The organism is Gordonia sp. QH-12 (genome assembly GCF_001578675.1).
Taxonomy (GTDB): domain Bacteria; phylum Actinomycetota; class Actinomycetes; order Mycobacteriales; family Mycobacteriaceae; genus Gordonia; species Gordonia sihwensis.
This window is the reverse complement of sequence record NZ_KQ969286.1, coordinates 1-56896: the sequence shown is the minus strand read 5'-3', so window position 1 is coordinate 56896 and position 56896 is coordinate 1. Positions and strand designations below refer to the sequence as shown.

Here is a 56896-nt window from a genome sequence, read left to right as displayed (position 1 = left end):
CGGCGGTTTCCCGGTGACCTTCGGCTGGCTGGCCGCCGTCCGCGCGGGACAGCATCGCCTGCACCGGGGGCTCGACATCGGCGTGCCCGCCCTGGTCCTGCGATCGGACAAGACCCGCTTCACCGGGGCCTACGAGCCTGCGGTCGACACCGCTGACTGCGTGCTCGACGTGAAGCAGATCGCGCAGTGGTCCGGCGTGATCGGCCGTCGCGTGTGGGCGGTGGCCGTCCCCGACGCCCGCCACGACGTCTTCCTTTCTCTGGAGACGCCCCGGCGCATCGCCTACGACGAAGTGCAGAACTGGCTGCACACGATCTTCGGCGAGGGGGCGCGGCGATGAGCGCTCAGCAGGTCGATCTGGCGATCATCGGTTCGGGAAGCGGCAACTCCATCCCGGACGAACGCTTCGACGCGATGAGCATCGCGATCTTCGAGGAGGGCGTCTACGGCGGCACCTGCCTCAACGTCGGGTGCATTCCGACGAAGATGTTCGTCTACGCCGCGGACGTGGCCGACACCGTCCGGTCGGCGGCCCGGTACGGCGTCGAGGCGAGCGTCGAATCGGTCGACTGGCCCGCCATCGTCGACCGGGTCTTCGGCCGCATCGACCCGATCTCGGCCGGCGGCAAGGAGTACCGGGTGGAGCGTTGCGACAACGTCACCGTCTACTCCAGCCACGTCCGCTTCGACGGCCGCGACGACGAGTCGGCCCGATACCGCCTGGTGACCGACGACGGCGACCTGGTGCTGGCCCGCAAGGTCGTCGTCGCCGCGGGCTCGCGGTCGGAGATTCCTGAGGTGATCGCCGATTCGGGCGTTCATCACTACACCAACAGCGACGTGATGCGCCTGCCCGCCCTGCCGAAGCGGATGGCGATCCTCGGCAGCGGATACATCGCCGCCGAGTTCGCCCACGTCTTCTCCGCTCTCGGCGTGGACGTCACCGTCGTCGCCCGCAGCGGACGGCTGCTGCGCCGGCTCGACGACGACGTCAGCGAGCGATTCACCGCGGTGGCCCGCCGGCAGTGGGACGTCCGGCTCGACAGCACGCTCGCGGGTGCGATCGACCTCGGCGACGACGGCGTCCGGCTCTCGTTCACCGACGGCCGGCACGTCGATGCCGACGCCCTGCTCGTCGCGACCGGCCGGACACCCAACGGCGACCGCCTCGGCCTCGACACGATCGGTGTGGAGCTGCTCGCCGACGGCCGCGTGCCGGTGGACGCACACGGCCGCACACCGGCTCCCGAGGTGTGGGCGCTCGGCGATGTCAGTTCACCGTTCCAGCTCAAGCACGTCGCCAACCACGAACAGCGTGTGGTCCAGGAGAATCTGCTGCTCGGCTGGCACGCCGACGAGCTGGCCTCGTTCGACCACCGGTACGTGCCGGCCGCGGTCTTCACCCATCCGCAGATCGCCACCGTCGGACTCACCGAGGCGCAGGCCCGCGAGACCGGGCGCGACATCGCCGTCAAGGTGCAGGAGTACGGCGACGTCGCCTACGGCTGGGCGATGGAGGACACGACCGGATTCTGCAAGCTCATCGCCGATCGTCGCAGCGGTGAACTGCTCGGCGCGCATCTGATGGGTCCGCAGGCGTCCACCGTGATCCAGCCCGTCATCCAGGCGATGAGCTTCGGTCTCCGGGTGCCGGACATGGCCCGCGGCCAGTACTGGATCCATCCCGCCATGCCGGAGGTGCTCGAGAACGCACTCCTCGGCCTGGACCTGGAGTGAGGGCGGCGGCGGCCCGAGCGGGTTCTCAGAAGCGCGAGGACCGCAGGGAGATCTCGCTCGCCAGAGCGGCCGCCGCATTCTCGGGAATCCAGTGGTCGACGCCATGGAGTTCGGAGAAGCGGAAGTCGGAGTAGACGTATCGGCCGCTGAACTCGGCCTGTTCGCGTCCCAGAGCCGCGTCGCCGTCGCTCCACACCATGGTGGTCGGGATCTCGACCGGCGGGCAGGCCAGGGTGGCCGCGACGTCGCCGGTGAAATTGGCGCGATACCAGTTCAGCGGACCGGTCAGCGCACCCGGCTCGAGGATCGGCGCGAGTTCCTCGCCGGTCACGCCGGCACGCCGGAGCAGGACGCCGTCTCGGGCGCTCAGCCTCTCCTCCGCGCCGTCGGCGATGAAATCCTTGATGTAGGCCGACCGCTCACGCTGATCGCCGCCCGCCGCGAGTGCATCGCGCATCGCGGACGGGTGTCCGGTGCTGACGGCCACCAGGCCGGTGAAGCGGTCGGGATGCTTGGCCGCCAGATGCCAGGCGACGATCCCGCCCCAATCGTGGCCGACGACCATCGAGTACGAGATGTTGAGGTGGTTGAGGATCCCGATGACGTCGCCGACGAGCGTGTCGAGACGGTAGGCGTCGACCTCCTCGGGCCGGGCGCCGGGACTGTAGCCCCGCTGATCGATGCGCAGGGTGCGGAGCCCGGCCTCGTGCACGCGCGGAACCACGTCGTCGTAGCACCGCGAGTTCACCGGGAACCCGTGCAGGAGCACCACCCACGGTCCTCGAGCGGGCCCGCTCTCCTCGACGTCGAAGGTCAGTCCGTCATGCTCTACGGTCAGGTGCGCGGTGTTCACCAAGCCAGGATAGGACGGTGGGCACCGCGGGCGGGCCGCCCTCGATCAACCCGTGGATACTCGGCATGTCGAGGTGCTCGCACACCAGATCGGCCATCAGATCCAGTTGCGACCGGCGCACCTGCGCGACGCACAGCCGCGGATCGGCGGTGAAGCCCGTCCGGCCCGCCCGCCGCGCGATCTCGGCCAGGAAGACGCGGCGGAAGCCGTCGCTCTCCAGCGCGCCGTGGCAGTGGGTGCCGTAGACCGCTCCCCTGCGGGCGCCCTCGGGGCCGGTCGCCGCGGAGTCGAGCCAGGGCTGCTCCTCGCTGCGCACCACGACCCCGTGATGGATCTCGTATCCGCGCACCGGCTCACCGGCCGCGTGACCGTCGAAGGTCCGCAGGGTCTTGTCTTCGGCGAACTCGATGTCGACGTCGAGCAGCCCCAGCCCCTCGACGGGCCGGGCGACACCCGACGTCGCTGTGCCGACGGACTCCACCGTGTCGACGATGCTCCGGCACAGCATCTGGAAGCCGCCGCAGACCCCGAGCACCGGCCGGCCGCGCTGCGCACGTTCGATCAGCGCATCGGCCAGACCGGTGGTCCGCAGCCACGCGAGGTCGCTGAGGGTCGCGCGGGTTCCGGGCAGCACCGCCAGATCCGCGGCCCGGACCGCCGACGGGTCGTCGACCCACGTCACGTCGACGTCGGGTTCGCACGCCAGAGCCAGGACATCGGTGCTGTTGGAGATGCGGGGCAACCGGATCGCGGCCACCGACATCCGCTCCCGTCCGGCGCCGCCCACGCCGCGAGGTCCGCCCACGCGGGCGCCGACCGATGCGGCCAGCGAATCCTCGGCATCGAGCCGGAGACCGTCGGCGAACGGGATCACGCCGAAGGTCGGTCGCCCGGTGCGCTCGCGCACCATCTCCAGTCCGGGAGCGAGGATCGCCGGATCGCCGCGGAACTTGTTCACGATGTATCCGGCGACGAGCGCCTGGTCGTCCGCGTCGAGGACCGCCGTGGTGCCGAACAGATGGGCCAGCGATCCGCCGCGGTCGATGTCGGTGACCAGCACCACCGGCATGTTCGCCGCCCGGGCCAATCCCATGTTCGCGATGTCGGTGGCGCGGAGGTTGATCTCCGCGACCGAGCCCGCGCCCTCGCAGATCACCACGTCGAAGTCCCGTCGCAACGACGCGAGTTCGTCGGCGACCACACCCGCCAGCCGGGTACGCCAGAGCTGATAGTCGGCGGCCCCGACCTCGCCGACCGTGCGTCCGCGCACCACCACGTGCGAGCGCCGGTCACCGCCGGGCTTCAGCAGCACCGGGTTGAATCGCGTGTCCGGTTCCAGCCCGCAGGCCTGCGCCTGAAGCGCCTGCGCCCGGCCGATCTCACCGCCGTCGAGGGTGACGGCGGAATTGTTCGACATGTTCTGCGCTTTGAACGGCGCCACCGTGATCCCGTCACGCGCCAGCGCCCGGCACAGTCCGGCGACGATCAGGCTCTTGCCCGCGTCGCTGCTCGTGCCACCGACCAGAAGTGCGCCGCTCACCCCCGAAGTCAGCTCTCGTCGGGCAGCGTCAGGATCTCGGCACCGGTGTCGGTGACGACGAGGGTGTGCTCGAACTGCGCGGTCCACCTGCGGTCGGCGGTCACCACGGTCCAGCCGTCGTCCCACATCTCCCAGTCGAGGCCGCCCAGATTGATCATCGGCTCGATGGTGAAGACCATCCCCGGTTCCAGGACGGTGTCGACGCTCGGCTGGTCGTAGTGCAGCACCACCAGACCGTTGTGAAAGGTCTCACCGATCCCGTGGCCGGTGAAGTCGCGCACCACCGAGTACCCGAAGCGGTTCGCGTACGCCTCGATCACCCGGCCCACCACGTTGAGCGCGCGACCGGGTTTGACGGCCTTGATCGCGCGCTCGGTCGCGATCCTGGTCCGCTCCACCAGATCCCGCGCCTCCGGTGAGACGTCGCCGGCGAGGAACGTCGCATTCGTGTCGCCGTGCACACCGTCGATGTAGGCCGTCACATCGATGTTGACGATGTCGCCGTCCTCGATCACCGTCGAATCGGGGATGCCGTGACAGATCACCTCGTTCAGCGAGGTGCAGCAGGACTTCGGGAATCCCTTGTAGCCCAGCGTCGACGGGTAGGCGCCGTGATCGATCATGTACTCGTGGGCGATCCGGTCGAGTTCGGCTGTCGTGACTCCCGGAGCGACGGCCCGACCCGCCTCGGCCAGGGCGTTGGCCGCGATCCTGCCCGCCACGCGCATCTTCTCGATCGTCTCCGGGGTCTGCACCCACGGTTCGTGGCCCTCGTTCACCGAGTCCTTCCACGCGTACTCGGGACGTTCGATCGAGTCGGGGACGGGCAGCGTCGGAGCCACGACGCCGGGAACCAGTGGTGCGCGAACTGTCATGACGGAAATTCTACGGACGCCTCCGCCGCGGACACCGCTCGGCCGGAATCGCACCGATGTGCGTCGAGGAGGTACCAACCAGTAAGGTGTGCCTAACAGAACTGTGAGCATGACAAGGCGGATTCAGGTGACGGCTCCTACCCGGTCCGCGATGTCGATCGCCCCTGTCTGGGCCCTGCTGCTGGTCGTCGGACTGTTCGTATCCGGATGCACCACCGAGCCCATCGACACCGGCGCGACCGCCACCGCGACCAGCGCGACACTGCGCTCCGGCCCCGCCACCGCGGCGCTCCCGGACGCCGACGTCGTCCCGGTCGACTCCGCCGTGGTGCCGGGCCCCCGCGCCGACCGGATCATCGCGCTCGATCGGAACGGCACGCTGGGCGACATCGTCTTCTCGCTCGGCCTGGGCACGCACGTCGTGGGCCGCGACCGTTCCACCACCTTTCCGTCGGCCTCGCGGCTGCCGTACGTGACCGAGACCGGCCACGCGATCAACCCCGAACGCGTCCTCGCGCAGAATCCGTCCATCGTCCTGGTCACCGACGACGCCACACCCGCGGGTGCGGTCGACCAGATCCGTGCCGCGGGCATCCCGGTGTCGGTCTTCACCGGCCAGCGGTCGGTGGCCGGCAGCCCCGCGCTCATCCGCGATGTGGCCGCCGCGCTCGGCGTACCCGCGCAGGGCGAGAAACTGGTGGCGCGCACCGAGAAGCAGATCGCCGACGCCCGCGCCCTCCTCCCTCGCCCGACCGGCGATCCGACCATCGGCTTTCTGTACATCCGCGGCGAACATCTGATCCTGCTCGCGGGTCCGGGTTCCGGTGCGGACGATCTCATCGAAGCGCTCGGCGGTCGCGACGCCGGCACCAAGGCAGGCCTGACCGCGCCGTTCACGCAAGTCAGCGCCGAATCGATGATCCGGGCCGATCCCGACGTACTGCTCGTGATGACCCAGGGCGCCGACTCGGTCGGCGGCCTCGACAAGGTCCTTCAGCTGCCGGCCGTGGCCGACACCTCCGCCGGGCGCAACCGGCGCATCGTCGAGATGGACGAGACGCAGATCCTCATGTTCGGTCCCGACACCGGTCTGGTCCTCAGCGCGCTGGCGAAGGCGATCTATGTCTGATCTCGCCGACCGCGCCGAGCCGCGGCACAGTGACACCGGACACGGGAACACTGCACCACGGGACCCGCGGTCCGGCAGCGCTCCCGGGTTGCGGTATCGGCTGACGGCCGCGCTGTCGGTCTTCCGCGGCCGCGCACTGTGGGTGATGGCGGCGACGCTCGTCCTGCTCGGCGTGGTGGTCGTCGTCTCCGCGGGCACCGGACAGGTACACATTCCGCCTCTGGAGGTGCTCGGCTCCATCGCGCACCACTGGCACCTCGACATCGGTCCCCTGCCCACGCATCCGCAGGGCGAGAACGCGCTGTGGGTCTCGAGGTTCCCGCGGATCCTGCTCGGGCTGCTGGTCGGGCTCGCTCTCGGCACGGCGGGCTGCCTGCTGCAGGGAGTGCTCGCCAATCCCCTCGCCGAGCCGGGCATCATCGGCGTCTCGTCCGGAGCCGCGGTCGGCGCCTGCCTGATGATCGTGATCGGCGGCACCGGAACCAACGGCTGGGCCGTCGCCGGCGCCGCCGCGCTCTTCGGGCTCCTCACCACGGCCGGCGTCTACGTCTTGAGCATCCGTGACGGTGCGTCGTCGACGATCATGCTGGTCCTGACGGGTATCGCCGTCAATGCCTTCGCGCTCGGGATCATCGCCTATCTGACCTACGTCGCCTCCACCGCAGCCCGCGAGCAGATCGTCTTCTGGCAACTCGGTTCGCTGGCGGGCAACGTCTCGTGGACGCAGGTGAAGATCGTCGCACCGCTCGCCCTCGCCGGCCTCGCGGGCGGAATGGTGCTGGTCAAGAAGCTCGACCTGCTCGCCCTCGGCGAAGTGCAGGCCGCCGCCCTCGGCGTCAACGTGGAGGCCGTGCGACGCCAGGTGATCGTCCTGGTCGCGATGCTCACCGCGGCGGGCGTCGCGTTCACCGGAATCATCATGTTCGTCGGCCTGATCGTCCCGCACGTGATGCGCCTGCTGGTGGGCCCGCGGCACGCGCTGCTGCTTCCGGCGAGCGCACTGGGCGGCGCACTGGTGATCGCCGCCGCCGACCTCGCCGCGCGCACACTCACCGGCGGCGAACTGCCGCTCGGCATGCTCACCTCGCTGATCGGCGGCCCGGTGTTCTTCCTCCTGCTGCGCCGGCGGAATGCGGCGGCACGATGGTGACCGGGCAGACCGCCGTGCACGGCGGAGTCGTCGCCGAGGACGTCACCGTCCGGATCGGCCGCCGGGAGATCGTCCACGGCGTCGACCTGGCCGCGCACCCCGGCGAGATCCTGGCCCTCGTGGGCCCGAACGGATGCGGGAAGTCCACCCTGCTGTCCGCGGTCTCCGGAGTCCGCGCACCGGAGTCCGGGACCGTGCGCATCGGCGACATCGACGTCCACCGGGCCGACTCGCTCACTCTCGCCCGCGCCCGCGCGCTCGTGACGCAGCAGAACCGAGCCGACACACCGTTCACGGTGCGCGAAGTGGTCGAGATGGGCCGATTCCCGTGGACCCGCACCCCGCAGGCGGTGCAGTCGGAGGAACTGATCGACGCCGCGATCGCCGAATGCGGGCTGGAAGATCTACTGAATCGGCCGTTCCCGCAGCTCTCCGGCGGGCAGCAGGCACGGGTCTCGCTGGCCCGTGCGCTGGCGCAGGACACACCGGTCCTGCTGCTCGACGAGCCGACCGCCGCACTCGACATCGGGCACACCGAACAGGTCCTGACGATCCTGTCGCGCCGTGCGGCGGCGGGCGCCACGGTGATCCTCGTGGTGCACGATCTGACGCTCGCGGCCGCCTACGCCGACCGCGTCGCCGTGATGAAGGCCGGACGGCTGCTCGCGACCGGCGCCGTCGACGAGGTGATGACCGCCGACCTGCTGTCGGAGACCTACGATCATCCGGTCCTGATCTGGGACCACCCCGACACCGGCGAACGGATCATCACACCCGCGCGGTGAACCGCAGGCTACGGCCGGTAGCCCGCGGGGATCGCGTCGAGGAAGTCGCGCGTCACATTCACCGAATTGGTGGAGTCGCCGCCGAGCACGATGAGAGTCGCGAACGCGATGTCGCCGCGATAGCCCGCGAACCACGCGTGCGATCCGCCCGCGACCTCCGCCTCGCCCGTCTTGCCGTACACCTCGCCCGATCCGGCGATCGAGGTCGCCGTTCCCTCGGTGACCACCGCGCGCATCATCGGCCGCAGCCGCTGGTACACCTCGTCCGACAGCGCGGCCTGCGGGCCGGTCACCGTCGTCTCGCGTCCGTCGATGAGCTGCGGGACCTGAGCCCTGCCGGTGGCCGCGGCCGCGGCCACGAGCGCCATGCCGAGCGGGCTCGCCAGCACCCGGCCCTGTCCGAAACCGTCTTCGCTGCGGGCCACCAGCCCGGGTTCGACGGGCACCGAGCCGGACTTCACGTCCAGACCGGGCACCCGGTACACCTCTCCCAGCCCCATCGCGGCGGCCGCGTGGGTGAGATCGGTGGGCCCCATCCGGCTGGCCAGGTCGGCGAAGGTGGTGTTGCAGGAGTGGGCGAAGGCGGAGCGCAGCGGCACCGCCCCGAGCGAGAAGCCGTCGTAGTTCGGGATGGAACGCTCACCGATGTGGATCTCGCCGGGACACGGCACGATCGCGTCGGGATCGGTCATCTTGTCGTGGAAGGCCGCCGCGGAGGTGACCATCTTGAAGGTCGAACCCGGCGGGTACAGACCGGAGGTGGCGATGAGGCCGTCACGATCGGCATCGCGGTTCTGGGCGATCGCGAGGATCTTGCCGGTCGACGCCTGCAACGCCACGAGCATCGCCTGCTTCCCCTGGACGGCGTTCACCGCGCGCTGCGCCGCGTCCTGCACCGACCGCGACAGGGTCAGCAGGACCGCGGGCGCGGGCGTGCCCGACTCGTCGGCGACCACGTCGGCGACCAGTCCGTTGGGGTTGAGCACCGAGACCCGCCACCCGCTGGCCCCGGTGAGGCCGCCGGAGACCTCGTCCTTGACCTTCGCGAGCACCGACGGTGCGAATCCGGGGTCCCGCGGAACCAGAACGGCCTGGTCCTCGGTCACGATTCCGGGCACGGCCAGCCGGTCGCGCAGCCGGTCGAAGTCCGCGGTCTGGATCCGGCCGATCGGCAGCGGATCGCTCCGCGCCGTCGACTTCTCGGCGATCGCCTGCGGGTCGAGTCCGGGGATCAGGGGACCCAGGACGTCCACCAGACGGTGCGCCGAATCGCTGACGCTTCCCCCGGCCGCGGCCTTCGCGGCGTCGAACGACACCCCGACCACGGTGCCGTCGACCATCACCTCCGAACCGTCGGACTCGTTGACGGCCGCCCGCGGCGGACTGGTCTGCGACATCGCCAGCCGCTGGTCGGCGCCGAGCTTGGGATGGATCGCCGACGACTTCCACCGCACCGACCAGCCGGTGTCGCCGCGGCCGAGCGCGATGGTCGCCGAGTACTCCCACGATCTGTCGCCGGCCAGGGTCCAGGTGTAGGTGACGGGCACGTCCGCGACGTCCTGATCGATCCGTACCCGCCCGGCGGTCGCCGACATCGAGTCCGCCGCCAGTCCGGTCCACGTCTGCGCGAGTTGATCGCGAGCCCGGTCCGGATCGGTGGTGACCGCCCCCGCGCCGGAGAAGTCGCGGTCGGCGAACCGGTCGAGGAAGGTCTGAACAGCCGACCGGGGACCGTCGTCCTGCGTCGCACACGCCGTCAGAGTCGCCAGCAGCGCCAGCACCACGACGAGGCACGGCACCGTCGACCGGCTGCGATGAGAGCGACGCACGCGCGCTCGGAGTGTACTGGGCATCGGCCCGATCATAGAGGACGAGCGGGCGGCGGCCGTCAGTCGACCAGGACGGTCGCGAAGGTGCCGACCTGCTGGAATCCGACCCGTTCGTAGGTGTGCCGGGCGGCGGCGTTGAAGCTGTTCACATACAGGCTCGCGATCCGGCCCTGGCGGGCGATCGCCGCGGCCACCGCCGCGGTGCCCACCACGCCGTATCCCCTGCCGCGCCAGTCAGGATCCACCCAGACGCCCTGGATCTGGCCCACCTTGCGGGACATGGAACCGATCTCGGCCTTGAACACCACGCGGTCTCCGTCGAATCGGGCGAATACGCGCCGCGCCGAGATCAGCGCCGCGAGCCGCCTCCGGTACGACCTGCCCTCGTCCCCGGCCCGCGGATCGACGCCGACCTCGCCGATGAACATCTCGACGGCCGCCGGGAAGTAAGCGTCCAGATCGGCCATCGTCACCAGGCGGACCTGCGGATCGGGCGCGATCTCGGGGTAGCCCGTGAGCGCGAGCAGCGGCTGGTCGTCGCGGATCTCCCGCGGGGGACCCCATGCCGCCGCGACGCGGTCCCACAGTCCGAGCACCAGGTCGGCCGATCCCACCACCGACGAGCACAGACGCGGCGACGCCAGTGCGCGGTCGGCGAAGACGTCGAGATCGGTCGCGCCGCCGATCAGCGGCATCAGATTCGCACCCGAGAAGGCGAGTGACTCGCTCGGCTGCGAGGCGGTCCACATCTCGCCTCCGAGGAAGCGGGGCGAGAGCCCGTACGCCTCCACCCGTGCCGCGACCATGCACGACGCCACCGGGTCGAGGTCGAGTGCGCGGGCCACCGCGTCGGCGTCTTTGGCGCCGAGCGGCCGGTCACCGAGGATCCCCAGCACGGCCCACCTCCCTGCTCACTTCAGTTCAGCAGCATCCCGACGTGACAGCGGATCGCTACGTCACGGTCACGACCGGGGCGCCGCTTCCAGTCTCCCCCGACTCCTCGGCGATACGCAGCGCTTCGGTGATCAGAGTCTCGACGATCTGTGCCTCGGGAACGGTCTTGATGACCTCGCCCTTGACGAAGATCTGGCCCTTGCCGTTACCCGACGCGACGCCGAGGTCGGCTTCGCGGGCCTCGCCCGGTCCGTTCACCACGCAGCCCATCACGGCCACGCGGAGCGGGATCTCCATGCCCTCCAGTCCGGCGCTGACCTCGTCGGCCAGTTTGTAGACGTCGACCTGCGCGCGGCCACACGACGGGCACGAGACGATCTCCAGCTTCCGCGGGCGCAGGTTCAGCGACTGCAGGATCGCGTCGCCGACCTTGATCTCCTCGGCCGGAGGCGCCGACAGTGAGACGCGGATCGTGTCGCCGATGCCCTCGCTCAGCAGCGCACCGAAGGCCACGGCCGACTTGATGGTGCCCTGGAACGCCGGTCCGGCCTCGGTGACGCCGAGGTGCAGCGGGTAGTCGCACTGCGCGGCCAGCTGACGGTAGGCCTCGACCATCACCACCGGGTCGTTGTGCTTCACAGAGATCTTGATGTCGCCGAAGCCGTGCTCCTCGAACAGGCTCGCCTCCCACAGGGCCGACTCCACCAGAGCCTCCGGCGTCGCCTTCCCGTACTTCTCCAGCAGTCGCTTGTCGAGGGATCCGGCGTTGACGCCGATCCGGATCGGGATGCCCGCGTCGCCTGCCGCCTTGGCGACCTCCTTGACGCGGCCGTCGAACTCCTTGATGTTCCCCGGATTGACTCGCACGGCGGCGCAGCCGGCGTCGATCGCGGCGAAGATGTACTTCGGCTGGAAATGGATGTCGGCGATCACCGGGATCTGCGACTTGCGCGCGATCACCGGCAACGCGTCCGCGTCCTCCTGGCGGGGGCACGCCACCCGGACCATGTCGCATCCGGAGGCGGTGAGCTGCGCGATCTGCTGCAGCGTGGCGTTCACATCGTGGGTCTTGGTGGTGCACATGGACTGCACGGAGATCGGGAAGTCGCTGCCGACGCCGACGTCGCCGACGTGGATCTGCCGCGTCTTGCGTCTGGGAGCGAGCACCGGCGGCGGTCCGGCGGGAATCCCGAGACCGATCGATTGAGTCATGTTTCCTCTCCTTGGCACCGTGATCGGCGGGCGCGCCGGCGCGGTCACCCCTCGAGTCTACCGACCCCGGCGCCACCGTGCGCACCGCGTCGACCGGGCCGATGTCCAGGGATTTGGACAGTTCAGCGGCCTGCGGACACGGCAGCATCAGTGCTGCAGATCACTGTCTGCGCCCCTGTCCGCACGTCCGAATCACCCGTCCCTGTCCGCCACCTCTGCCGAACGGAACCGCCCATGACGACCACCACCCCGAGAATCACCATCCCGACGCCCCCGCACCGCACCTCCGCGAAGAACGCCGGCCGACAGGCGGCGCTCGTCGCCGGCGCCCTCGCACTGGCGATGACCGCCCAGTCGGCGACGACGCCGGCAGCGGGTGCCGATCCCGCGTCGTCGGGCAGTCCGGAGTATCTGGTCGTCGGCGCGAGCGGCACGCCCGGCGTCACCGTCCTGAAGGCCCAGGGGCCGCGGCTGACGAAGGTGAGCACCGCTCCGACGAAGACCTCGTTCTCCCTCTCCCTCCGGCCGCATCCCAACGGGAAGTGGGTCTACAGCGCCGGGGTGGCCTCGTCGAACATCCAGGCGTGGCACCTCACCTCCGCAGGCCGGCTGGTCCCGTTGGCGGGCGGCGGCATCACCGACGCCGGCGGTCCCGTCACCGGCCTCGGCTTCAGTCCCGACGGCCGCTACCTGGTCGCGACCGTTGGCTCGGTGCGCACCACCCTGGTGACCTACCGGGTCTCGAGCACCGGCGGGTTGACGCCCGTCAGCCGGACCGATCAGCCGAACCCCGTCAGCGCCCTGGGCCATCCGCTCTTCACACCGGACGGCAAGCACGTCTACGTGCCGAGCTTCGTGGCCTGCACCATGGACGCGTACTCGTTCAGCGACTCGGGCAAGCTCACCCACATCGGGACCACTCAGGCCGCGGGGCTGATGCCCGCACTCGGCCAGGTCACGCCCGACGGCAAATACCTGTACATCGGCAACGAGCAGTCGCACAACATCAACGGCTGGCGCATCAACCGGAACGGCACGCTGACGCCCATCGGCGCCCCGTTCGTCGGGCTCGTGCCGCACGGCATGGCGGTGACCTCCGACAGCAGGTACGCCTACGCGCCGATGACGATGGGCATGAATGTGGCCTCGTTCCGGATCGGCCGGAACGGGACGCTCAACACGGTCGCGTCGACGCCGACCGGGCTCACCAGCCCGCCGGCCCGAGTGGTCCTCAGCCAGGACCAGAAGTGGCTCTACGTCATCGACGTCGCCTCGCTGACCGGGCTCACCTCGCACGTGAGCGCCTACCGCCGCCTGTCCGGCGGCCGTCTGGCGAAGTCCGGCACCTCCGCCGACACCGGCCTGGTGTTCACCGACGGCGACACCGCCTTCACCATCCGTCCCTCGGCGTGACGGCGGGCGCCCCGGCCCGGACGCGCTCGGGGCGCCTGGCGGTGACGGCGTCAGAACACCTTGATCGGGTTGACGATGTCGGCTGTCACGGTGAGGATCATGAACCCGCCCATCACGGCCACCACCGCGTAGGTGATCGGCAGCAGCCGGTAGTAGTCGACCGGACCCGCCGCGATCTTGCCGAAGCGGCGGCGCACGGTGTTGCGGATCTTCTCGTAGAGGGCGATCGCCATGTGTCCGCCGTCCAGCGGGAGCAACGGGATCAGGTTGAAGGCGCCCAGGAAGAAGTTCACGCTGAGCAGCAGCCCGAAGAACATGTCCCAGTAACCGTGCTCCACGGCCTGTCCGCCGAGGACCGATGCGCCGACCACGCTGACCGGACTGTCGACGGCGCGCTCGCCGCCGGTGACCGCGTGCCACAGGCCGGTGACCTTGGACGGCAGCGAGATCAGCGCCTTGAAGGTCTCGCTGAAGATGTCGCCGGTGAAGCGCAGCGCGCCGCCCCAGATGCTGCCCGCGCCGTAGTGCTCCACGTAGGCGGTGTCCAGGCCCACGCCGATGGCGCCGACCTGTGCGGGGCGCAGCGCGCCGCCGTCGCCTTCCACCATCCGCTGGACCGGGGTCACCGGCACCGTCAGATCCATCCGGTGGCCGTCGCGCTCCACCGTGAGGGCGACGGTGCCGGCGGACTGCTGGACGCGTTGGATCATGTCGGACCGGTCGGTGACGGTGTGGCCGTCCACAGCGAGCACCTGATCGCCGACCTGCAGTCCGGCTGCCGCAGCCGGGGCCGTTCCCGTGCACGCCACGGGCACTCCCTGCGCATCGGTGGTGGTGGCCACGCACTCCAGCGACTTCACGTACACCGGTTGATCGCCGATGATCGGCAGGCCCCACCCCAGACCCAGCACCACGACGAGCGCGAAGCCGAGGATGAAGTTCTGGACGGGTCCGGCGGCGAGAACCACGAGCCGTTTCCAGGTCGGCTGCGCGTACATCGCGCGTTCGCGTTCCTCGTCGGTCAGATCCTCGTGGGGCGTCATGCCCGCGATGTCGCAGAAGCCGCCGAGGGGCACCGCTTTCACGCCGTACTCGGTCTCCCCGCGCCGGGTTGACCACACCGTGGGACCGAAGCCGACGAAATAGCGGCGCACCTTCATTCCCGTCGCCTGCGCGGCCCACATGTGACCGAGCTCGTGCCAGGCGATCGAGATCAGCAGTGCCAGCGCGAAGAGCGCGACGCCGAGCACCAGACTCACTGATCGTCTCCCTCAGACCCGTGGGAGCACCGGGCCCCGCTTGACTGTGTTCGTGCCGGCCGCGTCCGTGCCGAGTGTGTTCTTCCCGACTACGAGCGCGCCGTGACGTGCTCCGCGGCACGCCGCCGCGCCCACTGGTCGGCGGCCAGCACCTCGTCCAGGGTACCCGGCCGCGATGACCACTGATCGGCGTCGGCCAGCACGTCCGCGATGACGCCGACGATCCGCGGGAAGTCGATGGCGCCGGCGAAGAATCCCTCCGCCGCCACCTCGTTGGCGGCGTTGTACACCGCCGTGAGGCTGCCGCCTGCCTTTCCGGCGCTGCGTGCGAGACGGATCGCCGGGAACACCTCGTCGTCCACCGGCTCGAAGGTCCACGTGGACGCGGTGGTCCAGTCGCACGCCGACGACGAGCCGGGGACGCGGTGGGGCCAGCCGAGGGCCAGTGCGATCGGCAGCTTCATCGACGGCGGCGACGCCTTCGCGATGGTGGCTCCGTCGACGAAGGTCACCATCGAGTGCACGATCGACTGCGGGTGAACGGTGACGTCGATGCGGTCGTAGTCGACGCCGAACAGCAGGTGCGCCTCGATGACTTCGAGGGCCTTGTTGACCAGCGTCGCCGAGTTGAGGGTGATCATCGGACCCATCGACCAGGTGGGATGCCTGCCCGCCTGCTCGGGCGTCACACCGCGCACCTGCTCGGCGGTCCACCCGCGGAACGGCCCCCCGGACGCCGTCAGGACGAGTCGCTCCACCTCGTCCGCGGTGCCGCCGCGCAGGCACTGCGCGATCGCCGAGTGCTCGGAGTCGACCGGCACGATCTGACCCGGCGCCGCGGCGTCGAGCACCAGGGCGCCGCCGGCCACCAGCGACTCCTTGTTCGCCAGTGCGAGCCGCGCCCCCGACTCCAGGGCGGCCAGGCTCGGGCGCAGACCGATCGCTCCGACCACTCCGTTGAGGATCACGTCGGCCTCCACCGACTCGATCAGCCGGACCATGGCGTCGGGTCCGCCGAGCACCGGGCCGCCCAGCCGGTCGCCGAGCACGACGGCGGCGTCGGCGTCGGCGACGGCCACCCGCTGCGGCGCCAGCCCCGTTTCGGCGACCTGCCGCTGGAGCAGTTCGAGGCTCCCCCCGCCGGCCCCGAGGCCGACCACCTGGAACCGGTCCGGGTGCTCGGCGACCACTTCGAGGGCCTGGGTGCCAATGGATCCCGTGGATCCGAGAATCAAAACACGCGTCGTCACACCCGACATTGTCGCGCACGCGGGTCGGGTTATGCTGTAGGCCGGACTACTACCGGTCGTCATAAGGAGTGAACGTGGCAAGCACTGAGGTCGAAACCATCGATACCGGATGGGTTCACGAGCCCGCCGACGCCCCGTCGGCTCGTTTCGGCTGGCACGGTGTGGCCCGCCGCTCGATCGCGATCGCTTCCTTCGTCACCGCGATCATCCTGCTCGGCATGCTCAAGGGTAATCACGTCGGCCACATCGAGGACATCTTCCTCATCGTCATCGCCGTGGCACTGATCGGTTACACCGTCTACGAGATGATTCCGCGCAAGGGCGTCTGGAAGCGCTGACCCGGCTGCGCAGGCACAGTCACCGGAATACCTGAAAGACCCGGACGCCACGTCGTCCGGGTCTTTCTCGTCTCTGTCCGTGTATGACGCGCCTACTTCTCTTCGGCGGCGAGCTGACCGCACGCCGCGGCGATCTCCTGCCCGCGGGTGTCGCGGACCGTGCACGACACCCCGTGTTCGCGCACCCGGCGGACGAACTCGGCCTCCACCGGTTTGGGGCTGGCGTCCCACTCGGATCCGGGCGTCGGATTCAGCGGAATGAGATTCACATGGACGAGCGAACCGAGCGCGGACCGGAGCTTGCGTCCCAGCAGGTCGGCGCGCCACGGCTGATCGTTCACATCCCGGATGAGCGCGTACTCGATCGACACGCGCCGGCCGGTCGTGTCCGCGTAGTAGCGCGCGGCCTCGAGCACCTCGGCGACCGACCACCGGTTGTTGACCGGCACCAGGGTGTCGCGCAGTTCGTCGTCGGGGGTGTGCAGCGACACCGCGAGGGTCACCGACAGCCCCTCGTCGGCCAGGCGGCGGATCGCCGGCGCGAGACCCACCGTCGACACGGTCACCGACCGCGCCGAGATGCCGAAGCCGTCGGGCGCCGGGGACGTGATCTTGCGGACCGCGTCCACCACGCGCCGGTAGTTCGCGAGCGGCTCCCCCATGCCCATGAAGACGATGTTCGACAGCCGGCCCGGCTCTCCGACCTCACCGTCGCGCAGTGCTCGGGCGGCGGCCCGGACCTGGTCGACGATCTCGGCGGTCGACAGGTTCCGGTCGAGTCCGCCCTGACCGGTCGCGCAGAACGGGCACGCCATACCGCACCCGGCCTGTGAGGAGATGCACAGAGTATTCCGCTCGGGATAGCGCATCAGGACCGATTCCAGCAGCGTGCCGTCGTGCAGGCGCCACAGCGTCTTGCGTGTGCTGTCGTCGTCGCAGGAGATGTGCCGGACGGGTGTCATGAGCGTCGGGAAGAGCGTGCGCGCGACATCCTCGCGTGCGCCCGCGGGCAGGTCGGTCATCTCCTGAACGTCGGCGGTGAGCCGGCCGTAATAGTGTTTGGCCAGCTGATTCGCCCGGAACTTGGGCAGCCCGAGCTCGGCGGCCGCCTCGATGCGGCCCTGCTCGTCGAGGTCGGCGAAATGCTTCGGCGGCAGGCCGCGCTTGGGTGCGTCGAAAACGAGGGGCAGAGAGCTCACACCGACCATTGTCTCATGCGACGATAGAGGCATGACCACACCTGATCCGAAGCACGGGGACCGATTCGACGAGACGTCCGGCGGCGCGGAGCCACACGAGGTCGCTCCGGTCGAGGGGTCGCAGCAGTACGGCACCGTCGATCCGGTGAAAGCCGAACGCCGACGGGTGGCCGCTGCGGCCTCCGCCGCATCCGGCACACGTACTCAGGCGACGTACGTCGGATGGGTGCTCGGGGTGCTGGTCACGATCCTGTTGATCGTGTTCATCGTCATGAACCCCGACTCGGTGGAGATCGACCTGATCTTCTTCAAGGCCGACCTGCCACTCGGCGTGAGCCTGCTGATCGCCGCCATCGCGGGCGCCCTGATCACCGCACTGCTCGGCGGCGCGAGGATCTTCCAGCTCAACCGGGCGCTGAAGAAGGCGCGCAAGCACGGGTAGCGCTCGCCGCCCCGCTCCTCACAGCAGCCAGGCCAGCACTGCCCAGGTGATGAACGCCGAGGGCAGCAGCGAGTCCAGACGGTCCATGATGCCGCCGTGACCGGGCAGCAGCGTGCCCATGTCTTTGATGCCGAGGTCGCGCTTGATCTGGGACTCGACGAGGTCGCCGGTGGTGGCGACCACCACCAGCAGCGGACCGAGCACGAAACCGATCCACCAGTGCGAGGTGTCGAGGATCCACACGACGCAGGCGAGTGCGCCGAGGGTGCCGACGACAACCGATCCGGCCAGTCCCTCCCACGACTTCTTGGGACTGATCGCGGGCGCCATCGGATGCTTGCCGAACAGCACGCCCGCCACATAACCGCCGACGTCGGAGCAGACCACCACGATCATCAGGGTGAAGACGCGGAGCGCACCGTCCTCCTGGCGTACCAGGTAGGTGCCGAAGGTCGCGAGCATCGGCAGCCACGCCAGCACCAGGATCGCGACCGACAGATCGCGCATGTAGTTCACCGGAGCGTTCGACAGACCCTGTGCGAACAGCTTCCAGACCATCATCACCAGGATCGTCGCCGCCATCGCGACGAAGGTCCCGGCCAGTCCGAACGGCCACGACAGCCAGATCATCGCCTGTCCACCGGCCAGCAGCGGGATCACCGGGACCGCGAAACCGCCGTCCCGCAGCCGCTTGACGACCTCCCAGGTCGCGATCGCCAGTGCGACAGCGACGACGCCGTACCAGCCGTCCGGGGCCAGCAGCAGCACGGCGATGAGCAGACCGCCCAGGATGCAGCCGACGCCGATGGCTGCCGGGAGGTTCCGGCCGGCCCGGGAACTCCCCCCGGAGGGTTTCTCAGCCTGCTCCGGTGTACTCGTCATACCTCGAGCAGCTCAGCTTCTTTGTTCTTCACGAGCTCGTCGACCGCATCGGTGTAGGTGTGCGTGGTCTTGTCGAGTTCCTTCTCGGCGCGCGTCACCTCGTCCTCGCCCGCGTCGCCGTCCTTCTGGATCCGCTTGAGCTCGTCGACGGCCTTGCGTCGCACGTTGCGGATCGCGACCTTGGCGTCCTCGCCCTTGCCGCGCGCCTGCTTGCCGAGCTGCTTGCGGCGCTCCTCGGTGAGCTGCGGGATCGCGACGCGGATCACCGTGCCGTCGTTGGTCGGGTTGACGCCCAGGTCGGAGTTCCGGATGGCGGTCTCGATGTCGTTCATCGTCGACTGCTCGTACGGCTTGATGACGACGAGCCGCGGCTCCGGGGTGTTGATGCCCGCCACCTGGGTGATCGGAGTGGGAGCGCCGTAATAGTCGATGACGACTTTGTTGAACATCGCCGGGTTGGCACGCCCGGTGCGGATGGAGGCCATGTCGTCGCGCAGGTGGGCGACGGCCTTCTCCATCTTCTCCTCGGCGTCGAGCAGCGCTTCGTCGATCATGATGAGTCTCGTTCCTTCTTTTCGTCGCGGTGGAAGTCTGGGATCGGCAGTGGTCAGGAGGCCTGCGGGGTGCGCACCAGCGTGCCGATCGGTTCACCCGCGACCGCGCGGGCGATGTTGCCGCGCTCGAGGAGATTGAACACCAGGATCGGCATGTTGTTGTCCATGCACAGGCTGAACGCGGTCGCGTCGGCGACCTTGAGCTGCTTCTCGATCGCCTCGCGGTGGCTGATCTCGCGATACAGTTCCGCGTCCGGGTTGCTGCGCGGGTCGTCGGAGTACACGCCGTCGACGGCCTTGGCCATCAGCACCGCCTCGGCCTTGATCTCGAGCGCGCGCTGCGCAGCGGTGGTGTCGGTGGAGAAGTAGGGCATGCCCATACCCGCACCGAAGATCACCACGCGGCCCTTCTCGAGGTGACGTACGGCGCGCAGCGGCAGGTACGGCTCGGCGACCTGACCCATGGTGATGGCGGTCTGCACGCGGGTGGTGATCCCCCGCTTCTCCAAGAAGTCCTGCAGCGCGAGGCAGTTCATGACGGTGCCGAGCATCCCCATGTAGTCCGAGCGCGAACGGTCCAGACCGCGCTGCTGCAGTTCGGCGCCGCGGAAAAAGTTACCGCCGCCGATCACGATGCCGATCTGGACGCCCGAGGAGACCACCTCGGCGATCTGGTCGGCCACGGTGCCCACGACGTCCGGGTCGAGCCCCACGGAACCGCCACCGAACATCTCACCGCCGAGCTTCAGAAGCACCCGGGAGAAACCTGCTCTGCCCTCTTCGGCGGTCGACTGCGATTCGCTCATCTCTTCCTTCGCTCGAGTGTCGGCACAAACTCTCTCCATCTTAGGGCGTCGATCGTCCCGCATACGCACTCCGGCCCCGGAGTCGCCCTCGCGGGTCGATTCCGGGGCCGGAGTGCGTATGCGGCCTAGCGGACTAGGACTGGCCGACCTCGAAGCGGGTGAACGCGACGACGGTGGCGCCGGCCTCGTCCAGGATCGCCTTCACGGTCTTCTTCGAGTCGGTGACCGACGGCTGGTCGACCAGGACGACGTCCTTGTAGAAGCCGTTGACGCGGCCCTCGACGATCTTCGGGAGCGCCTGCTCGGGCTTGCCCTCGGCCTTGGCGGTCTCCTCGGCGATACGACGCTCGTTCTCGACGACGTCCGCGGGGACCTCCTCGCGGCTGGCGTACTTGGCGCGCAGCGCGGCGACCTGCATGGCGGCGCCGCGAGCGGCCTCCGCGGCGGTGTCGCCCTCGCCAGTGTAGGAGACCAGGACGCCGACGGCGGGCGGCAGGTCCGAGGCACGCTTGTGCAGGTAGACGGCCACCGGGCCGTCGTACGACGCGACGCGGCGCAGGACCAGCTTCTCGCCGATCTTGGCCGAGAGCGCCTCGACGGCGTCGGCGACGGTGCCGTCGCCGAGCTTCGCGGCGAGCAGAGCGTCGACGTCGTTGCTGCGCAGCTCGATGGCCGCACCCAGGATGTCGTCGGCGAGCTTCTGGAACTCGTCGTTCTTGGCGACGAAGTCGGTCTCGCTGTTGAGCTCGATCATGACGCCGTCACGGGCGGCGACCAGACCCTCGGCGGTGGAGCGCTCGGCACGCTTGCCGACGTCCTTGGCGCCCTTGATGCGCAGCTCTTCGACCGCCTTGTCGAAGTCGCCGTCGTTGTTCGCGAGGGCGTTCTTGCAGTCGAGCATGCCCGAACCGGTCATTTCGCGCAGACGCTTGACGTCCGCCGCGGTGTAGTTCGCCATAGGTGGCGACCCTCCTTTGTCGATTTGTGATCGAGAGACAAGATTCTCCGGCGGGGTGATCACCCCGCCGGAGAAGGGGCCCGGATCATCGTGCTCGGGGCCCGTTTCCTGCTTCTCGGCAGTTCTTATTCTGCGGCCGGAGCCTCGGTGGCGCCATCGGTGGCCGGTGCGGCCGCCGGAGCGGTCGCCTCAGCCAGGAGTTCCTGCTCCCACTCCGCCAGCGGCTCGCCCTCGCCGGCCTCCGGCTTGGCGTCGCCCGCGGTCTGGCCGGCACGCGCCTGAACGCCCTCGGCGACGGCCGAGGCGATCACGCGGGTCAGCAGAGCGGCGCTGCGGATCGCATCGTCGTTCGCCGGGATCGGGTAGTCGACGACGTCCGGATCGCAGTTGGTGTCCAGGATCGCGATGACCGGGATGTTCAGCTTGCGAGCCTCACCGACGGCGATGTGCTCCTTGTTGGTGTCGACGATCCACACGGCCGAGGGAACCTTGGCCATGTCGCGGATACCGCCGAGCGTGCGCTCCAGCTTGTTCTTCTCACGCGTGAGCATGAGGATTTCCTTCTTGGTGCGACCCTCGAAGCCACCGGTCTGCTCCATGGTCTCCAGCTCCTTCATCCGCTGGAGACGCTTGTGCACGGTGTTGAAGTTGGTGAGCATGCCACCGAGCCAACGCTGGTTCACGTACGGCATGCCGACGCGGGTGGCCTCGGCGGCGATCGACTCCTGAGCCTGCTTCTTGGTGCCGACGAACAGGATGGTGCCGCCGTGGGCGACGGTCTCCTTGACGAACTCGTAGGCGCGGTCGATGTACGACAGCGTCTGCTGCAGGTCGATGATGTAGATGCCGTTGCGGTCGGTGAAGATGAAACGCTTCATCTTCGGGTTCCAACGGCGGGTCTGATGCCCGAAGTGTGCGCCGCTGTCAAGCAGCTGCTTCATGGTCACGACAGCCATGAATATGTCCTCTCTCGCAGTTGTCACCGGCGCTCGGGTCGAGCTCCGGTCCTGGCGCCCGCCATCGGCGAACACACCCGGAGGTATCCGGGACCGCGTGTTCCGATGTAGCTTCTCGCGGGCGCGCGAAGTCACCCAAGACATGCCTGGGTGCGTCGCCAGACTACTCCGATGCGCGATCACCAGCCAAATCAGCGTCTCGGGCGACGACGGCCGCGCGACACGCCGATGGAGCCGAACCTCCGCGCCGTGCGTCTAAGTCCTATGAGGAGGTCCTATGGGGAGTCTCAATACCCGGCGTCGCGCCACCGCCATCGCGCTGGTGTGCGCGAGCGCGCTGCCTGCCGGCCCCGGCGCGGCGTCCGCGCAGCGTGCGTATCACTGGCCGCTGGCCCCGCGCCCGCCCGTGGTCCGCGGATTCGATCCGCCGGCTGAGCGCTGGCTCGCCGGGCACCGCGGCGTCGACCTGGCAGCACCCGCCGAGTCCGCGGTGGTCGCGGCCCGCGCCGGAACGGTCACCTTCGCCGGACCCGTCGCCGGCCGTTCCACCGTCACGGTGCTGCACCCCGACGGGATCAGCACCACGTATGAGCCGGTGGTGCCCCGCGTGCGTCGCGGCGAGCACATCCGAACCGGTCAGCTGGTCGGTGTGCTGCAAACCGGTCACGAGGGGTGCTCCGCGACGGCCTGCCTTCATTGGGGCGCTCGTCGCGGCAGCGGGCGGAGCGTCCGCTACCTCAACCCGCTGAGCCTGCTCGGGTTGTCGACCGTGCGGCTCAAACCACCCCGCTGACGCTGCCGGGTCGGTGATGCGGCCGGTCTCATTCACGACCGCGGGTGCGCCTGTTTGTGGACCGCGCGCAGTCGTTCCACGCTGACGTGCGTGTAGAGCTGCGTGGTCGACAACGACGAGTGCCCCAGCAGTTCCTGCACCACCCGCAGATCGGCGCCTCCCTCCAGCAGGTGGGTGGCCGCACTGTGACGCAGTGCGTGCGGGCCCACCGACCGTCCCGCAGCCTCGGTGGCCCGATGCACCACCGTGCGCGCCATCCGCTGATCGAGCCGTCCTCCCCTGACGCCGACGAACAGGGCCTCCCCCGAGGCGGCGGTCGCGAGCGCCGGGCGCCCACGGCGGCGCCAGGCGTCCAGCGCCGATGCGGCAGGCGCACCGTACGGCACCACCCGCTGCTTGTCGCCCTTGCCGATCACCCGGATCGCGCGGCGATCGTCGTCGACATCGCCGACGTCGAGCCCGCACAGTTCTCCGACACGGATGCCGCAGCCGTAGAGCAGTTCGAGAACCGCACGGTCGCGCAGCGATACCGGGTCGTCGGACGAGGGTCCGTCCGGCGCGGCGGAGTCGACCCGTCGCACCGTCGCCTCGATCGCGTCCGCGGCTTCCTCGGGAGCAAGCACCGCCGGCAGCACCCGGCGCGCCTTGGGCGCCTGGAGGCGCACCGCGGGGTCGACGGACATCTCGCCTTCGCGCGTGGCCCATTCGCAGAACGTCTTGACCGACGACACCCGGCGCGCGACGGTGGTCCGCGCGGCGCCGCGGCGCGAGATCTCCGCCAGCCAGGCGCGGAGCAGGTCGAGATCGACGTCGGTGAGCCGAACTCCGCGCGCACCGGCGAACGCCGTGAGGCCGCGGATGTCGGCGAGATAGGCACGAACGGTGTGCTCACTGCGCCCGGACTCGTATCGCAGGTGCGCTGCGAAGCGATCGAGGAGGTCGGCCATGACTCGATCCTAAAGTCTCACCACATGCACCACATAGACCTCAGCAGCATCAGCGGGCGGATCACGGCAGCGGGGTCGCCCGTGCGGCGGAGCCCCGCGCGGCGATGTCCGCGACTCCCACCGCCGCGGCCAGGAGCGCGACGAGTCCCGCGAACACCAGGCCCGATTCCCGCATTCCGATGGCGAGCGACAGTGCGCCGACACCGATGGCCGGCACGGCGAGCATGAGGTACAGGCCCGCGAAGAAGGCCGAGGACACCGCACCGCGCTGGGCGGGATCGACGCGCTCCACGGTCGCCGCGAGCCCGGCGTTGACGCACAGACCGGCGGATACGCCGAGGACGATCGGCGCGATCAGCAGCGCGGCGAGCGATTCGGCGGAGAGCGCCACCGCGAGAACGGCGGCCGCGACCACCAGTCCGCCGCATCCGGCCTGCATGGCTGCGCGCGACGAGATCCGGCGCGCGACGAACTGACCGACGACCATGAACGCGAATGCGAGGAAGACCACCAGACCCGCCACAGTGTGCGAACCGATGCCGAGGTAGCGCACCAGGAACAGGGCCGACACCGCGGTGAGGACACCGCACACGGCGAACCCCGCGCCCGCGGCGAGGACGCCCCGGACGAACGCTCCGCGGATCGGTGCGGGAACGGTCAGTCGCGGCGCCTGCAGTCGCAGCGGCGCGGGGTCGGCCGGGGCCGGCGTGAACGCACGGAGTGTGACGAACGCCAGTACCGACAGCCCCAGGTGCACCGCGTACGGCAGCGTCAGCGGAGCCGACGAGAGATCGGCGACGACCCCGGCGAAGAGGGTGCCGACACCGAGGCCGCCGGTGTTGACGGCGATCGCGAGCATTCCTGCGCGCGCTTTGTCTGCGGGACCGACCAGATCGATCACCGCGGCCGTGCCGGTGCCGCTCATCAGTCCGGCACTCAGTCCCGACACGATCCGGGCCGCGATCAGCAGCGGAAGCGACAGCGGCAGCAAGAACATGACCGCACTGATCACGGCGAGGACCAGGGCGGTCAGCAGGATCGGGCGGCGGCCGATCTGATCGGACAGCCGTCCGAAGACGATGAGCGCGAACATCACGCCGAAGGCGTAGACGGCGAACAGGATCGTCACCGTGAACTCGGTGAAGTCGAGCCGCTGCGAATAGAGCGAGTACAGCGGGGTGGGAAGGGTGGTCCCCATCATCGTGACCAGGAAGGCGAAGGCCGTCGCCAGGACGGCTCCCCGCCGCGCGGGCGCGGAAATCATGAACACTCCACCATTCGCTGAGAACATGCGTTGACTATTCAGAACATGCGTTGACTGGGCGACCGTCGACGAGACAAAGCGGTCCGTAAAGGAAGCTAGCAGCGGATGCCGGTGTGGTATCCCCCACTCGTGCGAAAACTACTTAACCTCGGTTACCTATTTCACGCTAAGTTTCCTGATGCCTCGCGTTCCCCGGCCTGGCGTCATCCTTCTTTCGAAAGCTCCACCGCCCCGTGACATCCCCCAGTACCTCCGCCGACCACCACGACACGACCGAACACCCGCGCCTGGCCGTCGCAATCCTCTGCGCCGCCGGAATCGTGGTGGCGCTGATGCAGACGATCATCGTGCCGCTGATCCCCGACCTGCCGGCCATCCTCGGCACCTCACCGACCAATGCGTCCTGGGCGCTGACGATCACGCTGCTCGTCTGTGCGGTGGTGACGCCCATCTCGGGCCGCCTCGGCGACATGATCGGCAAGCGGCTGGTCCTCATCGCCAGTCTCGGCGCGGTAGCGGCGGGATCGGTCGTCTGCGCGCTCTCGTCGGGGCTGGCACTGTTCCTCATCGGACGCGGAGTTCAGGGTCTGGGCATCGGCACCATCGCGGTCGGCATCAGCCTGATGCGCGACATCGTGCCCCCGGCGCGCCTCGGCTCGTCTATCGGCGCGATGTCGGCCTCGCTCGGCGTCGGCGGATCACTCGGCCTCCCGTTCGCCGCGGTGATCGCCCAGCAGGTGAGCTGGCACGCACTGTTCTGGGTGAGCGCGGCGGTCGGCGTGATCGCCGCGTCGGCCGTCGCGGCGGCCGTCCCGCGCAGTTCGATCGCCACGGGCGGGCGCTTCGACCTGGTGGGCGCGATCGGGCTCACCGTCCTGCTGAGCTGCATTCTGCTCGCTCTCTCCAAGGGCGACGCCTGGGGCTGGTCGAGCCCGGCCGTGCTCGGCCTGTTCGCCGCGTTCGTCGTCTCCTCGGCGCTGTGGTGGCGATGGGAGAAGCGCGTGGACAATCCGCTGATCGACCTCGCCACCAGCATTCGACGTCCCATCCTGCTGACCAACATCGCCTCCGTCGCCACCGGTTTCGCGTTCTACGCCATGCAGATCATGCCGATCCAGGTGCTCGAGGCCCCGACCTCCACCCAGACCGGCGTCGGACTGACCATCGTGGAGGCCAGCCTCGTGCTGATGCCCTCCGGGCTGGTGATGTTCGCGTTCTCCTACGTCAGCGCGTGGATGACGCGGCGCTTCGGCGCACGGGTCTCACTGGCCTCCGGCGGCGTGGTGATCGGGGTCGGTTACCTGGGCTTCCTGCTGATGATCGCGGGGCCCTGGCATCCGACGTGGGGATTCATGGTCATCGTGAACTGCTTCGTCGGTGCCGGCCTGGGCGTCGCGTATTCGGCGATGCCCGCCCTCATCATGGACTGGGTCCCGGTGACGCAGACCGGGGAGGCCAACGGCGTCAACGCACTGATGCGATCGGTCGGCACGTCCACTGCCACGGCCGTGATCGGCATGATCCTGGCCGCGTCCGTCGAGACCGTCTCGACGACCGGCGGGGCCGTCGCCGTACCCTCCACGGACGCCTATGTGTGGGCGTCGATCGTCGCGCTCGTCACGTGTGCCCTGGCGACTGTCGCCGCGCTGGGCGTGCCCGCGAGCCGGCTCCGCGACGAACGCGTCGTCTGAGCCGCCCGCCCGTCACACGTGCGATTCGGCCTTGCGCAGTTCGGCCTTCCACTGGCGGAAGCCCTCTTCGGTGCGGCCTCGGCGCCAGTAGCCGGAGATCGACGCCGCGCGCTTGGCGCTCACGCCACGTTCCTTCCGCACGTAGCCGCGCAGATTCTTCATCACCGCCTGTGCCTCGCCGTGGATGAACACCTGCGGTTCACCGTCGAGCCACTGCGCGGCGCGCACCGCGGCGATGACCGGCGCGTTGTCGCCCGACCGGTCGTCGGGGGCCTCGTTGGACGGCGCCCCGCGATGCACCCAGGTGATCTCGGCACCGGCGGGAGCGGTCAGCTCCACCTCGTCCTCGGGGCCGGCGACCTCGATGAACACCTTGGCCACCGCGTCCTGCGGCATCGCTTCGAGCGCCGCGGCCAGCGCGGGCAGGCCGGCTTCGTCCGACACCAGCAGGTGCCAGGGCGCGTCGGCCATGGGCCGGTAGCCGCTGCCCGGTCCCAGGAGGGTCACCGATTCGCCCGGCCGCACGCCTGCGGCCCACGGTCCGGCGACGCCCTCGTCACCGTGGACCACGAAGTCGATCGCCAATTCCGCGGCGTCCGGCCGGTAGTGACGGACCGTGTACGTGCGCAGGATCGGCTGCTGTTCGGCGGGATACGTGTCCCGGATCGCGTCCATGTCGACCGGCCGCGGGTAATCGACGCCCTCGGGTGCGAAGACGATCTTCACGTACATGTCGGTGTCGTAGTGACCGTCCTGTCCGCCCGCGGGGCGGAAGGCGGCGAACTCGTCACCGCCCAGCCACACGCGCACCATGTGCGGGGTCAGCCGCTCTGTCCGCAGGACCGTCAACGTGGTCACCGGCTTCGCCATCTGGTCTCCTCTTTCGGCACAACAAGATTAGGGCATCCTAAGATGCTCGCTCCATCGTAGGCGTCCCCCGACGTTCCCACCACCGGCGGTGTCCCACTCATCGAGCTCCCAACCGCCACGTGCCGTCGGAGCCGGCGACATGACCGGACAGGTCGAGCGCCGCGAGGGCCCGAAGGACGTCGTCGATCGGCAGCCCCGCGGCGAACGCGATCTCGTCGACGGTGAGACCGCCGCGCGCGGGCAGCGCCTCCACCACGCGCAGCTGATCCGGACGCAGATCGTCGGTGCGGCGGCGCGGTGCCGCCTCCCGCGTGTCGCATCCGTCCGGGCTCGCGAGCGAGATCGCGGCGCCCGAATCGGCGACCAGCACGGCGTCGCCGTCGGCGATCATGGCGTTGGCACCCACCGAGGTGGCGCTGGTGACCGACCCGGGCACCGCCCCGAGCGGCCGGCCCAGCCGTTTGGCCCACGCCGCGGTGTTGGCCGCGCCCGACCGCCGTCCGGCCTCCACCACGATCACCGCGGACGAGAACGCCGCGACCAGACGATTCCGGGTGAGGAATCGATGTTTGGCCGCGGATGTGCCCGGCGGATACTCGCTGACGACGAGCCCGGTCTCGACGATCCGGTGCAGCAACTGCGCGTGCCCGGACGGATACGTGCGGTCGATGCCGCACGCGAGGACAGCCACGGTGGTGCCTCCCGCACCGAGCGCTCCTCGATGCGCTGCCCCGTCGATCCCGTACGCCCCACCCGACACCACCGACCAGCCCTCGTCCGCCAGCGCGGCCGCCATCGCTCCGGCGACGTGATCGCCGTACGACGATGAGGCGCGCGAGCCGACCAGCGCCATCGACCTGCCCACCGCGTCACCGCACGAGGCCGGCCCGCGCACCCAGAGTGCGAGCGGAGCTCCGCCCCGCGCGGCACTGTCCGCCTGATCGAGCGCCAGCAGCTGCCATCCGGGCCAGTCCGGATCGTCTCTGGTGAGCAGGCGCGCACCGATGCGCTCACACCTGGCCAGGTCCTCCGCCGCGGTGTCGGTCGCGGCGCGCGCCTGCGTGGGTGCCAGAACGCCGCGGTGCGCGGCGGGAACCTTCCGCGAACGAACCGCCGCGGCGGCGTCCAGCGGGCCGAGTTCGGCCACCAACGCGATCAGTGCCGCACACGGCGGCTCGGCCACCGCCGCGAGGTATGCCCACGCGCGGGCCGCCTTGTCGTCGGTCACGGTCGCCCTCCCCGGTCGCGGTACAGCAGCGCCGACACGATGTCGTCCTCCCCCGGCGCGTCGCCGCCCCGCAGATCGGTCAACGTCCAGGCCAGACGCAGCGCCCGATCGGCGCCGCGCGCCGTGATCCGTCCGGTGCGCAACGCCGCCTCCAGCGGCCGGCGCACCTGCGGCCCCGGCCGGAATCGGTGCCGCAGCGCGCTGCCCGGCACCTCGGCGTTGGTGCGCCAGCCGAATTCGGACCACCTCTCCCGCGCCGCCTCGCGCGCCCGCAGCACCCGCTCGGCGATCGCCGCGCTCGGCTCACCGCGTTCGGTCAGCAGTGTGACGTCGCCGGGCGGGTCCATGGCCACGCGGATGTCGATCCGGTCCATCAGCGGGCCCGACAGCCGGCCCAGATAGCGGCGGCGCTGGATGGACGTGCAGATGCAGTCGACGTCCTTCGCGGGCGCGCACGGACACGGGTTGGCCGCGAGGATCAACTGGAAGCGCGCCGGATAGCGGGCGGTCCCGTCGCGACGCGAGATCCGGACCTCCCCCTCCTCCAGCGGCTGCCTCAGCGAATCGAGGACTTTCGGTCCCATCTCCGCGCATTCGTCGAGGAAGAGGATTCCGCGGTGCGCCCGCGACACCGATCCCGGCCGCGCGATCCCGGTCCCGCCGCCCAGCAGCGCGGTGATGCTCGTGCTGTGGTGCGGTGCCACGAACGGCGGCAGGGTGATCAACGGCCGATGCTCGGGCAGCGTTCCCGCGATCGAATGGATCGCGGTCACCTCCAGCGACTCCTCCTCGGTGAGGCTCGGCAGAATACCCGGCAACCGGCACGCCAGCATCGTCTTGCCGATGCCGGGCGGACCGGTCATCAGCAGGTGATGCGATCCGGCCGCGGCGATCTCGAGCGCGCGCCGTGCCGTCGCCTGGCCGGCCACGTCGGCCATGTCGGGGATCTCCGGCGGCGCCGGCTCCGCGGTCTCGCCGTCGACGGTGTCGAGCGCGCGATCTCCGCTCAACCACGACAGCACGTCCGACAGCGACCGCGCCCCGCCGATGTCGAGCCCCGACACCAGAGCCGCCTCGGCGACGTTCTCGGCCGGCACCACCGCCCGCTCGAACCCGGCCTCCCGCGCTGCCAGCAGCAGTGGCAGCACCCCGCGCACCGGACGCACCCGGCCGTCGAGCGCCAGTTCGCCGAGCATCACCGTCCCCGGCAGCCTCGTGGTGGGCACCTTCTGCGCCGCTATCAGCACACTGACCGCCATCGGCAGATCGAAGCCCGGCCCGCTCTTGGGCAGTCGGGCCGGTGCCAGCGCGATCGTGACCTTGGTGGTCGGGAACTGTATCGCGCTGTTCGCGATCGCGGCCCGCACGCGCTCCTTCGCCTCACGCAGCGAGGTGTCCACACTCCCGCTGATGGTCAGCCCGGGCAGCCCCGCGCTGATGTTGGCCTGAATCTCGATCACATCGGCGGCGAAGGCGTTGAGCCCCACCGAGTGCACTCTCCCCAGTCCGGACATCGGGCGCTACTCGCACACACCGACGTGGTGCCACCACATCGCGCGCTCGAGGTCCTCCGGATCGGTCATGTCCAACTGCACCGAGACCACGTCGAAACGGACGACCTCCCAGAACGCGTCCTGCTGAGCCAGCCACTGCTGTGCCAGCCGCCGCATCCGGCGCAGCTTGTCGGGGGTCACCGCACCGAGCGGATCGGTGAACGTCCGGCTGGCCCGCGTCTTCACTTCCACGATCACCAGAGTCCGACCGTCGGCGGCGACGATGTCGAGCTCGCCGTACCTCGTCCGCCAGTTCCGGTCGAGGATCCGCCAGCCGAGATCCGCCAGGCGCGCCGCGGCCAGATCCTCGCCGACCCGCCCGATCAGACCGCGGCGGTCCACGCCCCGCTTCTCCCGCTTTCGCTGCTCCCGTTGTTCCCCCATGCGGGACAGGATGCGCCGCTGCGGCGACCCGTGACAGGTCCCGATCACCCGTTCCTCGGCGAGTGTGCATACCGCGGGTGTTCTGCACAGTCCGCGACCACCCGCCCGGGCTCAGGGCTCGTCGGGCAGCCGCAGTTCCGGCTTCTCCAGTTCCTCGATGTTGACGTCCTTGAACGTCACCACGCGAACCTGCTTGACGAAGCGAGCGGGCCGGTACATGTCCCACACCCACGCATCGGTCATGTGAATCTCGAAATAGACTTCGCCGTCCGCATTGCGCGGAACCAGATTCACACCGTTCGCGAGGTAGAAGCGGCGCTCGGTCTCCACGACGTAGGTGAACTGACCGACGATGTCCTTGTACTCCTTGTACAGGGACAGCTCCATCTCGGCTTCGTACTTCTCGAGATCCTCAGCGCTCATCAGGCCAGCCTATCGCGGACGTTCCGGTACGACATACGGTGCTCCGCCGAGGGACCGCGCGCGTCCAGACACTCCATGTGCAGGGCCGTGCTGTAGCCCTTGTGCACCGCGAACTGATAGCCCGGCACCTCGTCGTCGAGTGCCACCATCATCCGGTCGCGGGTCACCTTCGCGAGGATCGAGGCGGCGGCGATGCACGCCGCGTTCGCGTCGCCCCCGATCACCGGTAGCGACGGCGCAGGCAGCCCCGGCACGTGGAATCCGTCGGACAGGACGTACCCGGGCCGCACCGACAGTCCGGCCACCGCGCGCCGCATGCCTTCGATGTTGGCGACGTGGACCCCGAGCCGGTCCACCTCGGCCGCCGGGATCGCCACCACCTTCCAACTGACCGCATGCCGCACGACCGCCGAGTAGAGCTTCTCGCGCACCGGCTCCGAGAGCTTTTTGGAGTCGTCCAGCGCAGCGAGAGACTTCAGTTGCGAAGTGCTCAGCACGCACGCCGCCACCACCAGCGGGCCGGCGCACGCACCCCGGCCTGCCTCGTCGACGCCGGCCACCGGGCCGAGCCCCTGGCGGGCCAGGGTGAACTCCAGTGTCCGCAATCCCGCTGCCTTCCGAACCGGCGACCGCGGGGGCCATCGAGTCGATCCGGGCATCAGCTCTGCGGGTCGACCGAGCCCACGCCCCCGATCCGGGAGAACGGGTAGATGATGAACCGGACCTTGCCGCGGACGTCGGAGACCGGCACCGTGCCGTGGAACTCGTCGTCGATGTGGGCCCGTGAGTCGGCGGAGTTGCTGCGGTTGTCGCCCATCACCCAGAGATTGCCCTCGGGCACCTTGATCGGGCCGAAGTCGCTGCCGTAGCACGAGCCCTGACCGAGCACCCCGCCCGACTGCTGGTAGGTCTGCGCCTGCAACTGCTTGTCGATGTACGGCTCGTGGAGGGGCTTGCCGTCCACCGTGACACCCTTGCCGTCGGCCTCGCGGCACTGGACGGTCTGCCCGCCGACCGCGATCACCCGCTTGACGAGGTTGTTCTCGTCCGGCGGCGCGAGAGCGAACAGCGACAGCACGTCCTGGATCTTGTGCACCACCGGGTTCGACGAGCGAGGCGACGACCACCCTTCGTCCCACGAACTGGTCGGGGCCTTGAAGACCACCACGTCACCTGGCTTCGGGTCACTGAACCGGTACACCATCTTGTCGACCACGATGTGGTCGTTGGTGCACCCGTAGCAGCCGTGCAGGGTCGGTTCCATGGACTCCGACGGCACCACGTACTGCCGGAAGAAGAACTGGGTGAACACGAACATGAGCACCAGCACGATGCCGACGATGATCAGCAGTTCGCGGAGCCAGCGGCTCTTGCCCTTCTGCTCGTCCTCGGGGGCGTCGTCCCGGAAGGTGAATCCGGAATCGGACTCGGCGCCCCCACTGCTGCCGCGCTCGTCGTTAGCCTGCGACGGGTCGTCCCCGCGGGTGTTGTCGTCCACGTAGAACAGGGTACTGATGTCCGTCACCGCTCCCGACCACCCGGTTCACTTTCGACGCGCCGCCGGGCCGACACGAACAGACCCCGCCCCGCGGGCCGAAGTGGTCGGCGCCGTGCGGGACGGGGTCTGGATTTTCGTTTCTCGCCGGGGCGAGCAGAAGCTCAGCGCTTCTCCTTGATCTTCGCAGCCTTGCCGCGCAGATCGCGCAGGTAGTACAGCTTCGCGCGACGGACGTCACCGCGGGTCAGGACGTCGATCTTGGCGATGTTCGGGCTGTGCACGGGGAAGGTGCGCTCCACACCGACACCGAACGAGACCTTGCGGACCGTGAAGGTCTCGCGGATGCCGCCGCCCTGGCGGCGGATCACGACGCCCTTGAAGACCTGCACGCGCTCCTTCGATCCCTCGATGACCTTGACGTGCACGTCGAGGGTGTCGCCGGGGCCGAACTCGGGGATGTCGTCGCGAAGGGACTGCTTGTCGATGAGGTCCAGGGTGTTCATTTCTCGTCCAATCTGGGCGGGGACAGAGGAACCTGGCGGCCCCGACGCGAATTCGGCGGGGTTCGACCGGTTCATGCCCGTGGCATGGGGTCCGTGCGCTGCAGCGGTCGACGCGAGGTCTCCGGCAGGCAACCTGAAACATTGTGCCACCTCCACCCGGCATGAGGGAAATCCGCGATCACAGCGTCAGGTCGAGTTCCTGGTCGTCATCGTCGCCGGGCGGTTGCACGTCGGTGCCGGGCCCGGCCTCGGGAACGCCTTCCTCGAGATCGCCGATGACCGCCGGCGCGACGAGCGGCTGCGGGCCCAGCACGAGGATCCCCTCCGTCGCCGAGCGCAGATAGTCGGCGGGCCTGTGGCCGTCCTCGTCCTCGGAGCGTCGCGCCGACGGTGCGGCTCCGTACGGCCCGCCGCCCGGCCGGGAGGCGGAGGCATTGCCTGCCGTCGCCGGGCGCCCTGCCGGCACCGACGCCGCTCGCGACGCGGGCGAGGTCGTCTGCGCGGTCGTCTCAGACACGACCGACCTCGGCGCGGCCGGCACCGACGGGGCGGCCCGCACCGGCGGCGGGACGGTGGCGAGGACGCCAGGCGCGGCTGAGAGCTCCGCCGACCGAGCCGAAGACGTGTGACGAGACGGGCCAGGGCGGGCGGTGCTGCCCGGCGGGCCGGTACCGCCGTCGCCCGCGGACGGGCCGGTCGGGCCTCTCGCAGCGGCCGGAGCCGCTCCCGGTGAGGGTCCGGGACCCGCCGACGACTGCTTCGGGCCCGCATCCGCGGCGACACCGGGTCGCGGAGGGCCGGCCGCGGGCGCGGCGCCGGCGCCCTGATCGGGTGCGGCGGCGACCGGACCGTCCCCGACCGGCGGTCCGTCGCCGGACGGGACGTCCACGGCCATCGGTCCGGCCACTGCCGGAACTGCCGCTCGGTCGGCCGTGTCGGCGGCCGCGGGTGCTCCGTGCGAGGCAGGCGACGCGTCCGGACCGCCGGAGAGGAGGCCGCGGGCCGAGGAGTCCATCGGAGCGTTGTACACCCCGGCCAGTTCGGTGCCGACGCCGAGCAGCGCCGACAGCACTGCGGGCTGGGTGGTGCCGACGACGCTCAGTGCGACGATCCTGGGCCGATACGCCACCGCTCCGGCCAGCACGCCCGAGGCGGAGGCCAGCGAGCTACGGCCGCTCGCGAGACGATCCGAGGTGGAAGTGATCCGCTCCGCGAGATCGACACCGGCCCGCGCCCCGCCGTCCGCGGCCGCACCGACGAGCGAACCGGTGCCGAACACGGCGGCCATCCGCTCCCCGATCGCCCGCGCGGCGTCGACGATGCGGGCGATCTCCGCGGCGTCGGCCGCGGCTGCGCCGGGATCCATCGAATCGAGCCGGGCGAGGAGTTCCTCGGCGGCCACCGTCCACGTGGTGCTCATACTCGTTGGACGCAGCGGCGGCCGCACCGGTTCCGCGACACGCCGCAGCACACGGCGTCCGCCCGCCCGGATCAGTCCTCCAGCAGGTCCGGGCGCCGCTCACGCGTGCGTTCGCGCGACTGCTCGTGCCGCCACTGCGCGACTCGGCCGTGGTCTCCGGACAGGAGCACCGCGGGCACCTCCAGTCCGCGCCACACTCTGGGACGGGTGTAACTAGGACCTTCGAGCAACCCGTCGGAGAACGAATCCTCCTGGTGCGACTGCGGATTGCCGAGCACACCCGGCATCAGACGGGTGGTGGCCTCGACCATGGCGAGGACGGCCACCTCGCCGCCGATCAGCACGAAGTCGCCGAGCGAGACCTCCTCCACACGCACCCGGCGGGCGGCGTCGTCGAAGACCCGCTGATCGATCCCCTCGTAACGGCCGCACGCGAAGACCAGATGCCGCTCGGAACTCCAGCGCTGGGCCGTGGCCTGTGTGAAGGGCACGCCCGCCGGCGTCGGCACCACCAGCAGCGCGTCGTCCGGGCAGACGGCGTCGAGCGCCTCGCCCCACACCTGTGGCTTCATCACCATCCCTGGACCGCCGCCGTAGGGCGCGTCGTCGACGCTGTGGTGGACGTCGTACGTCCACTGCCGCAGATCGTGGACGCCGACCTCGATCAGTCCGGCGTCGATCGCCTTTCCGAGGAGTGCCGCCCGCATCGGTTCGAGGTACTCCGGGAAGATCGTCACGACATCAATGCGCATGTCAGTCCTCGACGGGGTCGATCAGGCCGTCGGGCGGATCGATCTCGATGCCCTCGCGGGTCACGGTGGGGACGATCTCGCGCACGAACGGCACTAGCACCTCGCGACCGTCACCGGTGGTCACCGACAGCAGTTCGCCACCGGGCAGGTGCAGCACCTCTCTGACCGTGCCGACGCTCTCACCGCCGACCGTCGCGACGGGCAGTCCCTCGAGCTCGTGGTCGTAGAACTCGTCCGGGTCGTCGCCGGAGTCGACGTCGGCGGCGTCGATGACGAACAGGGTGCCGCGCAGCCGGTCCGCCTCGTCGCGACCGCCTACGCCGGCAAGCGACAGCAACAGCCGCCCGGCATGCATCCGGGCGGCTGTCACTTCGTACTCGGTCTCCCCGCCGCCGGCAGTCCGCGGGGCACGGCCGCGCAGGCGCGTGCCGACCGCGAAACGTCCGGCGGGATCGTCCGTGCGGATGTCGACGACGACTTCACCGCGGACTCCGTGCGTCTTGACGACACGACCGATCACCAGATCCATCAGATCCGAGTCCTGCTTTCGATCAGCGATCGGTGTCGACGATGTCCACGCGCACGCCGCGGCCGCCGATGCCGGAGACCAGGGTGCGCAGCGCGGTGGCGGTGCGGCCGTTGCGGCCGATCACCTTGCCGAGATCGTCGGGGTTGACATGAACCTCGACCATCCGGCCGCGACGGCCGGTGATGAGGTCGACCCGGACGTCGTCCGGGTTGGCGACGATGCCGCGAACGAGGTGTTCGACGGCGTCCGCGACGACGGCGCTCACGCGTCCGCCTTGGCGTCACCGGCCTCCTCGGCGGGAGCCTCGGCAGCGGCGTCGTCGGCCTTCTCGTCAGCCTTCTTCGCCTTCTTCTTGGCGGTGGTCGCGGCGGCGGCCGGCTCGTTCTCGGCAGCGGCGAGGGCGGCGTTGAACAGATCCTGCTTGGAGGTCTTCGGCTCGGCGACCTTCAGGGTGCCCTCGGCGCCCGGCAGGCCCTTGAACTTCTGCCAGTCACCGGTGATCTTCAGGATGGCGGCGACCGGCTCGGTCGGCTGCGCGCCGACGCCCAGCCAGTACTGAGCGCGCTCCGAGTCGACCTCGATCAGCGACGGCTCTTCCTTCGGGTGGTACTTGCCGATGGTCTCGATGACGCGGCCGTCGCGGCGAGTGCGGGCGTCGGCGACGACGATGCGGTACTGCGGGTTGCGGATCTTGCCGAGCCGGGTGAGCTTGATCTTGACAGCCATGTGGGCGTCTCCTTGTGTCACAGCGCAATTCAGCGGCCCGCCGATCGGCGACGAGCCCGGTTTTGCGTTCTCTATCGGGGTGACCGCCGGTCGGCCGTGGCCGGCTCCGGCGAACCAGCGACTCATTCTGCCAGAGGTACGAGCCGCCACCCAAACCGGAGCGCCGGCTCACTGGGTCCCGACCACCGGAAATCGGTCCCGGCGCGTGCAGCCGGTAGCGTGACATCGGACATCGGCGGCCGCACCGGCCGCCGCACGACGCCCCGGAGACCTGAGAATCCATGCTGCACGCCCTGTCGCTCGCATTCGTCGACTCGGTGAACGTGCTCCTGATCGGGGTTCTCGTCACGCTGGCGCTCATACTGGGCCCCGGCCAGTACCGGCGGATCGCGCCGCTGGTGCTGATCGGCGACTGGCTCGGGGTTCTCGTTCTGGCGATCGCCGTGATGCTGGTGTTCGACGGCCTCCAATCGGTGGTCGACGCCGTGATCTCCTCGCCGCTGTTCGGGATCCTGCTGATCCTGACCGGTCTGCTCACCGCATTCCTCACCTGGCGCGGCGGTGACTCGTCGGACCTCGTCGACAAGATCCTCACGCCGCTGCGGGCGCCGTCCCCTCTGACCCTGCTGGTCGGATTCGTGCTCGGCGTGGTCCAGTCGGCCACGTCCGTGCCGTTCTACGCGGGCCTGGCGGTCCTGTCGGCGACCGACATCCCGCTCACCGAGCGGTATCTCGGTGTGGTCCTGTACGCCACGGTGGCCCTGAGCCTGCCCCTGCTCGCCGGCCTGGCGCTGGTGGTGGTGCGTGCCCGCCCACACTGGTGGATCGGTCGGGTGTTCGCCTACGGCCGGCGCAACCGCGAAGTGGTGATCCGCTATGCGGGCTGGTTCGTCACGGTGCTGCTGATCGTGATCGGCGTGCTGCAGATCCTCGGCTGACCGGCGCGGCTCACGCCGTGGGCTATGCGATCTTCTCGCCGCCGCAGACCACGTGGAGCGGTCGCCGCAACGTCGTCAGGTCGGCAGCCGGATCGGCGTCGAGGACCATGAAGTCGGCGCGTGCACCGTGCTCGAGCCCGGACGCTCCCAGCCACTCGCGCGGGGCGGTCGAGGCCGCGGCCAGCGCGTCGAGCGGGCTGAAACCGACACCGACGAGGGCCTCGATCTCGTCGACGATCCGGCCGTGCCCGATGAACCCGCCCGCATCGGTGCCCGCGTAGATCCGCACCCCCGCCTCGCGGGCCCGGGCGAAGACCTCGCCTCGACCGGCGTACAGCGCCCGCATGTTGGCCTGGTACCTCGGGAATCGGTCCGCACCGTCGGCGATCTCCGGGAAGTTCTCCAGCTGAATCAGGGTCGGCACCAACGCGATGTCCTTGCGCACCATCTCGTCGATCAGGTCCTCGCTCAGACCGGTGCCGTGCTCGATCGAGTCGAACCCCGCCCCGATGATGTCGTCGAGCCCGTCCGCTCCGAAGACGTGGGCGGTGATCCGGGCACCGTTCTCGTGCGCGGCGGCGACGGCCGCGTCGAGCTGATCGCGGGTCCACAGCGGAGCCAGATCGCCCACCTCGCGGTCGATCCAGTCGCCGACCAGCTTGACCCATCCGTCTCCGTCGCGGGCCTGACGTGCCACCTCGTCCGCCAGATCGTCCGGGTTCTCGAGTTCCACACCGTAGTCGCGCAGGTAGCGCTTGGGCCGGGCGATGTGCTTGCCCGACCGGATGAAACGGGGCCCGGTCGGGTCGGCGTCGAGCGGATGGGTGTCGAGCGGCGATCCCACCTCGCGGATCAGCAGCGCACCGGCCCGGGCGTCGGCCCTCGCGTACTCGCGCGCCCGGTCGATGGTGACCCCGAGCCCGGGTGCGATGCCGACGTGGTTGTGCGCGTCCACCAGACCCGGGACGATACATCCGCCCCCGGCCTTCTCAGCGCCGGCGACCGGCTCGGTCGAGACGGCTCCGTCGACGACCCAGAAGGTCAGGGCCTCGCCGGTGAACGGATCGGTACCGGTGAATTCGAGCGCTTGAGTCATCACAGGGCCTTTCGCGGCCGAGCCGTTCGCGATTCGGCGACGGCCGGCGACCGCTGACTTCTCGGGAAACCTACTTCTTGGGGAACTTCAGGTCGTTGAGGTCGATGCCCTCCAGACCGGGCGGCAGTTCGTCGAGGCCGGGAGGCATGTTGCTCAGATCCAGACCGGGCGGCAGTCCCATGCCCGGCGGCATGCCGGGCATGCCCGGGAATCCGCCGCGCATCGCCTTGGGCGGCGTGGGTCCGCGACCCTTGCCCTTCCCCTTCTTGCCCTTCTTGCCCTTGCGCGCGTTCTTGCGGCCGCCGCCCATGCCCATCCGGCCCGACATCTGCGACATCATCTTGCGTGCGGCGAAGAACCGGTCGACGAGCTGGTTCACGTCGGTCACCGTGACGCCGGAGCCGTTCGCTATGCGGATCCGTCGGGAGGCGTTGATGATCTTCGGGTTGTCGCGCTCGGCGGGCGTCATGCCCCGGATGATCGCCTGGATCTTGTCGAGCTGCTTGTCGTCGACCTGCGAGAGCGCGTCCTTCATGTCGCCTGCGCCGGGAAGCATGCCCAACAGGTTCCCGATCGGTCCCATCTTGCGGATCATCAGCATCTGCTGCAGGAAGTCCTCCAGCGTCAGCTCGCCCTGGCTGATCTTGGCAGCGGTCTTCTCCGCCTCGGCCTGGTCGAAGTGCTGCTCGGCCTGCTCGATGAGCGAGAGGACGTCGCCCATCCCCAGGATGCGGCTGGCCATGCGGTCCGGATGGAAGACGTCGAAGTCGTCGAGTTTCTCACCGGTCGAGGCGAACATGATCGGCCGTCCGGTGATCTCGCGGACCGAGAGCGCGGCGCCGCCCCGGGCGTCGCCGTCGAGCTTGGTGAGGACCACGCCGGTGAAGTCGACGCCGTCGGCGAAGGCCTGGGCGGTGGTGACCGCGTCCTGGCCGATCATGGCGTCGAGGACGAACAGCACCTCGTCCGGGTCGGTCGCGTCCCGGATGTCGGAGGCCTGCCGCATCAGTTCCGCGTCGATGCCCAGACGGCCCGCGGTGTCGATGATGACCACATCGTGCTGCTTGTCGCGGGCCTCCTGCACGCCGGCCCGTGCGACGGCGACCGGATCGGCCGAGCCGTCGACGCCGAGTTCGCCCTCGCCGCCGACCGAGGTGCCCGGATGCGGCGCGAAGACCGGCACTCCGGCCCGCTCACCGACGATCTGGAGCTGCTGCACGGCGCCGGGGCGCTGTAGGTCACAGGCCACGAGCAGCGGCGTGTGACCCTGCTTGACCAGCCACGCCGACAGCTTGCCCGCGAGGGTCGTCTTACCGGCGCCCTGCAGACCGGCGAGCATGATGACCGTCGGCGGGTTCTTTGCGAGGCGGATGCGCCGCGTCTCGCCGCCCAGGATGCCGACCAGTTCCTCGTTGACGATCTTGACGATCTGTTGAGCCGGATTCAGGGCGCCGGAGACCTCGGCGCCCTTCGCGCGTTCCTTGATGCGGCTGATGAAGGCGCGGACCACGGGCAGCGAGACGTCGGCCTCGAGCAGTGCGAGGCGGATCTCGCGCGCGGTCGCGTCGATGTCCGCGTCGGTCAGCCGTCCCTTGCCGCGCAGGTCCTTCAGAGCACCGGTCAACCGGTCAGAGAGGGATTCGAACATTCCTCCATCCTTCCACGTCCGGGCACGGCGATGTCGCGCGGATCGTGATCGGCTCCGGGCCGGGCCTCACCGCGTGGGCGCGCAGACCGCCAGGACCGCCGCCGCCACCGCGTGGCGCGCCGCCGGTCCGTCGTCCGGGAGGCTGAGGCAGAAGGTGTCGACGGCCGTCGCACCCAGGGTGGAGACCTTCGCCCAGGCGACGTCGGCACGCGCCTTCTCCAGCTCGGCGGCGACGCGCGCGAGAAGGCCTTCGTCGTCGGCCGCGCGCAGTTCCAGCAGCGGACGCCCGTGCGGGCCCGCGAGCCAGCGTGCCCGCGGCGGCGCCGCGGTGCGGCTCACCGGGACCGCGGGTCGGCCGGAGACCCCCGCCTCGGGCAGGCGGGCTGCCGCCCGCGCCGCCAGCTCGGCCACCGGGTCCCGATCGCCGTCGAGCACCGCGGCCAGACGTTGCCGCAGCAGCGGCGCATCGGGCGGACCGCCGAAGGTCGGCATCACCACGAACGAGTCGACGGCGTGCCCGGCATGACCGGCGACCGTCGCCGAGTGCGCGTGCAGGCCCGACAGTGCGAGCACACCGGCCATCTTCGACAGCAGTCCCGGCCGGTCGGGCGCGATCATGGTGACGATCGTCATGTTCGGACCGTCCCCGGGACGCAGGCTCACGTGGAGACCGCCGCGGTCGGCCAGCTCACGCAGGTCCGGCGGGATCGGGTCGGGTGCGGGCACCGGCGCTCCGCCGATGTGCGCGACGACGCGTTCGACCAACCCGGAGATCAGGGTGGCCTTCCACTCCCCCCACACCCCCGGGCCGGTGGCGCGGGAGTCGGCGTCCGAGAGGGCTCCCAGGAGTTCGGCCAGGACCGCGCTCCCGCCGAGCACGTCGGCCACGTGCGCCACGACCTCCGGATCGGCCGGGTCGCGACGCGTCACCACCCGGTGGAGCAGCAGATGGTGGCGGACGAGTTCGGCGAGCAGGCGCCGATCCGGCTCCCACAGGCCCAGACGCCGCCCGATGTGTTCGGCGAGTTCGGCGCCGACGGCGCAGTGGTCGCCGCCGCGCCCCTTGCCGATGTCGTGCAGCAACGCGCCGAGCAGCAGCAGATCGGGACGCGAGACGCTGGTGGTCAGTTCCGCCGCCGCGGCGACCGTCTCGATGAGATGCCGGTCGACGGTCCAGGTGTGAATGCCGTCGCGGGGCGGCAGGTCGCGGACCCGATCCCATTCGGGGAACAGTGCGCCCCACAGTCCGGCCCGGTCGAGGGCCTCGATCGGGCCGGCCATGTCGTGCCCCGACGCCAGCAGCACCAGCAGATCGGCGAGGGCCTCCGACGACCACGGCTCCGGCATCGGCGCACCGTAGGTGGCCAGGCGCTCGAGCGCCGGGCCGTTGATCGGCAGCCGGTTCCGGGCGGCCGCGGCGGCCACCCGCAGCACCAGACCCGGATCCTGGCTGGGAATGGCCGAGCGTGCGAGTACCACCTCGCCGCCCTGTTCGACCACCCCTTCGTCGAGCGGGCGCCGCAATGCCGCGGCGCGGCGCAACCGAGAGAACCCGCGTCGGCTCACGGCGTTCTGGGCGGTGCGCAAACCGGCGTCGACAGCGTACGAGGTGGTCCGTCCGGCATCGCTGATCCGCCGGGAGAGCTCGAAGCGATCGGCGACACCGAGTGCCGCGGCGATGTCGTCGGCATCCTGGGCGCGGATCTGGTCACGTGCCCGGCCGGCGATCCGATGCGCCTCGCCGCGCGCGGCGAGCAGGAAGTCGTAGGCACGCGGCAGCGGCGAACCCTCGGTGCCGGGATCGAGACGGGCGAGCCCGTCGGTCAACTGCGCGAGCGCGAGCGCATTCAGCAACTGGATGTCGCGCAGTCCCCCGCGGCCGTTCTTCAGATCCGGCTCGGCGCGGTGGGCGATGTCGCCGGTGCGCCGCCAGCGGTCTTCCGCGGCTTCGATCACCTGCGGCAACCGCATCCGCGCCTCCGACCGCCAGAGGTTGCGCACCGAGACGGTCATCAACCGGGCGAGGTCCTCGTCGCCGGCGATGAACCGGGAGTCGAGGAGCCCGAGCGCGGCCGTGGCGTCCTCGCGCGTCACCCGCATGGCCTCCGGCACCGATCGCACACTGTGGTCGAGGGAGATTCCCGCGTCCCACAGCGGGTACCAGAGTCCGTCCGCCACCTCCGAGAGTCGTTCGGGGTACCGGTCGTCGTGCACCAGGATCAGGTCGAGGTCGGAGTAGCCGACCATCTCCCGGCGACCCAGGCTGCCGACCGCGACAACGGCGAATCCGCTGCGCTCGACGATCCCGAGCGACCGTGCCCGCTCCACGAGCCAGTCCTCGAACAGTGCGCCGATCGCCTCGCGCTGACGCGCTCCGACCAGGGAATCGTCCTGCAGCAGCACCGATCTCGCCGCACCGAGCGTGGCGCCGGAGGTGGACCCCGGCGCCCGCCCGGCCTCAGATGGCCTCTGGTCCGCGTTCACCGGTCCGCACCCGGATGATCGACTCCACCGGTGTCACCCAGACCTTCCCGTCACCGATCTTCCCGGTGCGGGCCGACTCGACGATCACCTCGGCCACCTGGTCCACTGCCTCATCGTCGACGACGACCTCCACCCGGACCTTCGGGACGAAGTCGACGGCGTACTCGGCGCCGCGGTACACCTCGGTGTGCCCCTTCTGCCGCCCGTAGCCCTGTACCTCGCTGACGGTCATCCCGACGATCCCGATGTGCTCCAGACCGGCTTTGACGTCCTCGAGGGTGAACGGCTTGACGATTGCGGTGATCAGTTTCATGGATAAACCCTTCTCTCCCGATCGAGACTAGTGTCTGCTGAACTCATGCCGGCTCGTACGCACTCTCGGCGTGCTCGGCGCTGTCGATGCCGGTGAACTCCGCCTCCCGGTCCACACGCCAGCCGAGCGGCTTGAGCACCATCGCGATCGCGAAGGTCAGGATTCCGGTGAACACGAGCGCGAACAGGGCGATCGCCGCCTGCACCACCAGCTGTTTGTAGTCATGGCCGTAGAACAGACCCGAGTCCTTGGCGAGGAGACCGATCGCGATCGTGCCCCACAGACCGGCGACGAGGTGCACGCCCACCACGTCCAGCGAGTCGTCGAAGCCGAGCCGGTACTTCAGCCCGATCGCGACGGCCGCGAGCGCACCGGCGACCACACCGAGGAACAACGAGCCGACCGGGGTGAGGGCGCCGCAGGCGGGCGTGACTGCCACCAGTCCGGCGACGACGCCGGAGGCCGCACCGACGCTCGTCGGGTGGCGGTCTCGGATCCATTCCACGGCCAGCCACCCGATCATCGCGGCGGCCGTCGCCGCGGCGGTGTTGATCCACACGAGGCCGGCGGTGGCGTCGGCGGCGAGCTCGGAGCCGGCGTTGAAGCCGAACCAGCCGAACCACAGCAGGGCCGCGCCGAGCATCACGAAGGGAATGTTGTGCGGACGGTACGAGGTGCGGCCGAACCCGCGGCGTTTGCCGACCACCAGCGCCAGCACCAGGCCGGCCATGCCGGCGTTGATGTGGACGACGGTGCCTCCGGCGAAGTCGATGGGCGCGACCTTCGCCACTCCGTCGGCGACGCCGAACAGCCAGGAGGCGATCGAGTCCTTCGCGTTCGACATCAGTCCGCCGCCCCACACCATGTGGGCGAGCGGGAAGTAGACGATGGTCGCGAACAGCACGGTGAACGCCACCCAGGTGGCGAACTTGACGCGTTCGGCGATCGCACCGCTGATGAGCGCGACTGTGATCACGGCGAAGGTCAGTTGGAACGCCATGAAGACGGTCGCCGGAATCTGGGTGCTCCCCCACACCACGAACTGCGTCGCATCGCCGACCGACCTGGTCTGCATCAGTTGGTCCGACCCGAACAGTGAGAACGGATTGGCGAACAGTCCCCCGATGTCGCCGGTGCCGGTCAAGGAGTTCCCGAAGGACATCGAGAATCCCCACAGCACGTAGATCACCGTGACCGTGCCGAGCGCCGCGAACGACATCATCATCATGTTCAGCACGGACTTGGCACGCGAGAGCCCTCCGTAGAAGAACGCCAGCGCGGGTGTCATCAACAGCACGAGCGATGCGCTCACGATCACCCAAGCGGTATTACCCGCATCAACGGTTCCGAACACGTTGTCCGGCAATGCAGTCTGCACTCCTCGCACCTCCTCGCGAGACGTCGCCGATCGACGTCTCGCGATAAGAGTGCAACGCTGGTGTTGCGTGCCGCGTCGCGCAGAAGTTTCGGGGCCGTCAAGGAATCCGCGGAAATGTTTCGCGGGTGTTGCGCGGCGGCCGGGTCACACTTGTCCGCGCAGTACGTGCTTGAGGATCTTTCCGCTGGGATTGCGCGGCAGTGTCTCGACCGTCACCACCTCGCGCGGCAGTTTGTAGCGAGCGAGCTTGTCGGCGAGGAACTCGCGCACCTCGTCGAGCGTCAGTTCGGTCCCGTCGACGGTGACGCACATCGCGACGACCGTCTCGCCCCATTCGGGGTGCGGACGGCCGATCACCGCGACGTCCGCCAGGCGGGGATGCGCGCGCAGCACCTCCTCCACCTCCTGCGAGTGGACGTTCTCGCCCCCGACGATGATCACGTCCTTCAGTCTGTCGACGATGTAGAGGTAGCCGTCCCGGTCCATCCGTGCGACGTCGCCGGTGCGGAACCAGTCGCCGACGAAGCAGTCGGCTGTGGCGGTCTCGTTGTTCAGGTAGCCGATCATCCGGGTGTCGCCGCGCAGCCAGATCTCGCCCGTGTCGCCGGGACCGACGTCGCGTCCGTCGGCGTCGACCAAGCGCAGGTCGACGCCGACCATCGGACCTCGGCCGATCGAGCCGGCCTTCGCCAGTTGCTCGTGGGGATACAGGGCCGTGCCCGCCGGCCCCATCTCGCTCATGCCGTACACCTGGAAGAAGCGGTCGCTGCGGTAGGCCGCCACCAGCCTGCGGGCCGTGGCCTCGCCGAGCGACGCGCCGCCGTACAGCCACTTCGACACGGTCGACAGGTCGTGGTCGGCGAAGTCGAGCGCGCCGGCGTCGGCCAGTTGCACCGGCAGGAGGTATGCGATCGGCGAGCCGAAGAAGGCGGTGATCCGGTAGCGCTCGACGGCGGGCAGCAGTTCGGCCGGATGGAACTCACGCATCAGAACAGTCGTCGCACCGAGGGCGATCATCGTCAGCAGCCAGTCGTTGAGCGGCGCGGCGTGCCAGATGGGCATCGCGAGCAGGAACCGCTCGTCCTGCGTGAACCCCAGGGTGGCCGCGAGCGCCGGCGCCAGGCCGGACAGGGTGCGATGCGTGTGCAGGCAGCCTTTGGGCGAACTGGTGGTCCCCGACGTGTAGAGCACCTGCGCCACCGCGTCGAGGCCCGAGTCGACGGCGCCCGGGACAGGAGCGGCGGCGCGGACCGACTCGTCGAAGTCGGGCAGGCCGTCGTGAGCGCTCTCGGTGGTGAACCACCGGAACCCCGGCGCGCCGGCCGCCGCGGTCTCGGCGAGGGATCCGGAGACGACGCCGACGACCGCGCCGCTGTGCTCGAGCGCGTAGGCCACCTCCGGCGCGGCGAACTTGTGGTTGACCGGAACCAGCGCGGCACCCGCGAACCAGGCGCCGAACGCCGCCACGACGAACCCCGGCGTGTTGTACGTCATGACCGCCACCCGGTCGCCCGGCCCGACACCGGCGCCGATGAGCACCGACGCCGCACGTCGCGCCCGGTCGAGGAGCTCGCTGTACGTGATCTCCTCCTCGCCGTGGACGACGGCGGCTTTGGTCGGATTCAGGCGCGCGCTGCGCTCCAGAGTGGCGGTCAGATGCATCGAGACGCTCTTTCGAAAGACGACGGCCTCGGGAGGCCGGGGAGGGAGGGTGCGGTGGTGTGGACCGTGGGCCGGTCGCGCCGGATTCAGGCGCGGGCGACGATTCCCGCGAGGTCGAGTGCCGAGTCGAGGACGCCGTACATGTGGCCCGGATCGGCGATCCGTCCGGCGACGAATGCGTCGGTCACCGACTCGGGCGCCTGCCGGATGAGGATCGAGCCCTGCAGCGCGATCGCCATCGATTCGGTGAGCCGGCGGGCCACTGCGGGAGCGCCCGCGGGGTCGGCGGACGCCTGCGCGACGAGTTTGCGGGTCTTCTCGACGTGGAGGTCGTACTCGCGATACACCCCGAGTGCGCGCTCGAACTCGTTGTCGACCGCCTCCACGGACATCGGGTCACGCATCATCGCACGCAGGACGTCGAGTGCGATGACATTGCCCGACCCCTCCCAGACCGCCATGACCGGCTGTTCCCGGTACCGGCGCGAGAGCGGGAAACCGTTCTCGCAGTAGCCGTTGCCGCCGAGACATTCGAGCGCCTCGTAGGCGTGGTTGGAGCCGCGTTTGCAGACCCAGTACTTGCCGACGGCGGTCGCGAGCCTGCGGAAGGCCGCGGACTCGTCGGCGTCGTCGTCATAGGCGGCGGCCAGTCGCATCGCGGTCCAGATCGCGGCCTCGGCCTCCACCTGCAGGTCGGCGACGACGGCGGTCATCGCCGGCTGGTCGACGAGCCTCGCGCCGAAGGCCGAGCGGTGGCGCACATGCCACGCCGCCTCGGCCACCGACTGGCGCATGCCCGCGGCGCTGCCGAGCACGCAGTCGAGCCGGGTCTGGTTGACCATCTCGATGATGGTCCGTACGCCCGCGCCCTCGTCGCCGAGGCGCCAGCCGACGGTGCCGTCGAACTCCACCTCGCTCGAGGCGTTCGACTTGTTGCCGAGCTTGTTCTTGAGCCGCTGGACGTTGAAGACGTTGCGGGTGCCGTCGGGCAGCACGCGCGGCACCACGAAGCAGGTGACGCCCGGAGCGGTCTGGGCGAGCACCAGGAAGGCGTCCGACTGCGGTGCCGAGCAGAACCACTTGTGGCCGGTGATCGAGTACATGCCGTCCGACAGCTCCACCGCGCGGGTGGTGTTGGCGCGGACGTCGGAGCCGCCCTGCTTCTCGGTCATCGCCATGCCGAAGATCGCCGAGGTCTTCTGTCCGGAACCGAGGTCGTGCCGGTACTCGCGCGAGAAGACACGCGGAAGCCACTGCTCGGCGAGCTTCTCGTCCACTCGCAGCGACGGGACGACGGCATGCGTCATGCTCACCGGGCAGGCGTGGCCCGGCTCGATCTGCCCGAACTGCATGAACATCGCGGCCCGCGCCACGTGGGCACCCGCGCGCGGCTCCGACCAGCAGCTGGTGTGGGCGCCGTGGGCGATCGCGTCGCCGATGATGCGGTGATAGGCCGGGTGGAACTCGATGTCGTCGATCCGGTTGCCCCAGCGATCGTGGGTGTGCAGTTCGGGGGTGATCGTGTTGGCGAGTTCGGCGTCGCGCTGGAAATCGGCCCGGCCCACCAGGGCGCCTGCCTCGGTGAGCGCATCGGCGGCCCATCCGGCGCCGTAGACGTTCACCGCCTCCACCAGCGCGGTGTGACTGGTGAACTCGTTGACGTCGACGCGGGCGGGCGCCTGATTGAAGACCTCGTGTGTGGCGGGCATGGCGGCGGGCTCCTTCGGTTGATCGATCGGGGTCTGTCGGTTCGGTTCAGACCGGCGCGGTGGCACCCAGCGCCAGAAAGCAGAATCGGCGGATGGTCGCCACCAGCTCGGCCGGGTCGGAGTGCGGAAGCGGTGCCGTGTCCGGGTCGAGCGCTCCGACGAGCGCTTCGGAGATCGCTCCCATCACGGCCGACGCCACGACCGGCGCGTCCTGGTCGACGAACACTCCGGCGGCGACGCCGTCGGCGATGATCCGCTCGCCGAGCTCGCGGTACGACTGCCGGAGATGCAGACGTTCGGCCTCCACCGTCGGTATCACCGGCTCGAAGAGCAGCGACCACGCCAGGCGGCGGCCGCGAAGAGCGCGGTCGGCGAAGACGTCGATGAGCGTGCCCAGCTCCCGGCCGGGATCGCCGCCGACCGCCTCGACCGCGCGACGCACCTGGTCGAACTCGTAGCCGGCGGCGTCCCGGAAGACCTCGGCCAGGAGCGCCTCACGGTTGTCGAAGTACGAGTACACCGATCCGACGCTGACTCCGCTCCCCTCGGCGATCGCCGCGACGGTAGCGCCGGAGAAACCGGAGTCGGCCACGATCCGGCGCGCCGTCGCGAGGATCGAGGCACGTTTGGCCTCCGCACTCCGTCGGGTGGCCGCGGTCGGTCGGTACGCCATCGTCACCTCTCAGCCCGGGCTCAAACTTTGAATCGCGATTCAACTGTTAGAAGAATTGAATCATGATTCAACCGAAGTCACAAGGGGGTCGGAGAACAAGATCGTCCCTGCGACGGACCGGCGAGGGCAATGTGTCCTCGACCGTCCGTCACAGGGACGATCCTGGCGACTCAGTTCGGTACAGACGCCGGTTCGGTACAGACGCCGGTTCGGTACAGACGTCGGTTCGAAAAAGCAGCGCGCTACAGCAGCGCGTCGACGAATGCCTCCGGCTCGAACGGAGCGAGGTCGTCGGCGCCTTCGCCGAGCCCGACCAGCTTCACGGGGACGCCGAGCTCCTCCTGGATGCGGAACACGATGCCGCCCTTGGCGGTGCCGTCGAGTTTGGTGAGCACCACGCCGGTCAGCGAGACCACTTCGGCGAACACCTTGGCCTGCATCAGACCGTTCTGGCCGACCGTGGCGTCCAGGACCAGCAGCACCTCGTCCACCACGGCCTTCTTCTCGACCACTCGCTTGACCTTGCCGAGCTCGTCCATCAGGCCCGCCTTGGTGTGCAGACGGCCCGCGGTGTCGATCAGCACCACGTCCACGCCTTCGGTGATTCCGGTGCTGACGGCGTCGAAGGCGACCGAGGCCGGGTCGGCACCCTCCTTGCCGCGGACGATTCCTGCGCCGACGCGCTCACCCCAGGTCTGCAGTTGGTCGGCCGCGGCGGCACGGAAGGTGTCGGCGGCGCCCAGCAGCACGCGGCGGCCGTCGGCCACCAGCACGCGCGCGAGCTTGCCGGTGGTGGTGGTCTTGCCGACGCCGTTGACCCCGGCCACCAGCACGACCGCCGGTCGGTCCGCATGGGGAAGGGCCCGAACGGAGCGATCGAGTTCGGGATGCAACTGCTCCACGAGGACCCGCTTGAGGGCGGCGCGCGCGTCCTCGGCCGAGCGGACCTTGCCCGTCGCCAGTTCCTCACGGAGCCGTTCGGTGACCGTCGACGTGGCGGCGGTGCCGAGATCGGCCATCACCAGCGTGTCCTCGATCTCCTCCCAGCTGTCCTCGTCCAGATCGCCCGCGCCGAGCAGCCCGAGCACGCTCGCGCCGATCGCACCCTGCGACCGCGACAGGCGCCCGCGCAGGCGGGAAAGCCGTCCCGCGGTCGGCGCGATCTCGTCGAGCGCTGGAGCGGTGTCGACGGGTGCCGGTTCGGCGACAGGTGCGGGTTCGGCCACGGGCTCGGGTTCTGCGACCGGCTCGGGCTCGACGACCTGCTCGGGCTCGACGACCGGTTCCGGTTCGGCCGCCGGCGGTTGTACGACGGTGGTTTCGTCGGTCTCCGGCTCGACCTGAGCGGCAGGCTCGGGCTCGGCGACGGGCTCCGGTGTGGGCGGCGTCGGCGGCTCCGGACGGTCGAGGGTCGCCGATCCCGCCCCGCCCTGGCTGAAGGAGAATCCGGAACCGGCCTTGTAGCCCCCGGAACGATCGACTTGCCGTTGCGATCCGTCGGTGACCTGATCGGTCCCGGCGGCGGGCTCGTCCCGGAGCGAGATCCGGCGGCGGCGATTCAACGCGTAGCCGGCGCCGGCGACCAGGGCGAGGATGACGACGATCGCGATGACGATGCCGACGATGAGTTGGGTGTCCACTGGAGAAGTTGTCCCTTCAGCTCGTGGGAGCGGAGTCGGTTGGTGAAGTCGAAGGATCGGGTGCGGCGGCGGCCGGGGTCACGTCCACCCCGCGCAGTCGTTGGGAGATCACCTGGGTGATCCCGTCGCCCCGCATGCTCACGCCGTAGAGCGCGTCCGCGATCTCCATGGTCGGTTTCTGGTGGGTGATGACGATCAGCTGGGACTTCTCCCGCAGCTGTTCGAACAGGGAGATGAGCCTGCGCAGATTCGCGTCGTCGAGGGCGGCCTCCACCTCGTCCATCACGTAGAAGGGCGAGGGCCGCGCCCGGAAGATCGCGACGAGCATGGCGACGGCGGTCAACGACTTCTCGCCGCCGGAGAGCAACGACAGTCGCTTCACCTTCTTGCCCGGCGGCCGCGCCTCCACGTCCACCCCGGTGGTGAGCATGTCGTCCGGATCGGTCAGGACCAGCCGGCCCTCGCCCCCGGGGAACAGCGTCGCGAAGACCTGGACGAACTCTCGCTCCACGTCGGCGTACGCATCGGTGAAGACTTGGAGGATCCGGGCGTCGACGTCGTCGATGACGTCCATCAGGTCTTTGCGCGCAGCCTTCACGTCCTCCAGCTGCGCCGACAGGAAGTTGTAGCGTTCCTCGAGGGCGGCGAACTCCTCCAGGGCGAGCGGGTTCACGCGGCCGAGTGTCTTGAGGTCCTTCTCCGCCTTGCGCGCACGCATCTCCTGGGTGGCGCGGTCGAACGGCATCGGCGCGGGGGCCACCACTTGTTCGCCGCGAGCCTTGGCGTCCTCGTACTCGCGCACCTCCAGATCCGACGGCGGCATCGGGACATCCGGTCCGTACTCGGCCACCAGGTCGTCCGGCGCGATCGCGAACTGTTCGAGCACCTGCTCCTCGAGCTGTTCGATGCGCAAGGCGGCCTGCGCTCTGGCGAGTTCGTCGCGGTGGACGGCGTCGCGCAGTTTGTTCATCACCGTGCTGAGCTGGTCCACCTGCGCCCGCAGGGCGTCCACCTCGGCCGTGCGCTGGGAACGGATGGCTTCGAGTTCGTCGCGAGCCTGCGCCGCGTCGGTCACGGCCGCGGCCACCGCGTCCGCGAGTCGTTCTCCGGTGTCGGCCACCGCACTCGCCACGCCGGCCGCGTACTTGCGGAGAGCGTCCTGGCGCCGCTGGCGCTCCCGATTGGCCCGCTCGTTGGCCGCCGCGCGACGCAGACTCTCGGCCTTGCCGCGCACCGACGCCAGGCGTTCCTCGGCGGTCCGCAGTGTCAGACGCGTCTCGACCTCGGCGGACCGAGCGGACGCGACTTCCGCCGCGGCGGCATCGCGCATCGCTCTGTCGCCGTCGGCGACCGGCTCTTCGGCTGCACCGTCGACGGCGCGGGCCAGGCGCTCCTCCACCTCGGTGAGCTTCTCGAGATTCTCCGCGCGGCCCTGTTCGACGAAGTTGCGTTGCCGCACGAGCCGGTCGGCCTCATCCCGTGCAGCACGGATGTCCGAACCGAGACGCCCGAGCGACTCGTAGGCCGCCCCGAGGTTCGCGTCGGACTCGTGGAGGGCAGCGAGCGCCCCCTCGGCGTCCTCACGCGCCCGTTCCTGTTCGGCGATGGCCGCGGCCAGCTCCGATTCCAGACGCAGTGCCGTCTCCTCGGCGGCCGCGAGGTCGTGTGTCGCGGTATCGATCGCGGACTGCACCTCGATGGTCGACGGCCGTCGTGCGGATCCGCCCTCCACGCTGGCCGAGGAGATGCGGTCGCCGTCGCGCGTGACGCCGACCACTCCGAGCTCACGGGCCAGGTCCAGCCCGGTCTCGGGATCGTCGACGACGATCGTCTCGGCGAGCAGCACGTCGAGCGCGCCCGCCACCTCGTCGGGTGCGGTGACCAGGTCACGGGCCCACACCGCACCGTCGGGCAGCGACGGCCGACGGTCGGGGTCGACGCCGGGCAGTCCCCCGACGATGAGGGCCGCTCGCCCGCCGTCGCCGCTGCGCAGTTCGCGCAGGGCCCGCACCGCGGCGAGCGCGTCGACCGTCGTGATCGCATCGGCGGCCGGCCCCAGCGCTCCCGCCATGGCGGCTTCGTAGCCCGGCTTCACCGTCAGCAGCTCCGACAGCGGCACGAGGACGCCCTCGGTTCCGCGTTCGATCAGCCAGGCCCCGCCGTCACCGCGTTCCAGACCGACCGAGAGCGCTTCGATCCGCGCGCTGAGCGACGCGATCGATCTGGCGGTCTCGCGCTCACTCTGGCGGAGCCGTTCGACGGTCGCGGAGGCCTCGGCCAGCGCCGCCGCACATCGTTCGTGGTGCTCGTCGAGGCCGCGTTCGGCGTCCTCGAGGATCCTGACCCGCGCCACCTCCTGATCGAGGGCCGCCTGCGCGGTGTCGGCCCGCTCGGCGGCCGCCTCGATCGACGCCGTCAGCCGGGCGGTCTCGGCGTCCACCGACTCCACCTTGGTTCGCAGGTTCGCGGCCTCGCCCTCCAACCGCGCCAGACCCTCGCGGCGGTCGGCGACGGCCTGCACCGCGGCCAGGTGCGCGCGCTCGGCCTCGTTGGCCACCTGCTCGGCGGCCTGCAGCGCGGCGGTCGCGTACTCCAGCCGCTCGGCGGCCTCCTCGACCGCCTCGGTGTGCTCGGCCTCGGTCATCGCAGCGCGTTCGGCCTGCCGTTCCAGTTCCTCGGGATCGGGACCGGAGTTGGCGACGCTCGGCGAGGCCAGGTTCGCCGCGCGTTCACCGGCGAGCCGCAACGTGCCGCCGACCCGCTCCGACAGTGCGCCGAGTTGGTAGAAGACGCGTCCGGCCTCACTCGCCGCGGGCGCCACCTGCGCCAGATGCTCCTGTGCTGCCGACAGCGCCTCCGTGGCGGCGTCCAGCGCGGCCGCCACCTCGTCCTGCTGTCGCCGGACGTCGGCCTCCACGGCGCTGTGCTGCGCCATCTCCTCGCGTCGCTTCACGAGGTCGTCGGCGGCCAGCCGCAAGCGGGCGTCGCGCAGATCGGCCTGGACGGTCGCCGCGCGCCGCGCCACCTCGGCCTGCCGGCCGAGCGGCTTGAGCTGGCGGCGGAGTTCCGTCGTCAGATCGGTGAGACGGTCCAGGTTGGCGGCCATCGCGTCGAGTTTGCGGACCGCCTTCTCCTTGCGGCGACGGTGCTTGAGGACCCCGGCGGCCTCCTCGATGAACGCGCGCCGTTCCTCCGGCCGGGCCTCCAGGATCGCCGCCAGCCGGCCCTGCCCCAGGATGACGTGCATCTCGCGGCCGATGCCCGAATCGGACAGCAGTTCCTGAACGTCCATCAGGCGGCACGAATTGCCGTTGATCTCGTACTCGCCCGCGCCGTCGCGGAACATGCGCCGCGTCACCGACACCTCGGAGTACTCGATCGGCAGCGCGCCGTCCGAGTTGTCGATGGTCAGGGTCACTTCGGCGCGGCCCAGCGGGGCGCGACCGGAGGTCCCGGCGAAAATGACGTCGGCCATCTTTCCGCCGCGCAGGGCCTTGGCCCCCTGCTCCCCCATCACCCAGGTCAGGGCGTCGACGACATTCGACTTGCCCGACCCGTTGGGCCCCACCACACACGTGATGCCGGGCTCGAACCGCAGCGTCGTCGACGACGCGAACGATTTGAACCCTTTCAGGGTGAGGCTCTTCAAGTGCACGACCTGACAGCCTACCCGGATCAGCGCTCGACGAAGCCCGTCAAACCACCGCGTGCCGCCTCGAAGGACTCCACCACCAGATCGACTCGGCCGGGGGTGTCGGACGAGCGCAGCGCGGCCAGCAGTGCCGTCAGCGATTCATGCGGACCTTCGGCGACCACGAGCACCCGACCGTCGGGCTGGTTCGAGGCGTATCCCACCAGACCGAGTTCCAGCGCTCGCGACCGGGTCCACCAGCGGAATCCGACGCCTTGGACTCGCCCGTGCACCCACGCGGTGAGGCGCTGCATCACTCGGTCTCCATGGTGAGCGAGACCTGAGTTCCCGCCTTCAGGGTGCGGCCGACCGTGCAGACCTTGTCGATGGCGCGCTCGACGACCACGAGCAGGCGCTCGGCGGCCTCCGGGTCGAGTTCGGAGAGGTCCACTTCCAGGACCTCGTCCAGCTGCGGGTACCGCTCGTTCTCCCGGTCGGCGTCGCCCGAGACCCGCACGGTGGCGTCGTAGTCGTCGCCCAGTCGGCGCGAGAGCGGCCGGTCCGACGACATCCCCGTGCACGCGGCGAGTGCGATCTTCATGAGTTCACCCGGGGTGAAGACGCCCTCGACGTCCTCCGAGCCGATGAGGACCTGCGCCCCGCGCGAGCTCTGCCCGGTGTACCTCCGGGTTCCGGTCCGCTGGACCCACAGTTCAGTCATGTCGTCGTGCCTTTCATCTGCCGTTCGTGGAGGTGTTCACGTCTCGGTGTTCACGCCTCCCCCGGTCGAACGCCGCCGGCCTCGCAGACCTTCCCGGCCGTCGGCGTTCCAAGACTGTTCAACCTACCGGGTGGCCGGCTCGCCCTGCGGATCGGCTTGAGGACGTCGACGAGAGCGCGTCGCCGAGAACGGTGCGCTGAATCCGCCTCGTTCCGTTCGAGTGATTTGTCAGACCCTGCCGATATCATCGAATGTAAGTTCGAGGCACTCGAAGGGGAGGCGTGAACATGCAGGTGAGGGAGCATTCCGGCTCGTCGGTGGTGGTCGACGACGGGTCGATCGTGATCCGGATCGGATGTCCGGCAGGTTCGACCGACGGGTCCGGTTCGGATGCGGCTGCGGTGTCGCGGGCTGATCGTGCCGCGTTGTTGACCTTCGCAGCGCGGGCTGACTGCTATCAGGGGTTGGTGATGTGGCATCGCTATCAGGCGGTGTACTCGCTGTATCGGGCGAAGCAAGCGGAATTAGAGGCCGACGCGTCGGTCGATGCGTACACGCGGTTGTTTGATCCGCAGTGCCAGATGGCGGCCTCGTATGCGACAGCGGCCGGGGTCCGGCAGTACGCGGGTGAGTTGTTCGTCGATCGGGCGATCGCGTGTTTCGAGCGGATTCCGTCGATCGGCCGACTGATGCGCTACGGGGTTCTCACTCCGGGGTGGTTCGTTCGAGCCGTGGAGCAGACCGCGTTGGTCGACGACGGCGACCTGCTCGCCTTCATTGATGCGGAGATCGCACATCGTCTGGCCGGAATGGGTGGACTGTCGGCGAACCGGGTGGAGTCGACCGTCGCCGCGATCGTGGCCGAGCACGACCCGGACGCCGCGACCCTGACTCGTGAGCAGGTCGCGTCGAGCAAGAAGGTGTCGGTGACGCCGGTCGCCGACGGCGTGTCGGAGATGGTGATCGTCGGCTCCACCGAGGACGCGGCGATCTCCCTCGGGGCGATCAACGCGCTCGCCGACGGCGTGTGCCCGTTCGACCCGCGAACCAAGCAGGCCCGCCGGTCCGACGCCGCTACCGCACTGCTGCAGCAGAGCCAGTTCACCTGCCTGTGCGAGCGGGACGACTGCGTCTCGGAGTTGGCGCCCGCGCAGATCGACGCGCGGCGCGCCCAGGTGATGGTTCACGTCGTGGTGCGCAAGGAGGCGCTCGACGGCGTGTCGCAGCTACCGGCGTACGAGGATGGCGTCGGTCCGATCTCCGCCCGCCACGCCCGGGAGTTGGTGCGTCGTCCCGACGCGGTGATTCGCGAGTTGGATCTGGACACGGTGATCGCCGACTGCATGCGACACGCCGGTCGGTACCGCCCCTCGGCGGCGGTCGACACAGCCGTCCGCGCCCTGTTCGGCACCTGCACCGTCGCCGGCTGCGACCGCCCGGCGTGGAAGTCCGACCTCGATCACGTCGTCGAATTCGACCACCGCGATCCGGGCAACGGCGGGCCGACGTGCGTGTGCAATCTGAATCCGAAGTGCCGTTTCCATCATGGCGTGAAAACCCACGCCGAAGGGTGGGTCGATGATCAGATCGTCGACGCCAACGGCGTCATCTGGACCGAAGTCACCACGCCGGACGGGATGACCGTCCGCCGACAGGCGATGAACCTGTGGCTGCTGCCCGAGCTCGGGCACATTCAGTGCCGGCACGGCGTGTCGTTCGGCATGTCGGACTCGCCCGCGACGCGCCCGGAGAACCGACACGCCGAGAATGAACCGGAACGGCGACTGACCCGCACTCAGGCCAAGCACCGCTACCGCACCCAGAGGCGCGCCGCCAACCGCCGACAGCGGGAAATCGCGACGGTCACCGACGGCGAGCCGCCGTTCTGAGTCCAGCGGCATCGGCGGAGCCGGTCGATCGCCACAGACTCAACCAGCCGTGACCGGCCGCGGGAGCCGTGTCCAGATGCAGACGCAGCACCTCGGTCAGCAACAGTTGCATGAGGTCAGTGACGATTGAATCGTCCCGGGTTTGATGGAGACAGGTTTGACCGGAAGGGACACTTGTTTCGTGCCTCGCCCACCGAAGTACTCACCCGAGTTGCGGGATCGTGCCACACGGATGGCCATCGATGCCCGTAGCGATCCTGCGACCGCGCCGGGTGCGTTGGCGCGGATCGCCAAGCAACTCGATATCCACCCCGAGACCCTGCGGACCTGGGTCCGCCGCGTCGAAGACGGCCAAGCCGAAGCGCCTGGGGTCGAGACAGTTTCAGATATCGAGCGGATCCGCTTGTTGGAGAAGGAAGTTCGAGAGCTGCGTCGGGCGAACGAGAGGGCGGATTCAAGCGGTCAGTGCAAC

At 69.8% G+C, this 56896-nt stretch carries 54 protein-coding genes (1 of these 54 cut by a window edge); 13 read left to right on the top strand and 41 right to left on the bottom strand.

What is annotated here, in order from left to right:
* Together Y710_RS06035 and Y710_RS06030 are read left to right on the top strand one after the other, a co-directional pair.
* Positions 1-340: the final stretch of an alpha/beta hydrolase gene (locus Y710_RS06035; protein ID WP_039868030.1), read on the top strand. 692 nt of this gene lie to the left of the window's left edge; the window shows 340 of its 1032 coding nt (coding positions 693-1032); the start codon falls outside the window, past its left edge; the stop codon is at positions 338-340.
* Positions 337-1737, top strand: a complete 1401-nt coding sequence (locus tag Y710_RS06030; RefSeq protein ID WP_006897874.1) for a mycothione reductase — start codon at positions 337-339, stop codon at positions 1735-1737. The genes Y710_RS06035 and Y710_RS06030 overlap by 4 nt, the downstream gene beginning before the upstream one ends.
* Positions 1738-1762: 25 nt before the next feature.
* Here the strand turns inward: Y710_RS06030 and Y710_RS06025 are convergent, their stop codons facing one another.
* From Y710_RS06025 to map, 3 genes are read right to left on the bottom strand one after another with little or no spacing between them, the layout of a single operon-like run.
* Entirely contained in the window at positions 1763-2575 is an 813-nt protein-coding gene (locus Y710_RS06025; RefSeq protein ID WP_039868032.1) for an alpha/beta fold hydrolase, read from the bottom strand.
* Positions 2559-4130, bottom strand: a complete 1572-nt coding sequence (locus Y710_RS06020) for a cobyric acid synthase (RefSeq protein WP_156150469.1) — start codon at positions 4128-4130, stop codon at positions 2559-2561. Before Y710_RS06020 ends, Y710_RS06025 begins: the two co-directional genes overlap by 17 nt.
* A gap of 8 nt (positions 4131-4138) precedes the next feature.
* On the bottom strand, positions 4139-5005 hold the full coding sequence (map, locus tag Y710_RS06015) for a type I methionyl aminopeptidase (RefSeq protein ID WP_062366811.1): 867 nt from the start codon (positions 5003-5005) through the stop codon (positions 4139-4141).
* 151 nt (positions 5006-5156) lie between these two features.
* On the opposite strand from map, the gene Y710_RS06010 reads away from it, so the two are divergent.
* From Y710_RS06010 to Y710_RS06000, 3 genes are all read left to right on the top strand, one after another.
* Complete coding sequence (locus Y710_RS06010; protein ID WP_062366809.1) at positions 5157-6134, top strand: heme/hemin ABC transporter substrate-binding protein; 978 nt, start codon at positions 5157-5159, stop codon at positions 6132-6134.
* 145 nt (positions 6135-6279) lie between these two features.
* A complete protein-coding gene (locus Y710_RS06005; RefSeq protein ID WP_197078078.1) occupies positions 6280-7284 on the top strand; it encodes a FecCD family ABC transporter permease in 1005 nt (334 codons plus the stop codon).
* A complete protein-coding gene (locus tag Y710_RS06000; RefSeq protein WP_045538423.1) occupies positions 7278-8069 on the top strand; it encodes a heme ABC transporter ATP-binding protein in 792 nt (263 codons plus the stop codon). Before Y710_RS06005 ends, Y710_RS06000 begins: the two co-directional genes overlap by 7 nt.
* Positions 8070-8077: 8 nt before the next feature.
* Here Y710_RS06000 and Y710_RS05995 read toward each other — a convergent pair whose 3' ends face one another.
* Genes Y710_RS05995 through ispG form a run of 3 tightly spaced genes read right to left on the bottom strand, consistent with a single transcriptional unit; the run spans position 8078 to position 12004 of the window.
* The gene (locus Y710_RS05995) at positions 8078-9922 is read right to left on the bottom strand and encodes a penicillin-binding transpeptidase domain-containing protein (protein WP_082781266.1); all 1845 of its coding nucleotides are present in this window, start codon (positions 9920-9922) and stop codon (positions 8078-8080) included.
* Between the two features lie 35 nt (positions 9923-9957).
* Entirely contained in the window at positions 9958-10794 is an 837-nt protein-coding gene (locus Y710_RS05990) for a GNAT family N-acetyltransferase (protein WP_006897882.1), read from the bottom strand.
* 55 nt (positions 10795-10849) lie between these two features.
* Positions 10850-12004, bottom strand: coding sequence for a flavodoxin-dependent (E)-4-hydroxy-3-methylbut-2-enyl-diphosphate synthase (gene ispG, locus Y710_RS05985; RefSeq protein WP_006897883.1), 1155 nt, complete (start codon positions 12002-12004; stop codon positions 10850-10852).
* A 234-nt stretch (positions 12005-12238) separates the two neighbouring features.
* Here ispG and Y710_RS05980 point away from each other — a divergent pair, with 234 nt between their 5' ends.
* Positions 12239-13417, top strand: a complete 1179-nt coding sequence (locus Y710_RS05980; protein ID WP_062366807.1) for a lactonase family protein — start codon at positions 12239-12241, stop codon at positions 13415-13417.
* Positions 13418-13467: 50 nt separating this feature from the next.
* On the opposite strand, the gene Y710_RS05975 is transcribed toward Y710_RS05980, so the two are convergent.
* Both Y710_RS05975 and dxr read right to left on the bottom strand, forming a co-directional pair.
* Positions 13468-14676, bottom strand: a complete 1209-nt coding sequence (locus tag Y710_RS05975; protein WP_045538417.1) for a M50 family metallopeptidase — start codon at positions 14674-14676, stop codon at positions 13468-13470.
* An 89-nt stretch (positions 14677-14765) separates the two neighbouring features.
* Positions 14766-15935 (bottom strand): 1-deoxy-D-xylulose-5-phosphate reductoisomerase, encoded by a 1170-nt coding sequence (dxr, locus tag Y710_RS05970; RefSeq protein WP_062366805.1) that lies wholly within the window; start codon positions 15933-15935, stop codon positions 14766-14768.
* Between the two features lie 65 nt (positions 15936-16000).
* Here dxr and Y710_RS05965 point away from each other — a divergent pair, with 65 nt between their 5' ends.
* Positions 16001-16264 carry a DUF2631 domain-containing protein gene (locus Y710_RS05965; RefSeq protein ID WP_006897887.1) on the top strand — a complete coding sequence of 88 codons (264 nt, stop codon included), beginning with the start codon at positions 16001-16003 and terminating at the stop codon, positions 16262-16264.
* Between the two features lie 92 nt (positions 16265-16356).
* On the opposite strand, the gene rlmN is transcribed toward Y710_RS05965, so the two are convergent.
* A complete protein-coding gene (gene rlmN / locus Y710_RS05960) occupies positions 16357-17463 on the bottom strand; it encodes a dual-specificity RNA methyltransferase RlmN (RefSeq protein WP_039868035.1) in 1107 nt (368 codons plus the stop codon).
* A gap of 31 nt (positions 17464-17494) precedes the next feature.
* Here rlmN and Y710_RS05955 point away from each other — a divergent pair, with 31 nt between their 5' ends.
* Entirely contained in the window at positions 17495-17905 is a 411-nt protein-coding gene (locus tag Y710_RS05955; RefSeq protein ID WP_006897889.1) for a LapA family protein, read from the top strand.
* Positions 17906-17923: 18 nt separating this feature from the next.
* Here Y710_RS05955 and Y710_RS05950 read toward each other — a convergent pair whose 3' ends face one another.
* From Y710_RS05950 to rpsB, 5 genes are all read right to left on the bottom strand, one after another.
* A complete protein-coding gene (locus Y710_RS05950) occupies positions 17924-18787 on the bottom strand; it encodes a phosphatidate cytidylyltransferase (protein ID WP_006897890.1) in 864 nt (287 codons plus the stop codon).
* On the bottom strand, positions 18784-19341 hold the full coding sequence (frr, locus tag Y710_RS05945; RefSeq protein WP_006897891.1) for a ribosome recycling factor: 558 nt from the start codon (positions 19339-19341) through the stop codon (positions 18784-18786). The genes Y710_RS05950 and frr overlap by 4 nt, the downstream gene beginning before the upstream one ends.
* Positions 19342-19394: 53 nt before the next feature.
* Positions 19395-20147 (bottom strand): UMP kinase, encoded by a 753-nt coding sequence (gene pyrH, locus Y710_RS05940; RefSeq protein WP_006897892.1) that lies wholly within the window; start codon positions 20145-20147, stop codon positions 19395-19397.
* Positions 20148-20280: 133 nt separating this feature from the next.
* Positions 20281-21105 carry a translation elongation factor Ts gene (gene tsf, locus Y710_RS05935; protein ID WP_006897893.1) on the bottom strand — a complete coding sequence of 275 codons (825 nt, stop codon included), beginning with the start codon at positions 21103-21105 and terminating at the stop codon, positions 20281-20283.
* A 125-nt stretch (positions 21106-21230) separates the two neighbouring features.
* Positions 21231-22061, bottom strand: coding sequence for a 30S ribosomal protein S2 (gene rpsB / locus Y710_RS05930; RefSeq protein WP_006897894.1), 831 nt, complete (start codon positions 22059-22061; stop codon positions 21231-21233).
* Between the two features lie 277 nt (positions 22062-22338).
* On the opposite strand from rpsB, the gene Y710_RS05925 reads away from it, so the two are divergent.
* On the top strand, positions 22339-22854 hold the full coding sequence (locus tag Y710_RS05925) for a M23 family metallopeptidase (RefSeq protein ID WP_062366803.1): 516 nt from the start codon (positions 22339-22341) through the stop codon (positions 22852-22854).
* A gap of 32 nt (positions 22855-22886) precedes the next feature.
* On the opposite strand, the gene Y710_RS05920 is transcribed toward Y710_RS05925, so the two are convergent.
* Both Y710_RS05920 and Y710_RS05915 read right to left on the bottom strand, forming a co-directional pair.
* Positions 22887-23801 carry a tyrosine recombinase XerC gene (locus Y710_RS05920; protein ID WP_006897896.1) on the bottom strand — a complete coding sequence of 305 codons (915 nt, stop codon included), beginning with the start codon at positions 23799-23801 and terminating at the stop codon, positions 22887-22889.
* Positions 23802-23862: 61 nt separating this feature from the next.
* Entirely contained in the window at positions 23863-25065 is a 1203-nt protein-coding gene (locus Y710_RS05915; protein WP_062366886.1) for an MFS transporter, read from the bottom strand.
* A gap of 233 nt (positions 25066-25298) precedes the next feature.
* On the opposite strand from Y710_RS05915, the gene Y710_RS05910 reads away from it, so the two are divergent.
* Positions 25299-26756 (top strand): MFS transporter, encoded by a 1458-nt coding sequence (locus tag Y710_RS05910; protein ID WP_082781261.1) that lies wholly within the window; start codon positions 25299-25301, stop codon positions 26754-26756.
* A 12-nt stretch (positions 26757-26768) separates the two neighbouring features.
* Here Y710_RS05910 and Y710_RS05905 read toward each other — a convergent pair whose 3' ends face one another.
* The 13 genes from Y710_RS05905 to rpsP all read right to left on the bottom strand — a co-directional run bounded on the left by Y710_RS05905 (position 26769) and on the right by rpsP (position 36642).
* The gene (locus tag Y710_RS05905; protein WP_062366798.1) at positions 26769-27626 is read right to left on the bottom strand and encodes a siderophore-interacting protein; all 858 of its coding nucleotides are present in this window, start codon (positions 27624-27626) and stop codon (positions 26769-26771) included.
* A 97-nt stretch (positions 27627-27723) separates the two neighbouring features.
* On the bottom strand, positions 27724-28854 hold the full coding sequence (gene dprA, locus Y710_RS05900; RefSeq protein ID WP_062366796.1) for a DNA-processing protein DprA: 1131 nt from the start codon (positions 28852-28854) through the stop codon (positions 27724-27726).
* Complete coding sequence (locus tag Y710_RS05895; protein ID WP_062366794.1) at positions 28851-30368, bottom strand: YifB family Mg chelatase-like AAA ATPase; 1518 nt, start codon at positions 30366-30368, stop codon at positions 28851-28853. Before Y710_RS05895 ends, dprA begins: the two co-directional genes overlap by 4 nt.
* Positions 30369-30374: 6 nt before the next feature.
* Positions 30375-30791 carry a YraN family protein gene (locus Y710_RS05890; RefSeq protein ID WP_082781265.1) on the bottom strand — a complete coding sequence of 139 codons (417 nt, stop codon included), beginning with the start codon at positions 30789-30791 and terminating at the stop codon, positions 30375-30377.
* Positions 30792-30902: 111 nt separating this feature from the next.
* The gene (locus tag Y710_RS05885; RefSeq protein WP_006897903.1) at positions 30903-31214 is read right to left on the bottom strand and encodes a DUF2469 domain-containing protein; all 312 of its coding nucleotides are present in this window, start codon (positions 31212-31214) and stop codon (positions 30903-30905) included.
* Positions 31214-31873 carry a ribonuclease HII gene (locus Y710_RS05880; protein ID WP_062366791.1) on the bottom strand — a complete coding sequence of 220 codons (660 nt, stop codon included), beginning with the start codon at positions 31871-31873 and terminating at the stop codon, positions 31214-31216. The genes Y710_RS05885 and Y710_RS05880 overlap by 1 nt, the downstream gene beginning before the upstream one ends.
* Complete coding sequence (gene lepB, locus Y710_RS05875) at positions 31873-32739, bottom strand: signal peptidase I (RefSeq protein ID WP_006897905.1); 867 nt, start codon at positions 32737-32739, stop codon at positions 31873-31875. Before lepB ends, Y710_RS05880 begins: the two co-directional genes overlap by 1 nt.
* A 134-nt stretch (positions 32740-32873) precedes the next feature.
* Positions 32874-33215, bottom strand: a complete 342-nt coding sequence (gene rplS / locus Y710_RS05870) for a 50S ribosomal protein L19 (RefSeq protein ID WP_006897906.1) — start codon at positions 33213-33215, stop codon at positions 32874-32876.
* Between the two features lie 178 nt (positions 33216-33393).
* Complete coding sequence (locus tag Y710_RS05865; protein WP_062366790.1) at positions 33394-34635, bottom strand: hypothetical protein; 1242 nt, start codon at positions 34633-34635, stop codon at positions 33394-33396.
* 71 nt (positions 34636-34706) lie between these two features.
* Entirely contained in the window at positions 34707-35387 is a 681-nt protein-coding gene (trmD, locus tag Y710_RS05860; RefSeq protein WP_062366788.1) for a tRNA (guanosine(37)-N1)-methyltransferase TrmD, read from the bottom strand.
* Between the two features lies 1 nt (position 35388).
* Positions 35389-35916, bottom strand: coding sequence for a ribosome maturation factor RimM (gene rimM / locus Y710_RS05855; protein WP_006897909.1), 528 nt, complete (start codon positions 35914-35916; stop codon positions 35389-35391).
* A 22-nt stretch (positions 35917-35938) separates the two neighbouring features.
* Complete coding sequence (locus tag Y710_RS05850; RefSeq protein ID WP_006897911.1) at positions 35939-36181, bottom strand: RNA-binding protein; 243 nt, start codon at positions 36179-36181, stop codon at positions 35939-35941.
* Positions 36178-36642 (bottom strand): 30S ribosomal protein S16, encoded by a 465-nt coding sequence (gene rpsP / locus Y710_RS05845; RefSeq protein ID WP_006897912.1) that lies wholly within the window; start codon positions 36640-36642, stop codon positions 36178-36180. The genes Y710_RS05850 and rpsP overlap by 4 nt, the downstream gene beginning before the upstream one ends.
* 281 nt (positions 36643-36923) lie before the next feature.
* Between rpsP and Y710_RS05840 the strand changes: the two genes are divergently transcribed.
* Positions 36924-37580 (top strand): hypothetical protein, encoded by a 657-nt coding sequence (locus Y710_RS05840; RefSeq protein WP_006897913.1) that lies wholly within the window; start codon positions 36924-36926, stop codon positions 37578-37580.
* A gap of 22 nt (positions 37581-37602) precedes the next feature.
* On the opposite strand, the gene Y710_RS05835 is transcribed toward Y710_RS05840, so the two are convergent.
* The 12 genes from Y710_RS05835 to Y710_RS05780 form a co-directional block, all read right to left on the bottom strand.
* Positions 37603-38676: an amidohydrolase family protein gene (locus tag Y710_RS05835; protein ID WP_062366786.1), complete on the bottom strand. Its 1074-nt coding sequence runs from the start codon at positions 38674-38676 to the stop codon at positions 37603-37605.
* A gap of 70 nt (positions 38677-38746) precedes the next feature.
* Positions 38747-40324 (bottom strand): signal recognition particle protein, encoded by a 1578-nt coding sequence (gene ffh / locus Y710_RS05830; protein WP_006897915.1) that lies wholly within the window; start codon positions 40322-40324, stop codon positions 38747-38749.
* 66 nt (positions 40325-40390) lie between these two features.
* Positions 40391-42808 (bottom strand): [protein-PII] uridylyltransferase, encoded by a 2418-nt coding sequence (locus Y710_RS05825; RefSeq protein WP_062366784.1) that lies wholly within the window; start codon positions 42806-42808, stop codon positions 40391-40393.
* Positions 42783-43121, bottom strand: a complete 339-nt coding sequence (locus tag Y710_RS05820) for a P-II family nitrogen regulator (RefSeq protein ID WP_006896676.1) — start codon at positions 43119-43121, stop codon at positions 42783-42785. The genes Y710_RS05825 and Y710_RS05820 overlap by 26 nt, the downstream gene beginning before the upstream one ends.
* A 43-nt stretch (positions 43122-43164) precedes the next feature.
* Complete coding sequence (locus tag Y710_RS05815) at positions 43165-44499, bottom strand: ammonium transporter (protein WP_006896675.1); 1335 nt, start codon at positions 44497-44499, stop codon at positions 43165-43167.
* A 144-nt stretch (positions 44500-44643) separates the two neighbouring features.
* Complete coding sequence (locus Y710_RS05810) at positions 44644-46161, bottom strand: class I adenylate-forming enzyme family protein (protein WP_062366782.1); 1518 nt, start codon at positions 46159-46161, stop codon at positions 44644-44646.
* A gap of 86 nt (positions 46162-46247) precedes the next feature.
* Entirely contained in the window at positions 46248-47870 is a 1623-nt protein-coding gene (locus Y710_RS05805) for an acyl-CoA dehydrogenase family protein (protein ID WP_062366882.1), read from the bottom strand.
* Between the two features lie 46 nt (positions 47871-47916).
* Positions 47917-48543 carry a TetR/AcrR family transcriptional regulator gene (locus Y710_RS05800; protein WP_045539699.1) on the bottom strand — a complete coding sequence of 209 codons (627 nt, stop codon included), beginning with the start codon at positions 48541-48543 and terminating at the stop codon, positions 47917-47919.
* A gap of 242 nt (positions 48544-48785) precedes the next feature.
* Complete coding sequence (gene ftsY / locus Y710_RS05795) at positions 48786-50183, bottom strand: signal recognition particle-docking protein FtsY (RefSeq protein WP_045539695.1); 1398 nt, start codon at positions 50181-50183, stop codon at positions 48786-48788.
* Positions 50184-50199: 16 nt separating this feature from the next.
* Positions 50200-53838, bottom strand: coding sequence for a chromosome segregation protein SMC (gene smc / locus Y710_RS05790; RefSeq protein ID WP_062366772.1), 3639 nt, complete (start codon positions 53836-53838; stop codon positions 50200-50202).
* Positions 53839-53858: 20 nt separating this feature from the next.
* Positions 53859-54128, bottom strand: a complete 270-nt coding sequence (locus Y710_RS05785; protein ID WP_006896669.1) for an acylphosphatase — start codon at positions 54126-54128, stop codon at positions 53859-53861.
* A complete protein-coding gene (locus tag Y710_RS05780) occupies positions 54128-54535 on the bottom strand; it encodes an OsmC family protein (RefSeq protein WP_045540633.1) in 408 nt (135 codons plus the stop codon). Before Y710_RS05780 ends, Y710_RS05785 begins: the two co-directional genes overlap by 1 nt.
* Positions 54536-54816: 281 nt before the next feature.
* Between Y710_RS05780 and Y710_RS05775 the strand changes: the two genes are divergently transcribed.
* Together Y710_RS05775 and Y710_RS05770 are read left to right on the top strand one after the other, a co-directional pair.
* Complete coding sequence (locus Y710_RS05775) at positions 54817-56424, top strand: DUF222 domain-containing protein (protein ID WP_045540631.1); 1608 nt, start codon at positions 54817-54819, stop codon at positions 56422-56424.
* A gap of 145 nt (positions 56425-56569) precedes the next feature.
* A partial coding sequence (locus Y710_RS05770; RefSeq protein ID WP_062366880.1) for a transposase occupies positions 56570-56896 on the top strand: 327 nt, incomplete at its 3' end.

What these genes read in the sequence shown, in the direction of transcription:
- Y710_RS06010 (WP_062366809.1), top strand. Translation starts at nt 5,157, where the DNA reads ATGTCGATCGCCCCTGTCTGGGCCCTGCTGCTGGTCGTCGGACTGTTC.
- rpsP (WP_006897912.1), bottom strand. Translation starts at nt 36,642, where the DNA reads ATGGCTGTCAAGATCAAGCTCACCCGGCTCGGCAAGATCCGCAACCCG.
- Y710_RS06000 (WP_045538423.1), top strand. Translation starts at nt 7,278, where the DNA reads ATGGTGACCGGGCAGACCGCCGTGCACGGCGGAGTCGTCGCCGAGGAC.
- Y710_RS05920 (WP_006897896.1), bottom strand. Translation starts at nt 23,801, where the DNA reads ATGGCCGACCTCCTCGATCGCTTCGCAGCGCACCTGCGATACGAGTCC.
- frr (WP_006897891.1), bottom strand. Translation starts at nt 19,341, where the DNA reads ATGATCGACGAAGCGCTGCTCGACGCCGAGGAGAAGATGGAGAAGGCC.
- Y710_RS05980 (WP_062366807.1), top strand. Translation starts at nt 12,239, where the DNA reads ATGACGACCACCACCCCGAGAATCACCATCCCGACGCCCCCGCACCGC.
- rplS (WP_006897906.1), bottom strand. Translation starts at nt 33,215, where the DNA reads ATGAACACCCTGGACCTCATCGACAAGCAGTCCCTTCGCGACGACATC.
- tsf (WP_006897893.1), bottom strand. Translation starts at nt 21,105, where the DNA reads ATGGCGAACTACACCGCGGCGGACGTCAAGCGTCTGCGCGAAATGACC.
- rpsB (WP_006897894.1), bottom strand. Translation starts at nt 22,061, where the DNA reads ATGGCTGTCGTGACCATGAAGCAGCTGCTTGACAGCGGCGCACACTTC.
- Y710_RS06030 (WP_006897874.1), top strand. Translation starts at nt 337, where the DNA reads ATGAGCGCTCAGCAGGTCGATCTGGCGATCATCGGTTCGGGAAGCGGC.
- map (WP_062366811.1), bottom strand. Translation starts at nt 5,005, where the DNA reads ATGACAGTTCGCGCACCACTGGTTCCCGGCGTCGTGGCTCCGACGCTG.
- ffh (WP_006897915.1), bottom strand. Translation starts at nt 40,324, where the DNA reads ATGTTCGAATCCCTCTCTGACCGGTTGACCGGTGCTCTGAAGGACCTG.
- Y710_RS05950 (WP_006897890.1), bottom strand. Translation starts at nt 18,787, where the DNA reads ATGACGAGTACACCGGAGCAGGCTGAGAAACCCTCCGGGGGGAGTTCC.
- Y710_RS05835 (WP_062366786.1), bottom strand. Translation starts at nt 38,676, where the DNA reads ATGACTCAAGCGCTCGAATTCACCGGTACCGATCCGTTCACCGGCGAG.
- Y710_RS05840 (WP_006897913.1), top strand. Translation starts at nt 36,924, where the DNA reads ATGCTGCACGCCCTGTCGCTCGCATTCGTCGACTCGGTGAACGTGCTC.
- Y710_RS05925 (WP_062366803.1), top strand. Translation starts at nt 22,339, where the DNA reads ATGGGGAGTCTCAATACCCGGCGTCGCGCCACCGCCATCGCGCTGGTG.
- trmD (WP_062366788.1), bottom strand. Translation starts at nt 35,387, where the DNA reads ATGCGCATTGATGTCGTGACGATCTTCCCGGAGTACCTCGAACCGATG.
- Y710_RS06005 (WP_197078078.1), top strand. Translation starts at nt 6,280, where the DNA reads ATGGCGGCGACGCTCGTCCTGCTCGGCGTGGTGGTCGTCGTCTCCGCG.
- Y710_RS05955 (WP_006897889.1), top strand. Translation starts at nt 17,495, where the DNA reads ATGACCACACCTGATCCGAAGCACGGGGACCGATTCGACGAGACGTCC.
- Y710_RS05995 (WP_082781266.1), bottom strand. Translation starts at nt 9,922, where the DNA reads ATGCCCAGTACACTCCGAGCGCGCGTGCGTCGCTCTCATCGCAGCCGG.
- Y710_RS05780 (WP_045540633.1), bottom strand. Translation starts at nt 54,535, where the DNA reads ATGACTGAACTGTGGGTCCAGCGGACCGGAACCCGGAGGTACACCGGG.
- rimM (WP_006897909.1), bottom strand. Translation starts at nt 35,916, where the DNA reads ATGGATCTGGTGATCGGTCGTGTCGTCAAGACGCACGGAGTCCGCGGT.
- Y710_RS05890 (WP_082781265.1), bottom strand. Translation starts at nt 30,791, where the DNA reads ATGGGGGAACAACGGGAGCAGCGAAAGCGGGAGAAGCGGGGCGTGGAC.
- Y710_RS05885 (WP_006897903.1), bottom strand. Translation starts at nt 31,214, where the DNA reads ATGAGCGCTGAGGATCTCGAGAAGTACGAAGCCGAGATGGAGCTGTCC.
- Y710_RS05895 (WP_062366794.1), bottom strand. Translation starts at nt 30,368, where the DNA reads ATGTCCGGACTGGGGAGAGTGCACTCGGTGGGGCTCAACGCCTTCGCC.
- Y710_RS05905 (WP_062366798.1), bottom strand. Translation starts at nt 27,626, where the DNA reads ATGGCGAAGCCGGTGACCACGTTGACGGTCCTGCGGACAGAGCGGCTG.
- Y710_RS05880 (WP_062366791.1), bottom strand. Translation starts at nt 31,873, where the DNA reads ATGCCCGGATCGACTCGATGGCCCCCGCGGTCGCCGGTTCGGAAGGCA.
- dxr (WP_062366805.1), bottom strand. Translation starts at nt 15,935, where the DNA reads ATGTCGGGTGTGACGACGCGTGTTTTGATTCTCGGATCCACGGGATCC.
- Y710_RS05915 (WP_062366886.1), bottom strand. Translation starts at nt 25,065, where the DNA reads ATGATTTCCGCGCCCGCGCGGCGGGGAGCCGTCCTGGCGACGGCCTTC.
- Y710_RS05865 (WP_062366790.1), bottom strand. Translation starts at nt 34,635, where the DNA reads ATGAGCACCACGTGGACGGTGGCCGCCGAGGAACTCCTCGCCCGGCTC.
- Y710_RS05810 (WP_062366782.1), bottom strand. Translation starts at nt 46,161, where the DNA reads ATGCATCTGACCGCCACTCTGGAGCGCAGCGCGCGCCTGAATCCGACC.
- ispG (WP_006897883.1), bottom strand. Translation starts at nt 12,004, where the DNA reads ATGACTCAATCGATCGGTCTCGGGATTCCCGCCGGACCGCCGCCGGTG.
- Y710_RS05785 (WP_006896669.1), bottom strand. Translation starts at nt 54,128, where the DNA reads ATGCAGCGCCTCACCGCGTGGGTGCACGGGCGAGTCCAAGGCGTCGGA.
- Y710_RS05820 (WP_006896676.1), bottom strand. Translation starts at nt 43,121, where the DNA reads ATGAAACTGATCACCGCAATCGTCAAGCCGTTCACCCTCGAGGACGTC.
- pyrH (WP_006897892.1), bottom strand. Translation starts at nt 20,147, where the DNA reads ATGAGCGAATCGCAGTCGACCGCCGAAGAGGGCAGAGCAGGTTTCTCC.
- Y710_RS05800 (WP_045539699.1), bottom strand. Translation starts at nt 48,543, where the DNA reads ATGGCGTACCGACCGACCGCGGCCACCCGACGGAGTGCGGAGGCCAAA.
- Y710_RS05805 (WP_062366882.1), bottom strand. Translation starts at nt 47,870, where the DNA reads ATGCCCGCCACACACGAGGTCTTCAATCAGGCGCCCGCCCGCGTCGAC.